Origin of the sequence: Roseivirga thermotolerans (genome assembly GCF_014653175.1) — a bacterium.
Taxonomy (GTDB): domain Bacteria; phylum Bacteroidota; class Bacteroidia; order Cytophagales; family Cyclobacteriaceae; genus Roseivirga; species Roseivirga thermotolerans.
In genome coordinates this window covers 519,043-576,713 of the sequence record NZ_BNAG01000002.1, presented here as the reverse complement: position 1 = coordinate 576,713, position 57,671 = coordinate 519,043, and the positions used below count along the sequence as shown (strand labels likewise).

General features: G+C 44.0%; 39 protein-coding genes (2 of these 39 only partly in view). 19 read left to right on the top strand and 20 right to left on the bottom strand.

Going from position 1 to position 57,671, the window contains the following annotated elements; all coding sequences use genetic code 11:
- The 9 genes from IE164_RS08485 to IE164_RS08445 all read right to left on the bottom strand — a co-directional run.
- Window positions 1-843: the 5' portion of a PorP/SprF family type IX secretion system membrane protein gene (locus IE164_RS08485; RefSeq protein WP_189629781.1), read on the bottom strand. The gene continues 798 nt to the left of window position 1, outside the view; only the first 843 of its 1,641 coding nucleotides appear in the window; its start codon is at window positions 841-843; its stop codon lies off the left edge, out of view.
- 11 nt (window positions 844-854) lie between these two features.
- On the bottom strand, window positions 855-14,465 hold the full coding sequence (locus IE164_RS08480) for a BspA family leucine-rich repeat surface protein (RefSeq protein WP_189629780.1): 13,611 nt from the start codon (window positions 14,463-14,465) through the stop codon (window positions 855-857).
- A 930-nt stretch (window positions 14,466-15,395) separates the two neighbouring features.
- Window positions 15,396-16,121, bottom strand: coding sequence for a response regulator (locus IE164_RS08475; protein WP_189629779.1), 726 nt, complete (start codon window positions 16,119-16,121; stop codon window positions 15,396-15,398).
- Window positions 16,121-18,232: a tetratricopeptide repeat-containing sensor histidine kinase gene (locus IE164_RS08470; RefSeq protein WP_189629778.1), complete on the bottom strand. Its 2,112-nt coding sequence runs from the start codon at window positions 18,230-18,232 to the stop codon at window positions 16,121-16,123. Before IE164_RS08470 ends, IE164_RS08475 begins: the two co-directional genes overlap by 1 nt.
- A gap of 158 nt (window positions 18,233-18,390) precedes the next feature.
- Entirely contained in the window at window positions 18,391-21,564 is a 3,174-nt protein-coding gene (locus IE164_RS08465; protein WP_189629777.1) for a VPS10 domain-containing protein, read from the bottom strand.
- A gap of 195 nt (window positions 21,565-21,759) precedes the next feature.
- The gene (locus tag IE164_RS08460) at window positions 21,760-22,134 is read right to left on the bottom strand and encodes a hypothetical protein (protein WP_189629776.1); all 375 of its coding nucleotides are present in this window, start codon (window positions 22,132-22,134) and stop codon (window positions 21,760-21,762) included.
- Between the two features lie 308 nt (window positions 22,135-22,442).
- Window positions 22,443-23,582, bottom strand: a complete 1,140-nt coding sequence (locus IE164_RS08455; protein ID WP_189629775.1) for a trans-sulfuration enzyme family protein — start codon at window positions 23,580-23,582, stop codon at window positions 22,443-22,445.
- 5 nt (window positions 23,583-23,587) lie between these two features.
- Window positions 23,588-25,174, bottom strand: a complete 1,587-nt coding sequence (locus IE164_RS08450; RefSeq protein ID WP_229838592.1) for a mechanosensitive ion channel family protein — start codon at window positions 25,172-25,174, stop codon at window positions 23,588-23,590.
- A gap of 19 nt (window positions 25,175-25,193) precedes the next feature.
- A complete protein-coding gene (locus IE164_RS08445) occupies window positions 25,194-27,806 on the bottom strand; it encodes a hypothetical protein (RefSeq protein WP_189629773.1) in 2,613 nt (870 codons plus the stop codon).
- Window positions 27,807-28,093: 287 nt separating this feature from the next.
- Between IE164_RS08445 and IE164_RS08440 the strand changes: the two genes are divergently transcribed.
- The gene (locus IE164_RS08440) at window positions 28,094-28,642 is read left to right on the top strand and encodes a toxin-antitoxin system YwqK family antitoxin (RefSeq protein ID WP_189629772.1); all 549 of its coding nucleotides are present in this window, start codon (window positions 28,094-28,096) and stop codon (window positions 28,640-28,642) included.
- A gap of 88 nt (window positions 28,643-28,730) precedes the next feature.
- On the opposite strand, the gene mdh is transcribed toward IE164_RS08440, so the two are convergent.
- Entirely contained in the window at window positions 28,731-29,651 is a 921-nt protein-coding gene (gene mdh, locus IE164_RS08435; RefSeq protein WP_189629771.1) for a malate dehydrogenase, read from the bottom strand.
- A 92-nt stretch (window positions 29,652-29,743) separates the two neighbouring features.
- Window positions 29,744-31,144, bottom strand: coding sequence for a tRNA lysidine(34) synthetase TilS (tilS, locus tag IE164_RS08430; protein ID WP_189629770.1), 1,401 nt, complete (start codon window positions 31,142-31,144; stop codon window positions 29,744-29,746).
- Here tilS and IE164_RS08425 point away from each other — a divergent pair.
- The 10 genes from IE164_RS08425 (at window position 31,131) to IE164_RS08380 (ending at window position 41,753) form a co-directional block, all read left to right on the top strand.
- The gene (locus IE164_RS08425; protein ID WP_189629769.1) at window positions 31,131-32,636 is read left to right on the top strand and encodes an OstA-like protein; all 1,506 of its coding nucleotides are present in this window, start codon (window positions 31,131-31,133) and stop codon (window positions 32,634-32,636) included. The two genes, tilS and IE164_RS08425, sit on opposite strands and share 14 nt — an antisense overlap.
- 210 nt (window positions 32,637-32,846) lie before the next feature.
- Window positions 32,847-33,677 (top strand): outer membrane protein assembly factor BamD, encoded by an 831-nt coding sequence (locus tag IE164_RS08420; RefSeq protein ID WP_189629768.1) that lies wholly within the window; start codon window positions 32,847-32,849, stop codon window positions 33,675-33,677.
- Between the two features lies 1 nt (window position 33,678).
- Window positions 33,679-34,005 (top strand): DNA-directed RNA polymerase subunit omega, encoded by a 327-nt coding sequence (locus tag IE164_RS08415; RefSeq protein WP_189629767.1) that lies wholly within the window; start codon window positions 33,679-33,681, stop codon window positions 34,003-34,005.
- Window positions 34,006-34,010: 5 nt separating this feature from the next.
- Complete coding sequence (coaBC, locus tag IE164_RS08410; protein ID WP_189629766.1) at window positions 34,011-35,207, top strand: bifunctional phosphopantothenoylcysteine decarboxylase/phosphopantothenate--cysteine ligase CoaBC; 1,197 nt, start codon at window positions 34,011-34,013, stop codon at window positions 35,205-35,207.
- On the top strand, window positions 35,194-36,096 hold the full coding sequence (porD, locus tag IE164_RS08405) for a type IX secretion system protein PorD (RefSeq protein WP_229838590.1): 903 nt from the start codon (window positions 35,194-35,196) through the stop codon (window positions 36,094-36,096). Before coaBC ends, porD begins: the two co-directional genes overlap by 14 nt.
- Window positions 36,097-36,196: 100 nt before the next feature.
- Window positions 36,197-37,852: a DNA repair protein RecN gene (gene recN / locus IE164_RS08400; protein ID WP_189629764.1), complete on the top strand. Its 1,656-nt coding sequence runs from the start codon at window positions 36,197-36,199 to the stop codon at window positions 37,850-37,852.
- Between the two features lie 111 nt (window positions 37,853-37,963).
- The gene (locus tag IE164_RS08395) at window positions 37,964-39,094 is read left to right on the top strand and encodes a carbohydrate porin (RefSeq protein WP_189629763.1); all 1,131 of its coding nucleotides are present in this window, start codon (window positions 37,964-37,966) and stop codon (window positions 39,092-39,094) included.
- A 74-nt stretch (window positions 39,095-39,168) separates the two neighbouring features.
- On the top strand, window positions 39,169-39,987 hold the full coding sequence (locus IE164_RS08390; RefSeq protein WP_189629762.1) for an enoyl-ACP reductase FabI: 819 nt from the start codon (window positions 39,169-39,171) through the stop codon (window positions 39,985-39,987).
- 111 nt (window positions 39,988-40,098) lie between these two features.
- Window positions 40,099-40,914, top strand: coding sequence for a 4-(cytidine 5'-diphospho)-2-C-methyl-D-erythritol kinase (ispE, locus tag IE164_RS08385; protein WP_189629761.1), 816 nt, complete (start codon window positions 40,099-40,101; stop codon window positions 40,912-40,914).
- Window positions 40,905-41,753: a M23 family metallopeptidase gene (locus IE164_RS08380; RefSeq protein WP_189629760.1), complete on the top strand. Its 849-nt coding sequence runs from the start codon at window positions 40,905-40,907 to the stop codon at window positions 41,751-41,753. Before ispE ends, IE164_RS08380 begins: the two co-directional genes overlap by 10 nt.
- On the opposite strand, the gene IE164_RS08375 is transcribed toward IE164_RS08380, so the two are convergent.
- The 3 genes from IE164_RS08375 to tgt are packed head-to-tail and all read right to left on the bottom strand — an operon-like array spanning window position 41,737 to window position 44,875.
- A complete protein-coding gene (locus tag IE164_RS08375) occupies window positions 41,737-42,666 on the bottom strand; it encodes a DMT family transporter (RefSeq protein WP_189629759.1) in 930 nt (309 codons plus the stop codon). The genes IE164_RS08380 and IE164_RS08375 overlap by 17 nt on opposite strands.
- A complete protein-coding gene (locus IE164_RS08370) occupies window positions 42,666-43,748 on the bottom strand; it encodes an LptF/LptG family permease (protein WP_308440964.1) in 1,083 nt (360 codons plus the stop codon). Before IE164_RS08370 ends, IE164_RS08375 begins: the two co-directional genes overlap by 1 nt.
- Window positions 43,745-44,875: a tRNA guanosine(34) transglycosylase Tgt gene (gene tgt / locus IE164_RS08365; RefSeq protein WP_189629758.1), complete on the bottom strand. Its 1,131-nt coding sequence runs from the start codon at window positions 44,873-44,875 to the stop codon at window positions 43,745-43,747. The genes IE164_RS08370 and tgt overlap by 4 nt, the downstream gene beginning before the upstream one ends.
- A 105-nt stretch (window positions 44,876-44,980) precedes the next feature.
- Between tgt and IE164_RS08360 the strand changes: the two genes are divergently transcribed.
- From IE164_RS08360 to rsmG, 3 genes are all read left to right on the top strand, one after another.
- On the top strand, window positions 44,981-46,048 hold the full coding sequence (locus IE164_RS08360) for a glycosyltransferase (protein WP_189629757.1): 1,068 nt from the start codon (window positions 44,981-44,983) through the stop codon (window positions 46,046-46,048).
- Window positions 46,039-46,647, top strand: coding sequence for an RNA polymerase sigma factor (locus IE164_RS08355; RefSeq protein ID WP_189629756.1), 609 nt, complete (start codon window positions 46,039-46,041; stop codon window positions 46,645-46,647). Before IE164_RS08360 ends, IE164_RS08355 begins: the two co-directional genes overlap by 10 nt.
- Before the next feature lie 86 nt (window positions 46,648-46,733).
- Window positions 46,734-47,360, top strand: coding sequence for a 16S rRNA (guanine(527)-N(7))-methyltransferase RsmG (rsmG, locus tag IE164_RS08350; protein ID WP_189629755.1), 627 nt, complete (start codon window positions 46,734-46,736; stop codon window positions 47,358-47,360).
- Here the strand turns inward: rsmG and IE164_RS08345 are convergent.
- Window positions 47,354-47,734 (bottom strand): hypothetical protein, encoded by a 381-nt coding sequence (locus tag IE164_RS08345; RefSeq protein ID WP_189629754.1) that lies wholly within the window; start codon window positions 47,732-47,734, stop codon window positions 47,354-47,356. The two genes, rsmG and IE164_RS08345, sit on opposite strands and share 7 nt — an antisense overlap.
- 124 nt (window positions 47,735-47,858) lie before the next feature.
- Window positions 47,859-49,094, bottom strand: coding sequence for an ABC transporter permease (locus IE164_RS08340; RefSeq protein ID WP_189629753.1), 1,236 nt, complete (start codon window positions 49,092-49,094; stop codon window positions 47,859-47,861).
- Window positions 49,095-49,209: 115 nt separating this feature from the next.
- Between IE164_RS08340 and IE164_RS08335 the strand changes: the two genes are divergently transcribed.
- Window positions 49,210-50,475 (top strand): asparagine synthetase B, encoded by a 1,266-nt coding sequence (locus tag IE164_RS08335; protein ID WP_189629752.1) that lies wholly within the window; start codon window positions 49,210-49,212, stop codon window positions 50,473-50,475.
- A gap of 30 nt (window positions 50,476-50,505) precedes the next feature.
- Here the strand turns inward: IE164_RS08335 and IE164_RS08330 are convergent, their stop codons facing one another.
- Entirely contained in the window at window positions 50,506-51,351 is an 846-nt protein-coding gene (locus IE164_RS08330) for a hypothetical protein (RefSeq protein WP_189629751.1), read from the bottom strand.
- A gap of 145 nt (window positions 51,352-51,496) precedes the next feature.
- Between IE164_RS08330 and IE164_RS08325 the strand changes: the two genes are divergently transcribed.
- The 3 genes from IE164_RS08325 to IE164_RS08315 all read left to right on the top strand — a co-directional run bounded on the left by IE164_RS08325 (window position 51,497) and on the right by IE164_RS08315 (window position 54,506).
- Window positions 51,497-52,627 carry a lycopene cyclase family protein gene (locus IE164_RS08325; protein WP_189629750.1) on the top strand — a complete coding sequence of 377 codons (1,131 nt, stop codon included), beginning with the start codon at window positions 51,497-51,499 and terminating at the stop codon, window positions 52,625-52,627.
- Window positions 52,628-52,796: 169 nt separating this feature from the next.
- Window positions 52,797-54,101: a sensor histidine kinase gene (locus IE164_RS08320; protein WP_189629749.1), complete on the top strand. Its 1,305-nt coding sequence runs from the start codon at window positions 52,797-52,799 to the stop codon at window positions 54,099-54,101.
- A 3-nt stretch (window positions 54,102-54,104) separates the two neighbouring features.
- On the top strand, window positions 54,105-54,506 hold the full coding sequence (locus IE164_RS08315; RefSeq protein WP_189629748.1) for a response regulator: 402 nt from the start codon (window positions 54,105-54,107) through the stop codon (window positions 54,504-54,506).
- A gap of 3 nt (window positions 54,507-54,509) precedes the next feature.
- Here IE164_RS08315 and IE164_RS08310 read toward each other — a convergent pair whose 3' ends face one another.
- On the bottom strand, window positions 54,510-55,058 hold the full coding sequence (locus IE164_RS08310) for a DinB family protein (protein WP_189629747.1): 549 nt from the start codon (window positions 55,056-55,058) through the stop codon (window positions 54,510-54,512).
- A gap of 73 nt (window positions 55,059-55,131) precedes the next feature.
- Here IE164_RS08310 and IE164_RS08305 point away from each other — a divergent pair, with 73 nt between their 5' ends.
- Window positions 55,132-56,652, top strand: coding sequence for a BCCT family transporter (locus IE164_RS08305; RefSeq protein WP_229838589.1), 1,521 nt, complete (start codon window positions 55,132-55,134; stop codon window positions 56,650-56,652).
- A gap of 61 nt (window positions 56,653-56,713) precedes the next feature.
- Here the strand turns inward: IE164_RS08305 and IE164_RS08300 are convergent, their stop codons facing one another.
- Window positions 56,714-57,526 carry an ABC transporter permease gene (locus IE164_RS08300; protein WP_189629746.1) on the bottom strand — a complete coding sequence of 271 codons (813 nt, stop codon included), beginning with the start codon at window positions 57,524-57,526 and terminating at the stop codon, window positions 56,714-56,716.
- Window positions 57,523-57,671: the final stretch of an ABC transporter ATP-binding protein gene (locus IE164_RS08295; protein ID WP_189629745.1), read on the bottom strand. The gene runs 757 nt beyond the window's last position; 149 of the gene's 906 nt are visible here — the last part of the coding sequence; its start codon lies beyond the right edge, outside the window; it ends in the stop codon at window positions 57,523-57,525. Before IE164_RS08295 ends, IE164_RS08300 begins: the two co-directional genes overlap by 4 nt.

Here is a 57,671-nt window from a genome sequence, read left to right as displayed (position 1 = left end):
CTGCCCAAAATCATAGTTGTAGTTAAACAACAGCTTGGGCAACACCTGGGCACCAAAGCCTATGGATGGGCCATAGTTATCACGATAGCCTAATGAGGCACTGAATTTTTCCTTGAAATTGGCCTGAGCCATCAGGTCTAGTTCGGCACCTATGGTTTCTCTCATCCTCATGCCCAAATAGGGTGTCAGGCTCAGATCCGGATTAATGGTAAAGCTGTAACGCACGCCTCCTATAAAGTCAGGCACGTTGTCATCGTTAATGCGGATATAGGCATCGTCTGACAGGCTTTGGTTGATTACGGTTGGAACGGCCACGTCTACGCCTAATCTGCCACGTCTGTAGCTGGCCGATAAGTCTACACTCAAGGAGCTTCCGTTATTGCCCAGTAGGTCTACCAGCACATTGTCCGATGGGTTTTCCGGGTTCACTCTTTCTTCGTTCAGACTGAAGAAGGAAAGACCAACCTGGCTACCTATGCTCAGTCCATCGTTTCCTTCGCCAAACAGCTTATAACCTACTCCTCCTGAAAGTTTTACCTGGCTGGTGAAGCCTATATCGGCTGTGGTCAGGTTACCGGTAAAGGCCAGTTTATTTCTAAAGGTGGAGTTATAGGCCAGGGCGAAGTTTTTTGGAGCACCGACCAGCCCCCCAAACTGGTCGCGGTACACTAAACTTATGTAACGGTGCTCCTGAAAGACTGCCCCGGAAGGGTAAGCCAAGGTTGCGGCATTGTAATACTGGTTGTACAAAGGTACTTGCTGTGCCTTGGCCCCTACTGCAATCAAAGCCATAGTGAAGGCAAGGATGAATTTGTTTCTGATGTTTTTCATTTGCTTATGCATGACTTTGATGTTTATCTGTTTCTAATGATGGTTAAGAAGCCTTTAATGGTTCTGGCTGGGCTTGTGGACTGCTCGTTTTCAAAGATGAGTATCTCGTAATAGTAGGTACCATCCGGTACCGGATTGTCTTTGAATGTTCCGCCCCAATCGTTGGTGTAATTCACTTTACTGTAGATGAGTTTTCCACCTTGTGCAAAGATTTTTACTTGGTTGAACGGGTTGTCCAGCAGGTCTTCAATCACCCAGGTTTCGTTGATTCCATCACCGTTTGGCGAGAACACGTTCTTTACATCGGCACCTGGTTGGTTCTGGGTGTATTCCCTCACCGGCTCGGCCACCACATCTTCAATGGTTATGCTGAAGGTTTGCTCGAAAGTAAGCCCTCCTGCATCGGCTACCTGCACACGGATGCTTCGGCTTGCTCCATCTTCAAAATCTATGGCTCCGGCTGTGCTCAAGGTGTTGCCACTAATGGCAAACTGCGCATTATCGGCATCGCCATCACCGGCCACCAGGCTATAGGTAAAGCTGTCTCCATTGTCCGGGTCGAGCGACATAAGCTGACCTACCTCTTGGGCTTCATCGGCTTCTTCAATGGTGGCATTGGTAAGGCTCAGCGTAAATGGTGCTTCGTTTACATTGGTCACCGTAATTTCAAAGGCCTTGGCAAAGGTTCCGCCTTCTCCATCGTTGGTTTCAATACGAACAGAGTAGCTGGCTTTATCCTCAAAGTTGAACGAAATATTGTTCGTTTTTAAGGTTGAACCGTCAACCGTGAAGCTGGCATTGTCGGTATCTCCTGCCCCACTTACTAATGCATAAGTGTGGGTGTTACCGGCATCGGCATCGGCCGTAGTCAGTGTTCCAATAGCTGCATCCAACGCATTGTTCTCCGCTATTGAAGTGGCACTTATAGTGATGTCGGTTGGGAAGTTATTGAAGTCATCATTGACAATGGTTACCGTGGCTCCATCCGTAATATCAACCCCCAAGGCAGTGCTTAACTTACTCATTGAAACGGTCAGTGTTTCATTGGCCTCAATAACCAGATCGTTGGTTGGAGTTACGGTAAAGGTTTGTGTTTCTCCGGCTGTTCCGGCAAAGGTCAACACCTGTCCCGCAACGGCTGTGTAGTCGCTATCGGTTAGTGTTGCTGTTCCATCTGCTGTATTTACTTCTACCGTGAACCCGCCCTGAACGGCATTGTCTATGGTAGCGGTAACTGTAATGGCTCCGTCTCCTTCATTTCCGCTGGCATCGGCAAGGGTTACAGCCGCAACATCGTCATTCTTGATTGTCAATACGGCCTGATCTGTGATTACTACATTGGCTGTGGTTCCGGCCAGGTTGCTCAAGGAAACGGTAAAGGTCTCATCGGCTTCGAGTTTACTATCAACGCCCGGTGCAATGTCGAGTTGTTGAGTTTCGCCATCGGTTCCGCTAAATGTTAATGTAGCTCCACTTACAGCAGTGTAGTCTCCATCGGCCACTGTAGCCGTGCCATCGGCAGTCGATAAATCAACTGTAAATCCGCCTTCTATAGTCCCTTCAAGTGTAGCTGTGATTAGGAAAGACTCTCCATCTTCAAACTGGCTCACATCTTCAATGGTCACCTGTGCATCGTTGTTCACTATGGTATAAGTGAACACCGTATTGGTACCCAAGCTGGCACCAGAGGCATTGGATAGGGTTATCACTACCGTCTCATTTTCCTCAATAAGTGCATCGTCAACAATTGTCAGGTCTATCGTTTTACTTAACTCTCCTGCTGCAAAGCTGAGCGAACCATTAGCAAGGGTGTAATCTACTCCACCTCCTGTGGCTGTACCTGTTATTGTATAGTCAACCGTGGCGGCAGAAAGACCAGCCTGATCCAGGTTCACCACAATGCTACTGCTGGTCACTGATTCTGCACTGCTCTCAGCCGTTGTGTTGAATGAAACTACTGGCACATCATCGTTTAGGATGGTTATTATCGCCTCATCCGTAATGGTTACTGTGTTCGCAGCATCTGTCACCAAGTTGCTCATGCTTACCATCAGTGTCTCATCGCTCTCCACACTCGAGTCGGCCGTTGGGGTGATGGTAAAGCTTTGGGTCTCTCCTACTGTTCCGGCAAAAGTGATTGTTTCAGCAGTCACAGCGGTGTAATCCGTACCTGCTTCGGCAGTTCCATTGCTTGTACTTACATCTACCGTGAAGCCATCGACTACAAAGGCATCGGAAGTTAGGGTCACCGTAATAGCACCATCATCTTCATTGGCCGATACATCGGCAATGGTCACCGTGGCTGAACAAGCCTGCGAATCGTTCTCTATTGTCCAGTTGAAGTTGTCAATCAAAGATTGTCTGGCGGCTGCACCTGCGCAGTATTGAAGGCCTTCAACTCCAAAATTGACATCACTTTGTAATTGTTGAGCGGCCCAACCAATAAGGGTAGCATCGTAGTTAGCCACCGACATACCTGAATGGCTAAAAATACTGTTTAGACTACGAACTCCTGAAATGTCCCAGGCGCTGAGGTCCTGATCGAATGCTGTCGCATTTTCAAACAGGTTGTTCATGCTGGTAATGCCATTATCGCCAGTAGTCAAATTCCAACCGCTAATATTTTGGTTGAAGGCTGAGGCATTTTTGAACATGCTATTCATGCTTGTGGCGGCACTCATATCCCACTCACTGATGTCCTGATTGAACACCGAGGCTCCTCTGAACATGCTGCCAAAATTGGTTACTGAGCTTACATCCCAGTTTCCAATATTCTGATTAAAGGACTCGGCATTTTCGAACATGGAACTCATGTCTACAATATTGCCAGTCTCCCACGATGAAATGTCCTGATTGAAGGCCGCTGCCTCATAGAACATTTGGTTTAGCCTGTCGGCATTAGGGAATCTCCATGAGCTAATATTCTGGTTAAATGATCTGGCATCTCTGAACATGGCCGTAAGGTTTTCGGCATTGGTCGGCTGCCAGTTGCCTATGTCTTGGTTAAAGGCATGGGCATCTTCGAACATACGCTCCAATTTAGTGGCATTGGAAATATCCCAGTTGCTGATGTCGCCATTAAACGCATCGTTATTCTGGAACATGGCCTGGAAGGTTTCCACCTTGCTCACATCCCAGGAGTTAAGGTCTTGGTTAAAGGCGTCAGCATCATTGAACATCGCATTCATTCTGGTTACGTTGCTCACATTCCAGCCATCGATGTCCTGATTGAATGCTTTGGCATCGTCAAACATGTTCGAGATATCGGTTACACTACTCACATTCCAGCCTGTGATATCACCATTGAATAGCAATGCATTATCGAACATCTTATCCATTTTAGTCACACTGCTCACATCCCATGAATTGAGATCTTGATTGAACACCGCTGCATCAGCAAACATGGACGACATCGATGTTACCGAGCTTACATCCCAAGCATCAACTGGTTGATCAAAACTCTGAGCATAGCTGAACATGTAAGACATATCTTGAACAGCGGATGTATTCCAGTTGGAGATGGATGAATTGAAGTTTTCAGCCTGAGCAAACATGTAGGACATATCGGTTACTGCACTGACATTCCAGCCACTTATGTCTCCATTAAAATCGCTCTCTTTGAACATCTCAGACATATCGGTGATGTTAGAAACGTCCCAAGATGTTAGGTCTGGGTTACCAATGAAGGTTCTCTCGAACATGCGTTTCATTGAGGTTACCTGGGTAAGGTTTGGAGCATCAGTAGCATTGATATCGAAATCAGCAGCGATGAATGCACCTTCCATACTCTTCCACTCAATATCGCCCCACTGCTCAACAGATCGAAGTCTGGAGAAAGACAATTCAAACTGTGGAAACTGCCCACTTACCTTAACAGTGTAAGTGCCCTCAGCCACATAAGTATGTGAGGCTGCGCCCGTCTGGTTTGTTTCAACAGTGCCATCACCCCAATCAATGTCGTAGAGATAGGTGTGACTCCCCAAAGTGTTGAAGAATGTTCTGGAACGATTCACATCTCTGCTGGTTATCTCCCAGGTGGTAATGAATGGTCTCTGCTCTACAGTCAGTTGACCATTAACTAAATTGAGGTTATAGTTAGTTGCAGCACCACCAGTAAGGGTGATATCATACGTTCCAACGGGGCTCGACTCGGTTGCCGTGGTGGCTATGGTCGGTTCTGTAATATTGGCTTTAGAGTCTCCATTTACAAAACCTGAATAGCTTATGGTAAGCTCAGGGTTAGCCTCTCCCAAGTATTTGGTCTGATCGTCTGCCGCGGCAGTCAAATCGGCCTTTTCGATGGTCAGGTCAGCACTCACGAAACTTATGTCGTAGTTAGGGTTGAACAGGCTACTCTGCAAGGCATAAGTACCTACATCTTCACCTGCAACCCTGGTAATTGCACCACTCAGTTCATCACCGGTATTCAATGAACCACTGGTGATTGAATAAGCAAAGTCAGGGTCATTGTCGCCATAGGTTTTGGTTGCGGCCTGGGCTGTTATGGTCAGGCTTCTTTGTGAAATAGTGAATACTCCCGGAACAGCCGTTATTTCATAGTTAGCGGCATCGGTACCGTCAGTCAGGTTAATGGCATAAGTACCCGGTGCTTCACCAGCATCTCTGCTTACGGTCACCACTTCATCGTCACCAACTATAGAACCGCTGGTTACGGTAAATTCTAAGGTCGGATCGGTATCGTCAACTACCTTACCGGCATCGGTTGCTTTCAATGCTATGGCCTTTTTAGCCACTGTTATGGTGCCTTGTACCTGACGAGCTGTATACTCGGCATCTTCGGCAAGGCTTACATTAACGGTAATCTCACCCGCATTACCCAAGGTCACAGTAGAACCATTGATAGCCGCTCCGGTTTGGTCATTATCGAAGGTGTAAGTAATTGCCCCCGATGAATTGGTCGAAGCACTTAAGTCAAAGTCGGCATCACCATAAGTTTTGGCTATATCACTTAGTGAAAGGCTTGGCGTTTTCTTGGCAATAGGGCCTACCGCTAGGCTTTCAACATCGGTACCACTAACCTTACCATCGTTCGGTGTTACCTCAAAGCTGATGTATTTACCGGCATCGGCAGCCGTTAATACATAAGTAGTGGTGGTGGCTCCTGCTATTTCTGTTTTGCCGGTTCCTGAGTTGTCGTCAGAACGGTACCATTTAAATGTGGAATTATCGGCATCCAATTCGGCATCTATAAAGTTATAAACACCGCGCAATGGGGCATCTACTTGCAGACTGAACACTACATCGGTACTTACTGCATTTACTGACGGTGCTGTGTTGCTTGCCTCAACAGTAATAGTGAATTGCTGATAGGCCTTATCATCGAACTGATCTGCCAGCTCGAGTTGTACTAAATGTTCTCCCACATCTGATGAAGAAGGGTTACCACTCAGTACAAATCCGTTTACTGAAAGCCATGTAGGGCCCACCAGTTTTACCAGTGTAGGCACATCGTTGTTCAGGTCTTCATAGGTGACTGTGTAGGTGTATGTCTCGTTGTCCATCACAGTGGTGACGGCATCGGAGGTAAAGGCCGGAGCAATATTGGTAAAGCCATCGTTAATCACTATTGGCCCAAAGAATGTGCTTTCTTCTGCTGTTCCGGTCAATACACCATCGCCAGGCGTTACTTCAAAGCTCAAATACTTACCATTGTCATCATTCACAACGGTGTAGCTTTTGGTGGTTGCTCCTGCAATAGCCACTCTATTAGCACCTGCAGAATTATCGGCTCGGTACCATTGGAAGGTCGTACCCGATTCAGGGTCGTCATTCGCATCTGAATATGCGTACGAACCTTCCAGTACCCCATCAACAACCAATGATTTTTTAATGGCCACTGCCTGCGCCACTGGAGCCACATTGGCTTCTTTTACTGTAAAGTTCCAGGTGGTTTGGCTGGTCAGTCCTGCTGAATTATTGCCATCGGCATCAACAAAGGCTGAGGCATCGAAAGTAACCGTGTAGAATTGCCCTTCCAGTAAATCACTGTCTGGGTTAATAGTTACATCTGCTCCTGAAATAGCCACCTCATTAGAAGTTACATCAATAACAGTTGCAGTTCCTGTTGCAGGTGTCAGAGTGATATTACCTGTTCCTTTGGTCACCGTTTCGCTCATGGTGAAACTCAGGTTGGCATCTTTGGCCACATCTACCGAGCCATCGGCTGGTATAGTGCTGATTACCGTAGGTACCACAGCAGCCACTACCGGCCCTGTATAGGTGGCGAATGTTTGTGTTCCTGCATCCGTTCCATCGTTTGGTGTTACCGCAAACGTGATATACTTACCCACTTCAGAAGAAGTGAGGGTATATGTGCCTGAGGTTGCTCCACTTATTGCAGTTCTATTGGCCCCGCTCGCATCATCGGCTACATACCATTGAAGAGTTGAACCCGATTCTGCATCGGTATCTGCATCGCTATAGTTATAAGAACCTGTAAGCTGCAGATTGGCTTCTAAGCTACCAGCAATGCTTACACTACTAGCTACCGGTGCCGTGTTAGGCTGGCTTGCCGTGGTAAAGCTAATCACCGTTGGATCGGTAATGGCTGCAGTTTTCACTTCATTATTGCTAATGAAGGCTTCGTTCTCTATCAGAAGGTAGTAAGCCGTATTGTACGCTAAATCGCTAGACGGATTGATGGTTACTTTAGAACCACTGTAGGTCAAGGTGTTGGCAGGGAAAGTTTCAACCACATTATCATTGGCATCATATAGCACCACATTGTTGGCTGTGGTTCCTCCTTCTCCGTATACATAAGCCTGAATGTTTTCGCTATAGGTCAGTGTTATGTTGGCCGAAATGGCCACATCTGTGGCATCGTCTGCCGGACTTGTGGCAGTGAGCATTGGGGTGCTTGGCAAGGCCAAAGTAGTGAATCGCCAAACGGTTGGGTCGGAAATACCCACGTGATATCTGGCTTCTTCATAGGAAACAATAAAGCCATCGTCTATCAATACATAGTATTCGGTTCCCGGCTCCAGTTCATCATCATCGAATTCGAAGCGGATAATAGGTTCATCACTTCCATACGAAAGGTCTCTGCTATTTTCTCCATCGTATGCAATGGTCTTCACCAATTCATTGGTAGAGGCTTTGTATATTTTAAAAGCTCCTAGCGGGTCTCTTTCCAGGCCTACGTTTTGGCTGGTAAAGAGCTTAAAGTCATCTTCCGAATCGGCTTCATAGGAAGAGCTTCCTGTGGCCGGGAAGAAGCGGGTAATAATGTCCTCTTCAAAATCTTCGGTAGTAAAGGTAAAGGTTGTCTTATCGTTTACTTCCGCAAGCGCTTTAGTTCCGTCAAGGTTTAGTATAAAGCCCTGGTCGTACTGCACATAGTAAGACACTCCTCTTTCCCAGGTTTGTGAGAACCTGATGGTGGCATAGGCTCGCGAAAACTGCGGCTGATTAGTTATGGTTACAGCAGAAGCATCGATGGTTTCTAACACGCTATCATCGCTGGTTCTGTAAACTGTTAGTGTTCCCGAACCTTTTTGGATAGACTCACCAAAGGTGAAAGACAACTTATCACTGTCCATAAGTGCATTTTTAGTTGCACTGGGGTTGGTAGAAGTAATTGGCAGTGCCTCCACGGCTTCTTCGGTGGTAAAACTCCAGGAGGCTTTATTGACAATTCCTGAAAAGAACACCTCTGTATTGGCTACGGAAAACGCGGTTTCGGGAATTAAGATGTAATACTCTGTTCCATTGTCGAGTGTAACATCTCCCAGCGAAAGCTGTACAGTGGTGCCATTGACTGTTACCTGGTCTGAATTTACTGCAATGGTAGCTACAGTAGCATCGTCTAAAGTGCGCTTAATGAGTATGTCTCCCGAGCGAGCAGCAACGGCCTGATCGAAGACAAACTCGAAGTCTGTGTTGGTGGCTACATCCACGGCATCATCTGCCGGGGTAAGGTCATTCAATACAGGAGAATCCACCGAAGCTGAAACAGTTAGCACAGCTGTATTTGACACTTCTTCGCAGTTAGCTTTGGTGACTACTACAAAGTATTGCGATTGATCAAGATCTTCGGTCAAGTTATTAATGGTGAGTGTAGCCGTAGTAGCTCCTTGAATTTGGTTATCGGCAGAACTATCTGGGTTGTTTTCCAAAGACTTGTCTGAATTAAGCTGTAATACTTTCTTGGTGTCGTCATTGACAATAAAGACTACATTGTTAGACAAGTCGACCCTGTTGATCTTATTCGTAGCACTTATTAAACTATTGCTTATCGAGGTCCAGCTTTGCCCTAAGTCGTCAGACTCGAACAGTCCAACTCCATTGGGTGAAACATATAGTTTGGTTCCGTCATAGACAGCTGGACTTACTGACGAACTAAACTCTGAGATTCCTTGCTCATTACTGGATATACTTGTCCAGGTGTCTCCCCGGTCTGTTGAAATAAGTAATCCCTCATTGGTAGAAACAAAAACATTGCTGCCTCTAGAAGTTATATGTCTGACAATGTTGTTGATGCTAAATCCATTATCGGAGGTAAGTACAAGATTCCAACTTTCACCACCATCTTTAGATATAGAGATTTCGTTTCCTGTACCTGCATATATTGTCTCACCCGATTTAGATACCGTTACAACCGCTTCCTGACTTAAGAAACCCGTTTCTTGAGTGCTTACAAAGGTCCAGCTTTCACCTCCATCTTTTGAAATACCCACTCCTCGATTTGTACCTACCACAAGAGCAGAGGCATCTACAGCAAGGGAAGCCACATAAGGAACATCCGGGAAGCCACGTTCATTGGCCGATATGGTGGTCCAGGTTTCTCCGTTGTCTTCAGAAATACTTATTCCTGAATCTGAACCTACATAAACATTGTCTCCCGAAGTACGAACTTGTGTTATCAATGAGGCATTGGGGAACCCGTTTTGCCCTAGGGGAACCGTGGTCCAGTTCTGTCCCATATCTGTGGTATAAACAAACACACTAACGCCCGGCACAATGGCTCGGTTAATAGCAAAAAACTTAGTTGAGGTAGCCGCTACGGAAGAAATGTAGTTCCCTGCAAATGCCGACTGATGTACGGGTATATTGGTAATTTCTGTAGCTTCCTCAAAGGTGCCTCCCCCTATTGATTTTTCGAACCACTGATAGCTTGCCCCTGAAACCTCCGGCACTGAGAAAGTAGCACTCCCTACCACATACCCGACAGTATTTGTTGGTTGTGTAAGTATCAAAGGCTCACACGCTGTGTGGAAAGTCCAGGTGTCTTTATTGGTTATAGCCAGGTTTCCGACATCGCTTTCATCCTTTACCAAATTGGCACTCAAAGTAACGTAGTATTGGGTGGCATAATCCAGCGAAACACCGGAAGTAATAGAAACCGTTGTTCCATCAATAGTCAGATCATCTGCCGTAAGTGTTTGCACTAGGGCATCGGTAGCATAATCATAGATTTTCAACTCTCCTGTACCTTTGGAGACAGGCCTGCTAAACTCAATGCTCAGTTCGGTATCGATAGCAATATCGGTGCTTGCCTTAGAAGGAGTATAGGACAATGCGACCGGCACATCTAGTACTGTGAGGGAGGCATTATCTGATGTTTGCGTACAACCATCTTTAGTAACTACTACAGAATACTTAAATCCGGAAACGTCTAAGCTAAGGTTCGAAACGGTAAGCTGGTGGGACGTTGCTCCTTGTATTTGATTGGTTCCAGTATTTGTATTAGACAAACGAACCTTATCACTATAGATAACCACATTGTTTCGATGGGCGGGGACTACATAAATATCATCATTGACAAATTCGAAACCTCCGAAGCTATAATCACCTGCTTCCATATCGAAGACCAACTCCCAGTTATCGCCATAGTCACTAGACTTATAGAGGGCTGTTAAATGTGAAATATAAAGTTCTCCATCAATAAGCTTTATGTTTTCAATGTAGTCTGCACCCGACTCATTGTTAGATCGTTCAAAAACTATCTCCCAGGTTGCTCCCCCATCGGAAGACCTCGCCAGGTCCTGAGCAGAATTGAAGGAGTAAAAGATGTAATTATCATCTGCTGCAATAGTATGCCTTAGATAGGAGTCACTTGAGTTTAAAGAGATGTCTGCCCAAGTACTACCGCCATTTTCTGATTTAAATAATCCACCACTATTCGAAACATAAATGGTATTGCCATGAAAGAAGATGTTGCTAATTAGCCTGGTATTATGTCCGTAAGTCATATTAGAAAGAAAAGTACTCCAGCTATCTCCTCCATCCTCGGATTTGTAAACCTTTCCTGCCACAACATAAAGGTCTCCTTCATACTCAAAAACGTTGTAGACTCTTTCATTAGCAAATACGGTAGACCAGGTTTCGCCCATATCATCTGATATAGAGAGGCCTTCCAGTGTTCCTGCAAAGAGTTTTTCATCGGTTGCAAAAACTTTTGTTACATAATCTGATGTTGAAAACCCGTTGGTTAAAGCGTTATAATAACTCCAGGTTTGTCCCAGGTTTTTGCTCAGGTATAGACCACGTCCTGTAGCAACCAGCAGATTATTCTCATGAATAAAAATATCTTGACCCCTACCGTTTATTCCCGTGCCAAATGCATTTATCTCATTTAGGTTGGTATACTCTTTTTGGTCCTTCTTTTCATACCACTGATAAGTGGCTCCAGCTATTTCTTCCACTTCGAAAGTAACACTGCCTAATACACCCGCTGTTTTCGAAACAGGCTGGGTAGGAATCAAATTAGTATAGCTCAAGCTAAAGTCATCTGATTTTTGGAATAGCGGTGTACCATAGGTTACGGAATATTGTGAGGTACCTTCTTCTACCGTTATGTTGCCGGTGGCATCGGTATCAAATTCAGCACCATCCTTTTTCCAAGAGAATGAATAATTAGCAGAGGCATCATAATTAGTGATTTCAGCTTCCTGGTTTGTTACAAATATGGTGCTGTGAGAGGCCAGGCCATTGTTGCCGTTGTCGGTAAGGTCGCGCATTTGGTTGTCTGCAATATTCTTATGTGTACCATAAGCTGCTACCAAATTAGTGGCATCATGGGCCGGGGCAGCAGTCATAATTGCAGAAACTTCTTCGTTGCTCAGCACTTTGTCCCAAATGGTAATTTCCGCAAGCTTGCCGTCTAAGAACCCTTCCGGTTTGTTATCGTTATGGCGTGCACCCAGTAGGGCAAGCCAACCGTCTGAAACAGGCATATTGAGCGTACCACTGTCTTCTTCTGTACCATTTACATAAATCTTGGTTTCACCGGTGCTATGATCGTAAGTATAGCCTACATGGTACCAGGTGCCATTGCTAAGCGCGGTAGAGGAGTTAATTCGGCTGGAACCATCAAACACAGCCAGCTTCTCGGTTTCTCTTAAGTAAAAGCGGCTCTCCTGGTCTATGTCAGTGTTCTGAAGCACAAATACATTGTTGAAATCACCGCTGCCTATATTACTTTCTTTGTTGATCCACATAAAGACGGAACGGTTTTTTCCAACCAAAGCATTGGCCACAGTGTTCACTTCAATGTAATTGCTCTCGGTTTCTTCAAAGTCCAGATAATTCACCTGACTGGTTGTTACCGTCCGGGTTACGGGATCGTTTGAGCACAGGGTTTCGTCAGTAATTTGGTCTACCGTAGTGGTATTGTCATTTACCGTCATAGACCATGTGTCGGTGCTTTGAATAAAGCTGCGAGCCGCAGTAAATGTATAGTTACCTGCTTCCACGTTGGTGGTAAAGGTATTAGCTGTAGAAACTTCTGTTCCGTCTTTTTTCCATGAAATATTCTCATACCAGTCTACGGCATTGAAACCAGCAACCGACTGAACATTTCTGAAGTCAATGACAAAATTGTTTTTCATTACTCCATCATTCCCTTTGCCTGAATGGTCTTTGAGTACGGCAGTATCGTCATTGCAATCTCCAAATACGGAGTAATAGCCCACAAGATTGGCATATTTAGGATGGCCATTATTGATTTTGGCCTTCATGGCTTCTCTAATATCGGCCCCGGTAAGCACTTCGTCCCATACAGAGATTTCTGCCATGTCGCCATTGTAAAAATCACTGGTACTACCTCCATCAAACTCCTGACCCAATGAATATTGTGCAGATGCATTTGGAACGGAGGTTCCGGTAGTAAATCGGTCATTTTCTATACCATCAACATAAGTTACCGTTTCACCTGTGGTATGATCGTAGGTCCAGCCTACATAGTGCCAGATGTTACCGCCCATGTTGTACGATGAAGACTCATTGGTGGTGCCCCCTCTGTTTACTTCCAGATTATTGCCATCATCATCAACCCAAAGGAAAGACAGGTTATCTCCGTTAGCTGCATTTACCGCAAACAGTACCTGATTGCTACTCACACTGTTTTCTGTCTTTACCCACATAAAGACAGAGCGGCTTTTTCCATCTAAATCATCTTGCAATGCATTTAGGTCTACCCAGAATTGCTGTGATTTATCGAAGGAAAGTACACCTGTAGCGTTGGTGTTGGCCTGATAGGTTACGTTACCTGATTCGGCAATGGTGGCATCTACAAAAACATCTAAATCAACTTCTGCCCTATCGAAAGTGACATTATATACTGTTCTGGTTTGGGCGTTGGTGTCTTCGTCCAGAACCGAGCCTGTTTCTGTAATTACATTACCGAGTGGAGTGGTATAGGAAAGATTCGCACACTCTGTTACATTCACCTCGTTACAGGTAAATCCATCAGGGCAACAGGTAATGGATTCATCGACTGTGATATTATAAGTAGTAATGGTGGTTCCGATGGTTTCCTTAACAGAGGTGGTTTCTGTAATCACCTGCCCTCCGGTTGTAGTGAAACTCTCTGAGCTACAAATGGTCTCGCTTACATTATTACAGGTAAAACCATCAGGACATAATTCAACAAAATCAATCACCAAGCGTGAAGGTTCGCCTTGAAGGTTTGCTTGTTGATTTGTATTAAAAGCATAAATCCAATAGGTACCAGATTCAATGTAGTGTTCATTGACTAAAAGTGTTCGATCAGTCCTCCAACCATTACTTGGGTAGCTACTTAGGTCAACAGGAAATTCTATCGCATCAGCTCTTAGATAGTAAGACTCCCAGTCTTCATCATAGTCATCACTATTCTTTGCTTCTTCGGAGAAATACTTTTCTGACCATTTATAACCCGTATCAGACCCCATGGTACTTTTAAAGCCACAGAAGTTCATTGGAGATGAAACATAAGTAAGCTCCGATGTTTCAGTGATATTCTCGCTATCAGCTTTATAGAGCTTTAAGCCTGTACCTAAAGGATTCATCCTATCAAAAGCTGCAAACAATGATCCGTTAGAAGGAACAGTCACTTTATACCACACTCCCGAACAACAAGGTACATCTGAACATTGGCCCATCATACCTATGGGTGTTCCGTTGGCTGTAGCATCTGAGTCAAAGCCCTCTTCTAGGTAAGGAAAGGAGGTGACCTCTATGGGCGTAGGTAACGTAGTGTAAGGATCTCTGCTTGCCTGCCCTAAAAGCGAGTTGCTCCCAAAGCATAAAAGACCAACAAAGACAACGAGTCTGATGAAAGGATTAAAATTCATAAAGTTGATGTTTCGGTATTCAATAGTTAGTAGCGAATAAACCAATGGTTTATACAGCATGAAAAATTTTGTTCTGAACTAGGGCTGGCTTGTTCTGAATGTGAATTGATTGATAATTTCTATTTGGTTCGGGCCTCGATTTGGCTTTTGACACTCTACCATGGTAGGGCAGAAACTCCCTCTCAGAGTGAAAGGGAAGAAATGCAAAAATTGACGTTGAGGCTTACGCAGTAAGCGCACAAAGATAATAATGTATAGCTGGCAACCTGAGCAATTGTTCTGAAAGTAGTGATTTTTGTTCTGAGCCTCCTCCTTTTCGGGTTTAGTTTTTGCCCGGAGCAAAGGCTGAAAAACTAGCTTTAGAGACCTGGAAAGGCCATTGTAACGCAAGGGACCGCTTTGTGTACTGTCTTCTGATTGGCGGGCTTTCGGTGTTCTTTTTTGAATAGACCCTGAAACAAGTTCAGGGTGACGTGCTATTTAGGGTGATGGGCTATTCAAATTGATGTGCTGCTCAGGCTGACGTGCTATTCGAGGTGGCGTATTACTAAGGGCGATGTTTTTTTGAGTAGACCCTGAAACAAGTTCAGGGTGACGTGCTATTTAGAGTGATGCGCTATTCGAGTTAATGTGCTACTCAGGCTGACGTGCTATTGGAGGTGGCGTATTACTAAGGGCGATGTTTTTTTTTGAGTAGACCCTGAAACAAGTTCAGGGTGACGTGCTATTTAGAGTGATGCGCTATTCGAGTTGATGTGCTACTCAGGCTGACGTGCTATTCGAGGTGGCGTATTACTAAGGGCGGTGTTCTTTTTGAGTAGACCCTGAAACAAGTTCAGGGTGACGTACTTTTTAGGGTGACTTGCTTTTCGCGGTCACGTGCTATTTAGGGTGAGGTGCAGCCGAAGGTAGCTACTGAGGTAGGCATGCCATAGAGGGTGGGATATTACTTAGGTGACGCACAGTTCAAGTTGAAGGGCTCTAAGGGTTTTATTCCACACGAATCTTCCTTAGTAAATCGTCCCGGTAGTTTTTTCCGATGGGTATCTGCTCGTTGTTCATAAGCACATAGGCAGAGTTAATAGCCTCCATGTGATCTACATTGATAGTAAAACTCCGATGGGTTCTGTAGAAGTTTTGAGGAAGCCTTTCCGAAAGGTCTGTTAAACTACCTCTGATGAGGTGCTTTTGCCCGCTAACGGTATGCACTTCTACATAGACATGGTCGCTTCGTAAAAACCGAATATCGCTAAGCTTAACCTTATGGAAGAGATTCTTTTCTTTAATGAAAATGGCATCTTTAATGAGGAGCTCCTCCTCTACCTTGGTGTTGTTTTTTTGCTCGGTATAATTATGCAAAGCCAATTCGATGGAGGTATATAGATCGTCTTTTTTGAAAGGCTTTACCAGATAGGCCGGAGGGGCCACTTTCTTTACACGCTCAATGGTGCCCGCATCGGCATTGGAGGTTAAAAAAATAAAAGGAAAGTCGAACTGCTCCTTAATGGTCCAGGCCAGGTCTACGCCATCCTTCTTCCCTCCCAACTGAATGTCTAAAATGGCCAGGTCGGGTTTTTCGGCTTCTATGGTTTGCAGTGCTTCTTCGTAATTAATAGCCGGCTCAAGTACTTCGTACCCCAGGTCTTCCAGAATGAGGCAAATATTATCGGCTATTACAATTTCGTCTTCAACAACTAAAATTTTAACCCGGCTCATCAGATGGCTTTTCTTTCCAAAGTATCGGTGAAAGTAATGATAAATTTACTGCCTTGCTCATAATAATATTCGGCCGAACCATAGAGCTGTTTGGATAGTCTTCTTACCAGCCTAAGCCCCAAACTTCTGGCTTTGGTGAGATCGAAATCGGCCGGCAATCCCTCACCCGAATCGGCCACAGTAAGCTGATGCTTGCCTTCCCCAAGAGAGGTCACAGACACGCTTAGTTCACCCTTGTTTTCTTTGAAGGCATACTTATAGGCATTGGAAATAAGCTCGTTGAGTATCAGGCCTAATGGCACGGCCGTATCAATATCGAAACGGGCATCGCCATTGGCACTTATTTTGGTTTTTACGCCCCCGGCTGAGGGATAAATGGTGGCCAGTTCGTTCATAAGCTGATCTGCATATTCTGCAAAATCTATGGTGGCCAAATTTTCGTTCTGGTATAGCTTCTGGTGAATAAGCGCCATAGCCTTCACCCTGTTTTGCCCTTCCATAAAAGTAGAAAGTGCCTTTTCATCGTCTATACCTCTGGACTGTAAGTCGAGCAAACTGGAAACCACTTGCAGGTTGTTCTTTACCCTGTGATGAATTTCCTTGAGCAATACCTCTTTCTCTGAAAGTGACTTTTCTATGGCTGCGTTGGCCTTTTGAAGCTTTTGTCTACTCTTGTAAACTATTACAGCAATGGCCAGTATGAGCACTAACACCACTATACCTCCATAAATTATGAGGTTTTGCTGCTTTAGGCGAGCCTCTTGAGTTCTTTGCGTTTGCTGTAAAAGCGCGTTTTCCGCTTCTACTTTTTCCGTTTCATATTCGGTTGCCATTCGCGCCATTGCATCTGACTGAGTTTTTTCACCTGTTTCCAGATTGGCTTCGTTTAGCAGTTTGGCATAGCGAAAACCTCTCTCATAATCGCCCAGCTCATCATATATATCTACCAGGCTTTGAGCCGCCATTACTTTTACCTCCAGCGAATTGCTGGTATTGGCATGGCTCCAGGCTTTTTCTCCATAGACTGCGCCTGATTGCAGGGCCGTATTTTTTAAGTACCGGTTGTTGGCATAGAGCGAATCGGCCTGCGCTTTCTTGGTACGGGCCAGGTGAGTGTATATCTGACTTTTAAATCGATCGCTTGCCCCTTTGGGTACTGTTGATTCTGCATTGAGCAAAAAATCTTCTGCCTTTTTGTACTCTCCTAGTTTCACGTAAATGGTACCCATATTTAAAAAGCAGTCTGAAAGAAGATAGGTACTGTTGACCTTCTTAAAAAGCTCACCGGCCTTGTCGTAATATTCCAGGGCCTTACTAAGACTGTCTTGAGCGGTGAGTACATCGGCAATATTCTTATAGCTCACGGCCTGGTTGGGCACATGGCCTGCTTCAATAAAACCGGCCAGTGCTTCGGTATAATGACTTTTGGCTTTTTGCGGCTGGTTGAGCTTATCATAGGCCATGCCCATGTTAAGAATAGTGCAGGCTACATCGTACACACTCCCCTTCTCTTTTCTCATTTCTAAGGCCGTAAGGTAGTATTCCAGCGATTTGTCGTAGCGGCCAAGTCGATAGAGAGATAGACCACCGTTGTTATAGCTTCCGCTCACATAGGCTGTATTTAGTGTATCGCTGAGTTGTGTGGCTTTGGTAAAATAGACCACAGCACTATCGTATTCATATAAATGACTGTCGAAGAAATACCCAATACAGAAATAGTTATAGGCTAATTGGTTTAGGTTGTTCTGTGCTTGAAAGTAAGGAATGGCTCGTTTGAGGTATTCAATCCCTTTTCGTTTTCCATCGGATGAATAGCCATAGGCCAGGCCCAAATAGGTCAGCACCCTGTTTTTATATTCCGGCAGGCCAATCAAAGAGGAGTTATTGGCCGTTTTGAGGGCCCGCTCTCCATAGTAAATGGCAGAGTCTGAATTAGGAACCCTATAGTGGTTCATAAGGGCAATGTCTGCTTCTACCCGGATTGAATCGTGTGTGGCGGTTTGCCAAACGGACAACAAGGAATCTACTTTGGACTGTGCAAAAAGAGAGGTGGAAGATAGTAACACCATCAATACGAGAGATAATCCTCTACAGTATTTGATTCGTTTCATTTAAGGTAATTCTGAGTTGGGTCTTCTTTAATCAACTATAAACATACCTTCTTTTTGCAAAGGTTGCTATCTGAAACTGTCTGAAATTACAGGGTGTCGAGAGTAGAAATTAAAAAGGCCTCTCTTTCGAAAGGCCTCTTTTCTATTAACAGCAAAGGTTAGTTATCTCTTTTCTTAATCACAATGTAGTCTACTGACTTTTGCTTCACCAGATTGTTGAAAGCCGGTAAATCATTGTTCATAATATTTCGGAGTTTAGTCAGCTCAGCATCTATTTGCTGAGTCAGTTCCACTCTTACCTCTTCGGCCTGACGAGTAGGTCTCCACTCTCCTCCTCCGGCAACTCCAAGAAGCGCAGCCAGCTTGTTATTGAGACGTATTGGGAAGTTGAGCGGATCTTGCCCTGACTCATTCTTGGTTTGGTAGAGGGCTTCTTCTACTTCCGTCATTTTAGCCATTAGCTTTTTACCTTCCTCAACTACATCCTTATACTCCTCTTGTCCTTTAATCTTGTCCATTAAATCGTTCATTTGCTCGCGTGCAGCACGAATATCTTTAATGGCTCTGTGAGTTTCGGTAACCTTATCGCGCACTTTGATGAGGAAATCGTATTGTGCTTTGATGTCGGCATCGGTGGAAGGATAACGGGGATCTTTGATGAGGTTAAAGGTAGTTTCTTCTACCTGATCGCCTACTTTAAGTCTGGCTCTGTACTGCCCGGTTGGCACCAATGGCCCCGGACCTCTAACAGAAGCTGCCCACATAATCAGGCCGTCAAACCCTTCTGCATTTTCAACCCTCATGTTCCAGTTAAACGAATTGAGTCCGGCCTTCACGTCTCTCTGATCGAAGCTATCGATTAGCTTACCCTCGCTATCATAAATTTCTATGGATACTTTGGTGCCTTTGGCCGGAGCTTCCTTCATGTTGTAATAAATTACTGGTCCGGCAGGAGCATTTTCTCCGTACAACAATCCGGCATTACCACTACCACCACGGAATCGGCTGCTGCCTGAGCCCATTAAACGATAGGCATCCATTGGTTTGAAAAGGTGCACATTTTTGGCTGCGATTTCATCGGACAACTGATGCAGTATGGTAAGGTCATCAATCATCCAGAAACTACGCCCTTGTGTGGCTGCAATCAGGTTGTTGTTCTTAATGGTTAAGTCGGTAATTGGCACAATAGGCAAGTTCATCTGGAACGGTTTCCAGGAGGCTCCATCATCGAAAGAAATGAACATTCCACGCTCAGTACCCGCATAAAGCAATCCTTGCCTTTCCGGATCGGCCCTTAGTACACGGGTAAAGTAATCGTTAGGAATTCCAGTGGTGATTTTTGTCCAGGTTTTACCGTAGTCTTTGGTTTTATACAGGTATGGCTGATAATCGCCCAGCTTGTATTGAGTACCGGCAATGTACGCTCCACCTTTCACAAACGGATCTGCATCAATGGAATTAATCATAAGATACTTAGGCATATCGGGAGGAGTCACATTGGTCCAGTTTTTTCCTCCATCGCGAGTCACATGAATGAGGCCATCGTCTGAGCCTGCCCAAATTAATCCTTCTTCGTATGGCGATTCGGTGGCAGCAAAAATAGTGGCGTAGTACTCTACCGAAGTATCGTCATACGTAATAGGTCCTCCAGATTTACCCAGTTTATCCGGCTCGGCCCGGGTAAGGTCCGGACTAATAATTTCCCAAGACTCTCCTCCATTAGTAGAAACATGTACGTGGTTTGAGGTGGTATAGAGCTTATTGGGGTTGTGTGGAGAGAAAAATATTGGGAAGTTCCACTGAAAGCGATATTTGTAGTCTTCAGCTCCATGTCCCATTGGATTGTCTGGCCAGGCATTTACGTTGCGGCTTATGCCCTTGTCATGATCTACCATTTCCAGGTAACCTCCGTAGCTTCCGCCAAATACTACATTGGGGTTGTCTGGCTTGGGTGCCAGGTGAGCACTTTCTCCACCGGCTGTAGATTCCCAATCGTTTTCTGTGATGGCAAAACCTGAGGTTCTGTGGGCAATTCGCACAGTTGAGTTGTCTTGTTGTGCTCCATAAATTCTGTACGGAAACGCATTGTCTGTAGTAACCCTGTAAAATTGAGCAGTGGGTTGGTTCATATAAGTAGACCAGCTCTCGCCACCATCATAAGATACCTGCGCTCCGCCATCATCGGCAATCACCAAACGCATATTATCTTCCGGAGCAATCCATAAATCGTGATGATCGCCATGCGGTGCCCCATTTGACTCAAAAGTTCTTCCACCATCGGTAGACACATGGTAGGCCACATTCATCACGTAAACCTTGTCCACATCTTTGGTGTCGGCATAAATTCGGGAATAGTACCAAGCCCTTTGCCTCAATGCTCTCGATGAGTTGGTGTTTCTCCAGGTTTCCCCACCATCGGTAGACTTATATACGCCCCCTTTGTTGGCTTCTATAATGGCATAGATCACATCTGAATCTACCGGAGAAATGGCCACTCCGCTTATTCCTATTGGGGCTTGCGGCATTCCCGATTTGTCCATTAGGTTTTCCCAGGTTTCTCCACCGTCTTTAGACCTCCAAATACCGGAACCTTCTCCACCGGAAGTTAGGCTATAAGGGGTTCTGCGCACTCTCCAGGTACTTGCCATAACAAAGTCCGGGTTATTGGGGTCAATAGATACGTCTACTGCTCCTGCATCGGCATTGGCAAAAAGAGTTCGCTTCCAGGTTTTCCCACCATCGGTAGTCTTATAAATACCTCTTGTTTCGCTCGACTTGAATAAGTCGCCCATAACGGCAGCCCATACTATATCGGGATTTTTCGGATGCACCACTATACGCCCTACATGCATCGCGTTCTTTAGACCAATGTTAGTCCAGGTTTCTCCTCCATCGGTAGATTTCCAGAAACCTTCAAATCCGGATGAGACATTCCCTCTAACGGTTTGTTCACCCTGACCCACATAGATTACATCTGTATTGGAAGGGCTCACGGCCACAGCTCCAATGGAACCGCCAAAATAGCCGTCTGAAATATTTTTCCAGGTTTGCCCTCCGTTTTCAGTTTTCCATACTCCGCCACCGGTTGCTCCCATGTAAAATACCTGGGGTTTGCCCGGAACACCGGAAACAGTTGACGCCCGACCGCCCCTAAACGGACCAATGGAACGCCACTCGATGCCTTTATAAACATCGGCTTTAGGATCAGAAGCACTGGCTTCGGGTTGCTCTCCCCGCCTTCTGCGCTGGGCCTCTACATCGAATACTGTAGAGAAGAGCAAGCCAAAGACAAGCACCAGAAGCTTCGTCTTAAAAATTGTGGTAGTCTTCATAGTTCTTAGTTTGATATTGATGATTTGAGTAGTTCAAAGACTTAAAAGTTATGAACTGATGAAGACTTTAAGAAAGAGGGGCTAATTTTTTATACCAATGGCAAAAAGAAAGACCCTCTAAGGAGTTTTTCAGGCTGCTGTTCTTTTCCAGAAGCCTGCTCCTAAGAGGGTCTTGAGAATGCGGTATGGAGTGTTTTAATCGATAAGTTTGTATATAGACGTATTTGAATAGGAGGCCAAAAACTCTGCTCTATTGAGCATTTTTTTGGCTTTCTCATCTTCTACTACTCCATCTTTCTCCATCACTACCGATAACACAAGGTTATCATCCGCATCGAATATTTTAATAGTTTGGAGTTGAGCCGAAGGAACTTCTATGTCAAAAAGCTTGTCTGACTCCAGAGCCTCTTCATAGGCCCTGTCCAACGAACCTTTAATATCGTATACTATCAGCTCTTCTACTTTGGTTACTCCGTAAGACTGAAGGGCCGCCATAAATGTAACTACCACTGCCAAGGTCAGAGCAACTATTGCCGACCATTTTCTTTGTGTTGTGAATTGCTTTTTCATGACCAATGTTGTTTCGAATTTTTATGTTTGTGTTTAGATGATGTTAATTCAGTATTACCAAATATTCTTCGTTTTCCTATGCTTATTTAGACGACAAAGTTCTGAAAAAGTTTAACGATCAGCTTAAAAAAAGTAGAATATTTTTCATGAGTTGCTCAAACAACAGTTAAGCGGTATAAAATTGCGGATGAATTGCCAGACACAAAAAATCCCGCCTGTAGCGGGATATTTTCGAGCAATTTTATTTGGTTGAGTACTTTAAATTTTAATGACTCAACTTCATATATTCTTATTTTTTTACCTCATGCTCAACCAATGGCTTGTTCCAAATCTGCAATTAGATCGTCTGCGTCTTCAATACCAACGCTCAAACGGATGAGTGAATCTAACAAACCTACTTTCATTCGCTCTTCTCTAGGTATGGCACCGTGTGTCATGGTGGCCGGGTGGTTAGCCATAGATTCTACTCCTCCCAAAGACTCTGCCAGGGCAAATACTTTGAATCGCTCCATAACCCTGAACGACTGTTGCATATCATCTTCGTGAAAGGTAAACGAAATCATTCCACCAAAGCCTCTCATTTGCTCTTTGGCAATTGCATGGTTGGGGTGCGACTCAAAGCCCGGCCAGTACACTTTGTTCACTTTTGGATGCTCGGCAAGGTAACGAGCCACTTTTTCCCCGTTTTCGCAGTGTCTTTGCATACGCAGGTGAAGGGTCTTTATACCTCTTAGCACCAAAAAACAGTCTTGTGGTCCGGCTACGGCTCCACATGAATTCTGTATGAAAGCCAATCGCTGATAGAGCACATCGCTATTCATAGCCAACGCACCCATCACCACATCGGAGTGACCGCCAAGGTATTTTGTTACTGAATGCATTACAATATCTGCACCCAAATCCATAGGGTTTTGCAAGGCCGGAGAAGCAAAGGTATTGTCTACCCCTAGAATGATATTGTGCTTTTTGGCAATGGCCGCAGCTCCTTTTATGTCTACAATGTTCATCATAGGGTTGGTAGGTGTCTCCAACCAAATGAGTTTGGTATTGTCGTTCACATAATTCTCAATATTGGCTACGTCTTCCATGCCAATGAAGTGAAACTTGATACCGAAGTTTTCGAAAACCTTGGTAAAGATTCTGTAAGTTCCTCCGTAAAGGTCGTTGGCACTGATAACCTCATCGCCCGGTTTGAGCAACTTTATTACAGCATCGATGGCGGCCAGTCCCGAACCAAACACCAAGCCATACCTGGCATTTTCCAAGGCTGCAATACTGTCTTGCAAAGCAAATCGAGTGGGGTTTTGGGTACGCGAATACTCAAAACCTTTGTGATTTCCCGGAGACTGTTGCACATAGGTAGAGGTTTGGAAAATAGGAGTCATAATAGCTCCTGTTGAAGGATCGGGAGTTACTCCCGCATGAACTGCTTTCGTGTCGAATCGCATATCGTTTACTTTTTATTAAAGAAGGCTTGTAATTCGGCCTCCATTTCTTCTTTGGATTGTTTGTATTCCGGTGTCAGGCTCTTTTGACCAGGCACTTGTTCTATCATCAATGTTTGGGTCGGGAACGCAAACCTCACCCCTAAATGTTCCGCCAGTTTGTTCACCTCCAGCATAATTTCCTGGCGGCATCGCAACTCGCTGTTCCAATCGGGTACTTTGAAGAAGATATACACCATTACCTCCAACGCGCTACCGGCATATTCATTAAGAAAAATGTTATAGTAATCTTTACGCGTGTGAGGGTGTTGTTTCACTATCTCCTCTACCCCTTTTACAAATACCTCTATGAGTCGGGCCGGAGTATCATATGTAATGGACAGGCGGGTATAAAACCTGCGATACTGCCTTTTTCCATGATTATCGACCATGCTGTTCGATATTATGCTATTTGGCACGTACATTACGGAGTCTCGGAAGGTTCGAACCCGGGTAGACCTAAACCCTACTTCTTCTACAGTTCCGTCAATATCTCCCGAAGTTACCCAGTCGCCAATCTGAAACGGGCGATCTATGAAGATCATGAGTGAACCAAAGAAGTTTTTGAGTGTATCTTGAGCAGCTAAAGCAAAAGCCAAACCTCCAATAGAAAGCCCTGTGAGTATAGGCCATATGTCAAATTTGAACCCTCTCAGTACAGCCACAAAGCCCACTATAACCACAAAAACTTTTAGCACTTTGGTAACCAGAGGCACCAATTGATCATCGAGTGTGTTTTCTGACCGCTCGGCCATTCGCTTAAGGTAATGCCCCAGAATATCTACCAATCGATAGAAGAACATGGCCGCAAAAAGAGGCACCAAAGCATGTACAAGAAGTATAATATTCGTAGCGGCAAATGGTGGCAACTGCAATACCGGCACCAGTATTTTAGCCAAATAGGCAATGATCATTAAACTGAAAGGCTTAACCACCGGATTGAGAAACTGGTTGGCCAGGTCTATCTTGCCATACTTATGCAGCAAGCCAAAAAGTATCTTTCTGAGTACGACCGTAAAGATAAGGTGCACCAAAAAGCCAATAGTAAGTAGAATGAGAATACCCAGATACTGCCACAGGTGAAGCCCAAGGTATTTGGTTGTACCTAAATTGGGCAAAATGTTCAAAAGCTTGTCTGTGCCAAAAGGATAAACTTGCTTATGGAGTCGGTCAATTTGATCGACTGAATATTCTGAAAACAACCATCGGTCTCCGTATTTCTGCACATAGAGCTCAGGAAAGTCATCAGTTATAACATACCTATTGCGCTTGAGCAGCGAATCGTAATAGTTGGCGGCCTTTGGCAGGTCTTCCATACGCACCAAATTGCCGGAGCCATCGAGAATCTGCTTTAGCTCAATGGCGAGGTTATTTATTTCTTTTTGAGTTCTACTGCCCCTGTAGAGCGACTTGGCCGACTGAGCCGGCAGATAATTATCTTCTTGCAAATAATTGAGGTGATTGTAAATAACCTCATAGGGATTAGCAAAATCATCGGGCAGAGAATCGGCCTGAGCAAAACCTGTAGTAGCTAAACCCAGCCAGCAGGTCAGCAAGAAAAAAATCCGGATACAACTACTTCGCATCTATGGTATATATATTCATTTGGTTGGCGAAGTTAACAAAGACTTCGTACTCTGATAAATTCTGGTAGTATAGAATGCTCACTCTGTGGGCTGCCGGAATGATAGGAGCTATAGCTACACCCTCTCCATTTAGTAAATGAAGGGTTTGTTTAGTCTTATCACGGATCACATAAAGCTCCCGGCCGTTCCTGAAATTATAGAACTCCACCTCCAGATTGCCCGAGTTTTCCAACGGAATTTCAAAAACCTCCTGTCCTTCCATATCAAAAAAGGCTATTCGGTTCTGATCGTTTCGGAAAACACGATATCCGGTTTCCAGCACATCACTCACCATGCTGTAGATGCTGCGGGTAGTTGGCCTAAAGAACTGTTTGCTCTGTACGAGTTTACCCTCCAGATTAAGTTTCAATAATTCACCCTCCTGGCCAATCACCGCAATTTGAGTTCCCGCAAAATTGGGCCCTTTAATAAAGGCTACATCGCCACTAAACCTTTGATCGAACTTTTGTGGGAAGCCTTGATAATACTCTCCCCTTCGATTCAAAAGAGAAATCTCTCCGGTAACCTCCACGGCCACAAAAGCATCTCTTCCCCTCACTCGTACATGGAAGGGCGTTTGTAAAAGATTTCCTTCCATAGCATTGGGATTCCAGCCTTCCAGAAGGTTTACCTCTTTATCGAACAAACTAATATTACCCCTCCTGTCGCGGGTCAGGTATCTGTAGCGTTTGCTATTGTCATAGTCTACCACTGCAGAGCCTTCAATAGCCATGGGCGCCTCGTATGGTTTTGGAAAGCCTTCAACCACTTCGCCATTGCGGTCGATAAGATGTACCAATGAGTCGGTAAAAAAGAGGTATTGAAGTTTTTTATTATTGAAATAGTCTATTTGATGAATAGGGCCAATTACCGGAGCTTCAACGGGTAGCTTCCAAAGCACATCGCCCTGCCTCGAAGCCAGATAGAGTGTATTGTTGTGGTCCTGAAAAATAACTTCCAAACTGGCGTTCACATGATTCCGAACTACAAATGGCTTGGTGATAAGAGTTGTATCGGCAAATACATTGGCCCTTATATTCAGCTCTCTTTGCTCTTGGCCAGCCGGAACTTTATTGCCGGGCAAAAGCTGTGGTTTTATTTCGTTAAAAGCAACGAATGAAGAAACAAGGTAATTGGCATTGCTCGCATTCAACTGTAACTGAAAACGCTTAAACAACTGTTTCAAAGCCGGTTTTTCTTCAATAAATTCATGCCATTTTGGTTTAAGCCTATCTATCATTGACTCTGAAGCAAAGGCAAAATCTTTAAAAACGGTGAGGTTAGTTTCCTGAACAATATCATCCAGAATTTCCCTCTTTTGTACCGATTTACCCCAAGTCGATTCATTATCGAACTCATTCATTACGGTTTTCAAAGCGTCAAGATTATCGCTCAAAATCAACGCATTTTGAAAAATGGCATAATACGGAGCTCCCATGGGCTCCTCTAGGCCCGTAAGCTCTTTTACAAAGTCGTCTTGCTGAACAAAGCCCAAATAGGTACTTAAATAGTATTCGCTGTAAACAGCTGAATCCTGAGGACTGGTATACTGTTCTGATATTCGTTCTAGTGTTCTTCTTAAGTATACCGTATCGGTGGTGTTTATAAGTAAGACTTTCGACACATCAGAAAAATTCATGTCGAGGGTAACACTCAATAGCTCTCCCTTTAACAAGGGTTCGAATTCTTCCATCCTAATCTTAAAGGGTCTCCATGAAAAATCTATAGCCGACAGAGGTACCAGATTTTTACCAAAAATAGACGATTCCCCTGCTTCCAATAGAGATTGCAGATAGGCGGCTCCTCTGGCCTCTATACCCTCGGTTGTAAACTTCAGCCCGACAAATGCAATTTCAGGTTTTCTGACCTGAGACTGCTTCACTTCTTTAAAAAACACCCGCTCCAGTTCACTCAAACGCTTAGTGTTTAGCACCAGTTGAATATCGGACTCAGGGTAAGCCTCCATTGCGCCAACAACTAGTCGGCTCGATTCATTCTGCAAGGCCCTGACCACATCTTCTACCAGGATATTCTCCTCTGAAATGACCAAATAATCGCCCTGTATGAGCATCACAAGTCTGGAGCCTTCATGCACCACATTAATAAGCTCATAGTCGTTGAACACCTGAAGGCTGGTGGTAAAGGTTTTACCTGTGATTTCCTGAAGTATAGTAATAATGCTCTCTTCATTCCATTGAAAGCCATCGGCTTGCAAAACATACAGAGGAGCTACCTCATCGCTCGCGGTAGAATGGAAGGAAATCCAGAATGGTAAAGAGGTAACAGCGGATCGCAATTGACCGGACTGTTGCAGAGAATCTACCTTGGCCGACCAGTTGTATAGGGTTTCCACAAACGGCACCTCCTTCAAAGCTTCAACCCAATCGAACTTCTCAACCGAAGACAAACTGGCCTTTAAATTGCTACCATGCAAAACGAACAAACTCGTTTCGGGCAAAATGTGTTCTATTTTGACTTTTGGCCGTTTTAGCTCCAGCAACCAATAAGTGGATGCGGCTAAAACCACGAATAAACCGACAAAAAGGATTTTTTTAGACTTCAAGGTGAATTAAAGTTTAATGCTTGAACTGTTAAATAAGCCTTACAACTATTTAAACCACAAAGGTGTCAATTTATGCGAATTAGTTGACTTAAAAGTTTTCACTTGGAGATGTCAAGGACAAAATTCATTTTTGCAACTCGAGTTAATTCAAATGGTTAATTAGATAGTATAGACAGCAATAATCTGTATTGTAAAATTTACATTTAACCCAGAAATTTAAAAACACATATCAACAACCTTAACCTTGAAAATCAACCACGCCAATCGTTGATTTTTAAAATAGACCTATGAAGCTTGTACTCAACAAACTGATTCTAACCTGTTTAATAGTGTGCTGTATCTCTGCCGACAAGGTGGCAGAAAAGATACTTATATCTGAAGTTCACTTTTCCGGAGGACTTTATATCCACAAGGAAAAACCGGTTACGGGAGAAATTATCGACTACTATGAGAATAATATTCTCAAGTTTACCTATGCGGCACTTGATGGCCGATTGCATGGCAAAGCAACCGAATTCTTTGAAGATGGAGACGTCAAAAGCATTCGTAACTATAAGGTGAATAAGCTTTTTGGCGATTTCACAGAGTTTTATGCCAATGGAGAGGTCAAAGTTCAGTTTGAGGTTGGCCTTAATGCTTACGGGCAGGGAGAAAAGCTAACAAATATAAAAATTAGCAAGGGCCCCGGTAAAAAGCTTAAGTCTTATGAAGAAGGTACACTAATATTTCTCGATGCAAACCAAAATGCTTTGCAAACCAGCGAGCAAATCTCCATTCTAAAGCAAAGCAAGTTTAGGATTGTAGACGACAAAGGTTCGGTGATTTACGAACAGTAAATAGAAAAAAGCACTAAAAAAGGGTTGTCTGTAAAGCACTTCATGCTCAAATAGACAACCCTTTCTATTTAATTAACAAACCGGCTCTTTAAAGCAAGCTGTTTGTTTTTCTTACTGCATCTGCACTGCTGGCCAACTCTGCTTTTTCTGACTCTGTCAGCTCTATTTCTACAATACTCTCCACACCTTTAGCTCCAATAAGGGTTGGCACTCCTATACAAATGTCATCGAGGCCATACTCTCCTTCCAGCAGGCATGAGCAAGGGAACATTTTTTTAGAATCGTTGGCAATGGCCTGAACCATGGCCGATACTGCCGCACCCGGGGCATACCACGCAGAGGTACCCAACAGCTTGGTAAGTGTGGCTCCGCCAACTTTGGTTTCTTGCTTAACTTCTTCCATGCGCTCTTCGCTAATGAACTTAGAAACCGGCACAGAGTTTCGGGTAGCCAAACGAGTAAGTGGAATCATACCCGTATCGCTATGCCCACCAATCACCATACCGTCAACATCAGAAATAGGTGCATCCAGAGCTTCGGCCAATCTATATTTAAAGCGAGCCGAATCAAGCGCTCCACCCATTCCAATAATTCTGTGCTTCGGCAAACCGGTAGCTTTGTGAGTTAGGTAAGTCATCGTATCCATTGGGTTAGATACCACAATGATGATTACGTTCGGTGAATGCTTGATCAGATTTTCAGCCACCGACTTCACAATACCGGCATTGGTGCTAATCAGCTCTTCGCGGGTCATGCCCGGTTTTCGTGGAATACCAGAGGTAATTACAGCCACATCGCTGTTCGCTGTTTTTGTGTAATCGTTAGTAGTTCCGGTAATTTTTGTATCGAAACTGTTCAATGAAGCAGTCTGCATCAAATCCATGGCTTTACCTTCGGCAAAACCTTCTTTAATATCAATTAGAACTACTTCTGAAGCAAAGTCTTTGATAGCAATATACTCTGCACAACTGGCACCTACTGCTCCGGCACCTACTACAGTTACTTTCATGGGTTTAAGGGTTTATTTTTACAAACGCGGCAAAGTTAAGCAGCCTTAATTCTAAATAAAATTCAGGCACAAATGTTTAGCACATTATTTTATCAATGGCTTACGCTCTCTTTCCTGGCATACCAAATGCTAGTGGTTTGAGTAGACAATTTGAAGTGCTCTGAAATTCTGAAACCAACTAGCCAGGCAATTTCTCCTTTAGACTCTAAAACCATCACCTTTCCTTTTTCTGATAAAGGCACCTTGGCATCGATTAAAAAGTCGCTGACCAGTTTGCGCTTGCCCTTCATGCCCAGAGGAGCAAACGAATCGCCCATTTTCCAGGGTCTTAAATGCAAGGGAAAACGGAGTCTTTCGAAGTCGAGCATGGCATTTTCAGACGCTTTATCTACCGCAACCTGACCTGCAGAACATACCCGAATGGTGTAGCCAACCCCATGTACCTTAAAGCTATCGGTGTTTTCCATAACCACCTGTGGTAGCACCTCTGCATTGCTGTCGTTGACTATTAAAAGATCCTCTCTATCTATAACAAGCCTATGACTTGCCGAGAGGAATACTTTCCCAACTTCTGTATTTTCTTGCAAGCAATCGAACAACTGTTGGCAAGTAGCATAGTTAAAACTGAAGTCTCTAAGTAGCTCATATAGATCATACGCGCTCTGACATACATTTAGCACAGTCTTTTTGGACAAATGAAAACCATTCGTACCGGTTTTTATAAACTCCGACCTCCAACCATCATACAGCCTTTCAGAAGTATAATAACGAGCGGATAGTTTTTGCAGGTTTTGAGCCATTACCCCTGTAAAATCCGGATTGAGCTGGTGCATAATAGGAATGAGCTGATGCCTGATAAGATTTCTTTTGTAATACGACTCCGCATTACTGGCATCTTCGCGCCACTCTATTCCCGTTGCTGTGGCAAATTCTATCAATTCTTCTTTGGTGAACTCCAACAAGGGGCGTATTACCTCCCGGTTGCGTGGCGCAATTCCCCTCAGTCCTTTCAACGAAGTTCCTCTGGCCAAATTCAAAAAGAATGTTTCTATGGAGTCATCTAAATGATGAGCTATAGCCACTTTCTGGCAATTGTGAGTTGTCCGAAGCATTTCGAACCACTCATAACGCAACTCACGGGCAGCCATTTGGGTAGAAATACCCTTTTGTTGGGAATAGGCCTTGGTTTGGAAGCGTTGTACCTCAAAAGTGATGGCCTCTTTGCGACAATAATTTCTTACCAGGTCTTCATCCCTATTTGCCTCTTCGCCCCTCAATTGAAAATTGCAATGAGCTACCACCAAAGGGTATCCTGACTTTTTGAGTAAATGAAGTAGAGTCATTGAATCTACCCCTCCACTCACTCCTACCAGAATGCGATCGCCCGGGTCTATCAAGGCATGCTTTTTGATAAACTGTAAAAAGCGATCATACATGACCCAAAAATAGCACAAATCGCTAATTTTGCCCCCCGTACGAATGAGAAGACTCACATTTTACCTAATTATACTAGCCTTGTGCAGCCCATTAATGAGCCAAACCGAGGTAAAGCTCAAACGAGCAGGCTTTTTAGCAAAAGTTAATATTGGCAAAGAAAGTGTGCAGCGACTCAAAAACGATGTTTGGCTGGTACAAGGCAACACCAACATTTACTGCGACTCGGCCTATCTGAATAAAGAAACCAATTCGGCCAGAGCTTTTGGCAGAGTAAGAATTATAGATACGGTAGACCCACTTCACATCGAGAGCGACTACATGGAGTACGATGGTAATACGCGAAGGGCCAAACTCCGCAACAATGTGGTAATGAAAGACGATAGCGTAACCCTCTACACTGATTTTCTGGACTACAACCGCACTACTAAAACCGGAAACTACTTTAATGGCGGACGCCTCATCGACTCTCAAAATGAGCTGCAGTCGCAATGGGGGTATTATCATACCCAAACCAAACAAGCCGAATTCTTTCAGAAGGTAACCATGACCAACCCTGATTTCGATCTGGCTGCCGATACGCTTTACTACAACACTAACACCTCTCTGGCCAAAACCAAGGGAAAAACCATAGGCATTACCTCTGACTCTGACACACTTAGAACCAACCATGGGCTTATTTATAACCGTCAGTTGCAGTATGCTGAAGTTTACCGAGGCAACATTAATGGCCCGGACTATTTTATTGAAGCAGACACGCTCATTACAGACGACCAAAAGCAGTTATACAACGCCAGCAGAAACATCAAGCTTATCTCTAAACCCGACTCACTGACCATATATGGTGAGAAGGGATTCTACAATAAATTGAAAAAGACTTCGCTGGTCTACGATCAGGCCTATTTGCGAAAAATGATGGAAGGCGACTCTCTGTTTATTAGTGCAGACACGTTGTTCTCTGACCAATCTGATGAGAACAACAAGTACCTCACAGCATACCATCAGGTAAAAATGTTCAAATCGAATATGCAAGGCATGGCCGACTCGGTAAGCTATAATTTTGCCGACTCGGTGATTTACATGTACACCGATCCGGTTATTTGGGTAGAGAACAGCCAGATAAAAGCAGACTCCATTAACATTGAGGTTCGAAACAATAAAATCGACAAAATGAACCTCAGGCTCAATTCGTTTGTGATTTCCAAAGATACTTTGGGAAACTACAATCAGGTAAAAGGTCGCGATATGGAAGTCTACTTTAATGAAGGGCTCATTAGTAAGACCCACGTAAACGGAAACGGTGAAAGTATTTATTACCTAAAAGAAACCTCGGGGGCTGTATCTATGAACAGCATGAAGTGCTCCAATATGGCTCTTTATTTTAGCCAAAATACCATAACAGAAATCCGTAATTATGAACAGGTAGACGGCCAGGTGAAGCCCGAATTTGAGATTAGCCGGTTAGACAGACGCTTGCGAGGCTTCAATTGGCTTGGCGATGAAAAACCCACTCTTGAACAAGTGGCGAGGCATTTACGATATGACCGCTAGCCGGGTTAAAAATGGTTAATCTTTCTAGCCTCAGTCACATAAAATTAATGAACCTCTTACCTTCGTTTGTGCTAAGCATACTTAACGCAAGAGCTTCGTTTCAAAATGAAGCACCATGGCTTAAATCTACTGTACGTCATAGCATTAATTGCTCTTAAGCCATTTGAACAAATTGGAAAAGTCTAATCAAACTGATAATTTTGCAGGCTCATGAAAAAAGCCCCTTTCTTTTTCGTTTTACTAGCCATTGTGAGTTTATACTCAAGTTGCACCACCACATTGGGTAAACTGGAGCGCTCCAACGATTACAACGAGCTGTATAACGGAGCCATAGCCTATTACGAAAGAGGCAAATACGATAGAGCCAAATTGCTCTTTGAACGCATATATCCCTATTACAGAGGTTCTGAACAAGCGGAAAAAATTAGATACTACTGGGCCTACAGTGAATACTACATGGGCCTATACCAGTTGGCCGCCTATCAGTTCAAAGAATTTTACCAGACATTTGGCCGAAGCCCATTGGCAGAAGAGGCACAATACATGGAAGCCTATTCGCTTTATCTTGACTCTCCCGATGCGGAACTAGACCAAAACAGTTCTGAACAGGCCGTAATAGCCATGCAAAACTTCCTGAACCGCTACCCCGCCTCTCAGCGCTATCAGGAAGCCAACCGAATAATAGATGAGCTTCAGGTACGGTTTGAAACCAAAGCCTACCAAACAGCCAAACTATACTACAAACTCACAACAGGGCTTTCTTACAGAAACTATTTAGAGGCAGCCCTCGTTACTTTTGAGGCTTTTAAAGAAGATTTTCCCGACTCCAAGTACAACGAAGAGTTGCTGTATCTGAGTGTTGAAACCAGTTTTAAGCTGGCCGACAACAGCATTACAACCAAGAGGAAAGAGCGGTTCGACAAAACGATCGAACTTTACAGAGAATTTACCGAAAAGTATCCTGAAAGCCAGTATACCAATCGGGTTAAAGACTATTACGAACAATCGATAAAAGAATTAAATAAACTGAAAACCGATTAATATGGCAGCAAGTCCATCAATCATTACCAGAGATACTGACCAAATAGCCGCTCAAACCGGCAACATTTATGAGTCAGTAGCTATTATCTCAAAAAGAGCTAAGCAAATTGCCAGCAACATGAAGGAGGAGCTCAACGGCAAGCTGGCCGAATTCGCTTCTACTGTGGATAACCTGGAAGAAATCTTCGAAAACAGAGAACAAATTGAGATTTCTAAATTCTACGAAAGAATGCCAAAGCCTACAGCTATGGCCATTGAAGAGTTTTTGAATGGTGAAATCTACTTCAGATTCAAAGAAGCCGAAGAGGCTGCAGCAGAAGATAAATAATCTTCATGTTGAAGGGTAAGAAAATAATAGTCGGGGTAACCGGCAGCATAGCAGCCTACAAGGCTGCTATTTTCGTTAGGTTATTGGTAAAAGAAGGAGCGGAAGTGAAGGTTTTAATGACCGAAGCTGCCAAATCATTCATTTCTCCACTAACCCTTTCTACCCTATCTAAAAACCCGGTGCTTTCTGATTTTACCCAAGGCCAGGAAGGTGAGTGGAACAACCACGTAGACCTGGGGCTGTGGGCCGATGCATTCATTATAGCCCCGGCCAGTGCCAATACTATAGCCAAAATGGCTAATGGCCTTTGCGATAACCTGTTACTGGCCACCTACCTCTCCGCCCGTTGTCCGGTGCTTTTTGCCCCGGCCATGGACTTAGACATGTATCAGCACCCTGCGGTGCAGACCAACATTCAACGACTTCAGCAATTTGGCCATACACTCATAGAAGCACGGCATGGAGAACTAGCCAGTGGTCTTGTTGGCCAGGGACGAATGGCCGAACCGGAAGAGTTGACAGAAAGTCTCTCTGATTTTTTCGGCAGAAACGCCCCTCTAAAAGGCAAGAAGGTACTCATTACAGCAGGGCCAACCTATGAAGCCATAGATCCGGTACGGTTCATTGGCAACTACTCTTCGGGTAAAATGGGCTTTGCACTGGCTCAGGAAGCAGCTCAAATGGGTGCGCATGTCACCTTGGTGGCGGGCCCAACTCACTTAGTCATTGAACATCCCCTGGTGAATAGAATCAATGTAAGAAGTGGAAAAGAAATGTATGAGGCCTGTGAAGAACACTATGCCACATCGCACATCAATATATTTGCGGCAGCCGTGGCCGACTATGCTCCTGCTCAGGTGGCCAACCATAAGATAAAGAAGGAAAATGATGCCTTCGAAATCAAACTGAGCAAGACCATAGACATTGCCAAAACACTCGGATCTAAAAAAAGAGAAGAACAATTCAATGTGGGTTTTGCCCTGGAAACCAACAACGAGATAGAACACGCCAAGGGAAAAATAAAAAGTAAAAACTTCGACCTGATTGTACTTAACTCGTTGCAAGACACAGGTGCAGGCTTCGGACACGATACCAATAAGATTACCCTGATTGACAAAGCCAATAATATTCAACATTTTGAGTTAAAGTCTAAAACCGAGGTTGCCAAAGACATTATCAAAAACATTGTTGAAAAATTTTAGCCTTTCACTACTTCTGTTACTCACTGGCCTGGCACCACTCTGTGCTCAGGAACTCAACTTTACAGTAAGTATTAATGCCGATGTTGTTCAAACCACTGAGCGTGGCATCTTTGAAGAAATGAAAACCGCTTTCGAACGGTTTTTGAATGACACCAAATGGACCGATGATCAGTTCAGAAACAATGAAAAAATAAAAGGCAACCTAATTCTCACCATTCAAGATCAGCCCAGTATTGGCAGATTTACAGCCAACGCTCAAATTCAGGTGGTGCGCCCCGTGTATGGTAGCACCTATGAAACGTTGTTGCTCAACTTTGCCGACCGCGACTGGGAATTTCAATTTACACAATCGCAGCCGTTGCAATTCAATGAAAACAGCTTTACCAACAACATCACCTCCCTTCTGGCCTACTATGCTTATATCGCACTAGGCGTAGACTACGACTCTTTTAGTCCGCTTGGAGGTACATCACACTATGAAAGAGCCCTAACCATAGTGAACAATGCACAAAACTCCGGAGCCGTTGGCTGGGGGCAGTTTCAAAGCCGAAGAAATAGATATTGGCTGGTAGAAAACCTCTTTAGCAACGGTCAGTTTCAACCGGTTAGACAAGCCCTCTACGATTACCACCTCAACGGACTTGATATTTTTCAAGACACCCCCGAAGAAGCTCGTAAAAATATTTATGAATCGCTGGTAGAGATTCAAAAAGTAAATGCTATTCAACCCAATGCCATCCTCATTATTGCCTTTCTCGATGCAAAAAATGACGAATTGGTAAATATTTTTTCACAGGGTGAAATGTCTCTTCGCAGGCAGGTATACAACGAATTACTTAAGCTAGACCCAACCCGCAGGTCAAAGTACCAAAAGATTGTTCAAAACTGAGTTTAGCCCCTCGGCACTTGCACTCTCTCCCTTCTTAAAATTGCTCCATCCGGTAAAAAATGATGTTGTTTAGAGTAGGCTGAATTGATACTTTTGCTTCATGCTGAAAAGCCTCTCCATAGAAAACTACGCTCTCATTAAGCAACTGCAAATTCGTCCGGTGGGCTCGCTCAATATTATTACGGGCGAAACTGGGGCCGGAAAATCTATTATGCTGGGTGCCCTCGGACTCCTGTTAGGTAAAAGAGCCGAGTCGAGTGTAGTGTTCGATGAGCGCAAGAAGTGCATTATTGAAGCCATATTCGACATAAAAGCCTACGCACTTCAAGACCTGTTCGAAGCTCACGACCTTGACTATGACGAGGAGTGCATTGTAAGGCGAGAAGTAAACGCCAATGGCAAATCACGAGCTTTTATAAATGACTCTCCCACCACCTTAGAAGTGCTTAAGGCCCTGGGCGTACGTCTAATGGACGTGCACTCTCAGCATGAAACCCTGGCTCTTGGCAATAGCACATACCAATTGCAGGTAATTGATATTGTAGCCAATAATGAACCGCTCAAGCAAGCCTACAAACAAGCTTATAACCTCTACAAAGAGAAACAGAAAATACACCGTGAGCTTGTTGAAGAAGGTAACCAAATGAGCAAAGAGGCCGACTATTATCAGTTTTTGTTTGAAGAACTCGACAAAGCCGCCTTGTCTCCAAATGAGCAAGACGAATTGGAACAAGAGCTTTCCCGGCTGGAACATGCCGAAGAAATTAAAACAAAGCTCAACGAAGCCTTAATGCTCACCGATCAGTCGGAATTCAATGCCCTTTCGCTAATTCAGGAATTAAAAGGTTCACTGAGTTCAATTAGCGCTTATGACAAAGCCTATGAACAGTTAAGAGAGCGTATTGAAAGTCTGCAAATTGAGCTGAAAGATATTGTGAGCGAACTTGAAAATGAGGAGGCTCGGGTAGAGGTAGACCCGCAACGTATGCAAGAATGTCAGGAGCGGTTGAGCCTCATTTACAAGCTGCAACAAAAACATCAGGTAGGCTCTATTGAAGAACTATTAGATATTTATGAAGAACTCGGGCAAAAAGTAATGCGGCTGGGCAATCTCGATGAAGCCATAGAAGAGGCAGCCAAAGCCGAAAGCAGAGCTCTTGCGGCCGCCCAACAACAAGCCAAAGCACTCTCAGATTCGCGAAAAGCCGTATTCGTTCAGCTAGAGCAATCGGTAAAAGAACTACTGAGCGACCTGGGGATGCCCAGTGCCACCCTTCAGGTAAAACATGAGGAAATTGCATTGAGCCCATCGGGTTCAGACCTAATTGATATTCTCTTTTCGGCCAATAAAGGCATCTCTCCCAGCCCGTTAAAACAAGCGGCTTCCGGTGGAGAGTTTTCGCGACTTATGTTTGCCATAAAGTACATTCTGGCCGACAAAACCGCCTTACCTACAATCGTATTCGATGAGATAGATACGGGCATTTCCGGAGAAATTGCTATAAAAATGGCGCAAATGATGGAACGAATGGCACAAAACCATCAGGTAATTACCATTACCCACTTGCCACAAATTGCCGCTAAAGGTGCAGCTCACTACTTTGTGTATAAAGATGAGTCTGAAACCACTACCAACAGCCAGATTAAACTCCTCAACGAAGCCGATCGCCTGAAGGAAATTGCCGAAATGATTGGAGGCAAAGGAGCATCGGCCAAAGCCTTGGACTCGGCCCGCGAACTAATGAACATGGGTTGAGGCGTTTCCACACCTCTCTCAAAATCAGACAGTCATTAACGTTTATTTAGATCAATTCTGATTTCAATCGAGGTCACTACTTTTAGCCTCTCCTTTAGTATTTTGGAAGTTATGAGGAGATGCGCTGTATACGCTGTTCTGTGCCTGCTGTTCGTTTGTAACCTGGCAGCCCAAGACCAAAGAATTTCTTACGAAAATCATACGGCCTATCTCACCGAAATACTGGCTCACACATCGTCCAATTCAGGGAAAGATATTCACTTTATTGGCTGGCTGCTCAACACCAGTCAACTCAATTTTCCAAAAGGCCATAGCCTGAACCTCAGCCTGGCACTTACTCACGGTGGAGAACCCTCAGCCAACATTGTTGGCGACTTGCAAACATTCTCGAACCTTGAAGCCGGTTTCAATTACGGCTTCTTTGAGGTCTATTATCAATACAAACAAGGTGACTTTTGGGTGAAACTGGGGCAGGTGGATATCAACACCGATTTTCTCGTTAGCCGCAACGGATTGCTCTTTACACATAGCTCTTTTGGCATAGATGCTGTAGCCGCTATGAACGTACCCGCCCCCACCTACCCGGTAACCGGTTTTTCACTTACCACTCAGATACCCATTACCGAGTTGGTGAGGATTAAAGCCGGTATATTCGATGGTCAGTTTGCCATGCCCCGAAACAACTACCTGGGCATTAACTGGGCCCTGAATGAAAAAGAGGGACTCATTTACGTTCTGGAGCCGCGGTTCCAACTGTTCAAAAACCGATTAGTGCAGAAAGTGGGGTTTTACTATCATTCAGGTACCTTTACTGATTATACTCCCGGTGCAAACACAACCACGGACGGGCTTTCCGGACTTTACCTGGTGAGTGATCTTATGCTCTTGCAATGGCAAGAAAAGAAGAAGCTCAGCCTTTTTGCACAATACAACCTCACGGTTAAACAAAAGGCAAGTTTGCTCGACTATTACCTGGGGTTGGGAATGAAAATAGACAATCTCATAAACTCCAGTCGACCCAATGCTCTGGGAATGGCTGTTGCTCATGCCAAAGTAAATACAGAATATGGAAATTTGGCCGATGGGCTGGCCTCTGAAACAGTGCTTGAAATTAACTTTAAGCAAGAAGTTGACGACTGGCTCAGTCTTCAGCCCTACTTCCACTACATAGGCATGAACGAAATTCGCAGACCTATGAAAAACCCCGTTGTACTGGCACTCAGGGCCTATATTGAATTCTGAGCTAAATGTGATTCTGCAAACTCTCCATTTTAAATCCAATTCCCTATTTTTGACACGCAAAACGATCGAATATCATGTCACATAACCTACTTAAAGGAAAAAGAGGAATCATTTTCGGTGCGCTAGATGAGCGCTCTATCGCCTGGAAAGTGGCGCAAGTTGCCCATGCCGAAGGTGCTTCTTTTACATTGACCAACGCCCCAATTGCTCTGCGAATGGGAACAATTAATAAACTGGCTGAAGAGTGTAATGCCGAAATTATTCCTGCCGATGCTACTTCTGTAGAAGATTTGGAAAACTTGTTTACCAAATCTATGGAGGTTTTAGGCGGAAAAATAGATTTTGTTCTGCACTCCATTGGCATGAGCCCCAATGTGAGAAAAGGCAAAGACTATGGCGACCTAAACTACGACTGGCTAATGAAAACACTCGATGTTTCGGCTATCTCCTTCCATAAAGTAATGCAAACAGCCGAGAAGTTAGACGCCATGAATGAGTGGGGATCTATAATGGCACTCTCATACATTGCAGCACAGAGAACCTTCCCTGACTACTCTGATATGGCCCACGCCAAAGCCATGCTTGAGTCTATCGCCAGAAGCTATGGAGAACGATTTGCCCGACTTAAAAAAGTACGTGTAAATACCATTTCTCAATCGCCAACCATGACCACTGCCGGCACCGGTGTTGGAGGTTTTGATGTATTCTATGATTATGCCGACAAAATGTCTCCACTAGGCAATGCCAGTGCTGAAGATTGTGCCAAATACTGTGTAATGTATTTCTCAGACTTTACGCGAATGGTAACCATGCAAAACCTAATGCACGATGGAGGATTTTCTACCTCGGGCATTACAGATCGGTTGATCGAAGATTTGAAGAAAGACAACTAATACAAACAGGGGTCTTAGCAACTCGTGTGTCAATCATCGGGGCTTTAGTAATTCTTTTTACACAGGCCATTAGGGTGAGCACAGTAGTTGTTAAGCCCCCTTTTATACAACATGCTGGTTTTTCCCAACGCAAAAATTAACCTTGGTTTACAAATCACTGAGAAACTCAGCAACGGCTATCATGCCATCAATACTTCTTTTTACCCCATCCCGCTAAAAGACGCCCTGGAGTTTGTACCCGCTAAGAAAAAAACAAGCTTTCAGGCCAGCGGAAGCCACATTCCCCAAGATGGAAAGGACAATTTAGTGCTTAGAGCTTACAAGCTGTTAAAGAAGGATTTTCAGCTTCCGGAACTCGATATTCACCTGCATAAACACATTCCTATTGGAGCAGGTTTGGGAGGAGGCTCGGCAGATGCTGCCTTTATGCTCAAAGCCCTGAACCAACACTTTCAGCTGTTCTTAGATGATAGTTTACTGGAAGAATATGCAGGAGAGCTAGGATCCGATTGCCCTTTTTTTATCGGTAATCAAGCCGCAATGGCCACGGGCACCGGCACAGAGCTTTCTCCCCTGGCTCTTGATTTAAGTGGAATGTACCTGGTGCTGGTATATCCGGCCATTCATATAGCTACACAAAAGGCTTATGCAGGGGTGAGTCCCAAAGCAGCCCCCACAGCACTTGAACCCCTTCTTTTAAGCAAAAACTTTGAACGGTGGCGGACAGAGCTGGTCAATGACTTTGAAGATTCGATTTTTAAAGATCATCCTCAACTCAAAACAATCAAAGACACACTCTATCAATCAGGGGCTCAATATGCGGCTATGAGTGGTTCAGGATCAAGTATTTTCGGGCTTTTCAATTCTAAACCGGAAGAAATTTGGGCCCTAAAAGACAAATTCTTTTATCAAACCATGTGCCTGTAGTAAGAAAGTTCGTTTCTTCATCCATGCGTTGGACCTTCCTTTTACTTCTTAGTGTACACTGGACGTTTGCTCAAAGCGTAGATATGGAACTAAGAATATTTGCAGAGGATAGTGAAAACGAAGTATCGATACTAGCCGATAACCAGGAGCTTTTCCCAATTTCAGTATCGCTTCAGTTGAGAGTGGTGAACGCCAAACTGCCCGAAGATATGGAGGAATTTTACGTAATTCCGCCAAAAACACGAGCCCTCAAACTCACCTCCATTACCAAACCACACAATCAGACATGGTCTTATCAACTCAGTTACAACTATGCCATAGGCAACGCCAAGGCCGTGCATAACGATGACCATACCTACCGGTTGCCATTTCTCAAAGGCAAATCTTACCGTCTAAGCCAAGGCTATAACGGAGCAACAACCCATCGCGGCTCTAATGCATTGGACTTTACGATGCCTGAAGGCGATACCATAACGGCAGCCAGACCGGGTGTGGTGGTACGTATAAAAGAAGACTCTCGAAGAGGCTGCCCAAGTTCTGAATGTGCCGACTACTCAAATTATGTGACCCTTCTGCATGATGATGGAACCTTGGCAGACTACGTGCACCTGAAGTACAGAGGTGTTTTGGTTTCACTGGGAGATACAGTATTGGAAGGGCAGCCCATAGCTCTCGCAGGGGCTACCGGTTGGGCTTCAGGGTCTCATCTCCACTTTGTGGTATATACCACCGGTAAATCGCCATATATTACTATCCCTGTTCGCTTCGAAGTAGCAGAGGGCAAAGTGCAAAGCCTTCAAGAAGGCGAATTATATACCGCTTTTAAGCACCCATTTTAGGCTTGCTTTCAACGCTGAGCTGCCTGCGCCTTTGCATTCTTCTAATGACCGGATATGTCAAAACAGCTCCAAGAATCACGAGGGTACCGTAGTAGAAACCTGTGCTCATTTGCTCATCTTCCCCATAAATGAGCAGGGCCAGTACTATACCATACACAGGCTCCAAATTAATGGTTAGGTTAACCACGAAAGCCGAAATACGCTTCATAAGCTCCACTCCAACCGAAAAGGCATATACGGTACAAACCCCACTTAAAAGCAAGAGAAGTACCCAGTCTCTTGGCTCCGGCCATTGATACATTATTTCGCTGTGCAGTACAAAAGTTTTGTACACCGGAATGAACAATAACAGCCCTACTGCTGCCGAAAGCATTTCATAAAAGGTAATACCGTAGGGCGGATACTTTAGGGTGAATTTAGAATTGAGCACCGAAAAAACAGCTGCCAGAAATGCTGAAATAATGGCCAGAAGAAGGCCGTAGGCATGGGTGAATTCAAATTTAAAGATGAGGTACAAACCAAATATTACCACCAAGCCGAGGAATACCTGAAAAGGCTGAATGCGTTGTTTTTTGAATAACGGCTCTACCAAACTGGTCCAGAAAGTAGTAGTAGCCATTCCGGCCAGGCAAACTGATACAGTTGATACTCTGGCGGCTTCGAAAAAAGTAACCCAATGGGCAGCTACCACAAGACCGGTGAGAAACAAATGAAAAACCCCTCGGGGAGGGAATTTAAAGGTTTTGTCTTTGAATCGCATGACTACCGAAAGCACCAGTGCTGCTATTCCCGTTCGGTACAAAACCAAATCGGTTGAATCGATACTCATTTCATTGCCAAGTATGGCCGTAAACCCCCAGAGAAATACTATAAAGTGGAGTTTTAAAAAGTCTCTTAAAGAAGCCGATTCCATTATTTTGGGACAAAACGGTACAAAAGTACACCAATAATGGAGAAAATGATATTAGGAATCCAAACTGCCAGCAAGGGGTTGGTTGAACCTGCCTCAGCATTGCTTTTTGCGGCTATAAAGAGTATGATATAAATGAAGGCAATCATGAAGCCAAGCGCAATTTGAAAGCCTACACCTCCCCTTGTTTTGCGTGAAGAGAGAATAACTCCGATGAAGGTGAGAATGATAGCCGAGAAAGGCGACATATACCGAACATACTTCTCAATAACATATATGGGTATATTATCTGCCCCTTTCATTTTAAGGTCGGCAATGTATTGATCCAGTTCATTGAGGGTAAGCGTTTGTTCAAAACTGTTCAGGTTACCAAAATCACTGGGTTTCATGTTAATTTTCAGAAGCGTGTCGTTGTTCTTTCCGTATTTATAGTCTTCGCCCATAGGCAAAAATTTACGGAGAGTCCAATCTGAAGCCTCCCATCCTTGTTGCAAAGAATCCCACTTTACCTGCCTGGCAGTAAACTTCCACTCAACATCGGTTCCTTTTATTTCTTCCAACGTGAAGCGAAAAGCAATATCTCTGCGCGAGTCGTATGAGGCAATGTAGGCATAAGTTGTGGGGCTCACCTTAAAGTGCACATCGCGTTCCGAAAAATTGAACTCCTGACCAAAATAAGCCTGTTCGAATGCGACCCTGAATTTATTGGCCTCGGGAATAACCCAACCGGTAAAAACGAAGCTGGTTATGGCAATAATCACTGACCCAAAAAAGAAGGGTCTTAGCATACGCGGATAACTAACTCCACCACTCAGAATAGCGATAATCTCTGTATGACTGGCCAGTTTGGAGGTAACAAAAACCGTAGCAATAAAAACCGTTATAGGGGTAATAAGGTTCGCTATATAGGGCGCGTAGGTTAAGAAATACTCTATGATCAGGCGGGCGGGAACTTCGTTTTTAATGAAGCTTTCGTTGCGCTCAGAGAAGGTAATAATGAGTACAATAGAAACCAGTATACCGACCACAAACACAAAGGTGGTCAGAAACTTAACGAGAATATACCTATCGAGAATTCTCATCATAATCGTCTGGTCACCTTTTTCACCATTTGGTTTTTCCAATTAATAAACGTGCCTTTTCGTATTTCTTTTCTGGCTTCTTTTACCAGCCACAGGTAAAAGGTAAGGTTGTGAATGGATGCAATTTGCGCAGCCAAAATTTCTTTACTTACCACCAAGTGTCTTAAATATGCCTTGCTGTAAAAAGTGTCTACATAGCCACCAAGATTTGGGTCAATGGGGCTATAGTCGTTCTTCCACTTTTCGTTCCTGATGTTAATAATTCCTTCTGAGGTAAACAGCATTCCGTTACGTGCATTACGGGTTGGCATAACACAGTCGAACATATCTACCCCCAGAGCTATACATTCCAGTATATTTTCTGGCGTGCCCACCCCCATCAGGTATCGGGGTTTATCTTTTGGCAGAATATCGCAAACCACTTCAGTTTGCTCATACATCATTTCATGAGGCTCCCCTACAGAAAGCCCTCCTATGGCATTACCTTCTCTCTCGAACGAGGCGATTGTTTCGGCCGACTTGATGCGTAAATCTTTGAAGGTGCTGCCCTGTACTATTGGAAAAAGGGTCTGCGAATATCCATATTTACCCTCGGTGGCATCAAACCTATCACAACAACGCTTTAGCCACCGGTGGGTCATTTCCATAGACTCACGGGCGTATCCATATTCACAGGGATAAGGAGTACACTCATCAAAAGCCATGATAATATCAGCCCCAATGGTTCGCTGAATATCCATCACATTTTCTGGGGTAAACACATGCTTAGACCCATCGATATGTGATTTAAAAGTTACACCCTCCTCTTTGATCTTTCGGGTTCCAGACAGTGAATACACCTGATACCCACCTGAGTCCGTAAGAATTGGCTTGTCCCAGCCGTTGAAACGATGCAGTCCCCCGGCTCCTTCAATTACATCCAGTCCGGGTCTCAAATAAAGGTGATAGGTGTTGCCCAAAATAATTTGAGCTTGTACATCATTGTGTAGTTCACGTTGATGTACGGCCTTTACGGTACCTGCGGTACCCACAGGCATAAAAATTGGGGTTTCTATGCTACCATGATCGGTAGTTACAACCCCTGCTCTTGCCTTCGACCCCTTATCTTCTGCTACTAGCTTAAACTCCATCGACTTGATTTGAAGCCACAAAAATAGCAGTATTGCTTAATTCTATTTTCTTTAGCGTTTATTCTTTCCTCATTGAGCCTCATTGATATTGCATTTTTAATCTGTATGGCTGTGCAAACTGGTTTTGTCCTTGCACTTGGTATTCCATTAATCAGGCATAGAGACCCAAAAACGTTTGACAATCACCAGGGGGTATCGGTAATTATTGCCGCTCGAAATGAAGCTAAAAACCTGAATCAGTTACTCCAAAGGCTCAAAGAACAAGACCAGGAGTATCCGTATGAGGTAATTGTTGTAAATGATCGTTCTACAGACCAGTCAGCCTTACTACTGAACGAATGGCAAAAACAATGGAAGGCCCTGACCGTAGTGGATGTGGAGTCGTTACCTGCCGGTTGGACCGGAAAGAAATATGCATTGTTCTGTGGAGTACAAAAAGCCCGGTTTTCCAAACTACTGTTTACCGATGTGGATTGTCTGCCAGCCTCAGATCAATGGATTCAGCTTATGGGTAACGCTCTGGTGAATGATTATCAGGTTGTACTGGGGTACTCGCCTTATGCTAAAAGAAAGGGCTGGCTAAACCGGTTTATTCAGTATGAGACCCTTTGGGTAGCTATGCAGTATTTGGGCTTTGCCTTGTGGAAAAAACCTTACATGGGAGTGGGAAGAAACTGGGCGGTGACCCACCAACATTACGACCTTGATTTTCTAAAAAAGATTGGTCATTTAGAAGGTGGAGACGATGATTTAATGGTTGGCCACCTGAGCAAAACACACTCCATACAAATTCTTATTGAACCAGCTGCATTCACTGTAAGTACGCCAAAAGAGACGCTTAAATCATACTTGCATCAGAAAATCAGACATTTATCAGCCGGAAAGCACTATGATAAAAAAGACCAAACGCTTTTGGGAATTTTTACGTTATCTTGTGTGGTCGGATGGGGATTGTTTTTTTGGGCATTGGCTACCAGTTCACTCCCCTCATGGATATGGACGGCCTTTGGCGTCAGATGTCTGTTGAACTATGCAATCATCAGGCAATTGGGGCAAAAACTCAAAACAGAGATAGAAATTTGGTCGCTTCCTTTTTTAGATCTTTGTTATTGTTTTTATTATCCCTTAGTCGCCATAAAGGCATTGGCAACGAAGCAAGTTGAATGGAAGTAGGTAAGCAATTCTCAAAAAAGGCATTAGAAGATTTCAGGTTAATTGACGCAGCAGTTTCAGGGCTAGACGAACAGGCTTATGCTGATCTTATGAAACGGTATAAGAAACCGGTTTATCATATGATCCTTAAAATGGTTCGTAATGTCGATGATGCCGAAGACCTGACCATTGAAGCTTTTGCAAAGGCTTTCAAAAACCTTCATAAGTTTAAAAAAGACTTTACTTTCTCTACCTGGCTGTTCCGTATAGCCACTAACAATACCATTGACTTTATTCGCAAAAGGCGGCTTGACACCATGAGCCTTAACACATCGTTTACCGATGACAACGGAGAGGCTGTAACCATTGATGTTCAGGATAAAAATCTGAACCCACAAGATGAAACCATAAAGGCTCAAAAAATTGAGCTGGTCCATATGTTTGTAGACAAACTACCTGCAAAATATCAGCGGTTAGTAAAACTACGCTACTTCGATGAACTGAGCTACGATGAAATTGCTCAGGAACTGGGAGCACCATTGGGTACTGTAAAAGCTCAACTACACCGTGCCAGAGAGCTCATGTACGATTTGGTGAAAAATAAGAAGGAGCACATCTAATCGCACCAACGGTCATTGCATCTTCCTCTGCCCTTTAAATTGGCAGAATGGAGCTAGTCAATGGGTATTCCATATATCTTTGCAGCATGAAGAATCTGCTTCAGTACTTTCCCAACCTGAACCAAGAGCAAAAAGAACGGTTCGAACGTCTGCCGGGTCTATATGCCGAATGGAATGATAAAATCAACGTAGTCTCCAGAAAAGACATTGAGAACCTCATGGAGCGACATGTGATTCACTCATTGGGTATAGCCAAGGTATTGAACTTCAGGCCGGGAACGCGGATTCTTGACGTAGGCACAGGAGGTGGCTTTCCCGGTATTCCGCTGGCCATACTTTTCCCCGAGTGCCAATTTCTTTTGGTAGACTCCATTGGCAAGAAAATCAAAGTGGTTAACGAAGTAGCCCAAGCCCTGGGCCTTGAAAATGTCAAAGGTCAGCACGTAAGGGCTGAGCAAGTGGAGGGCCAGTTCCATTTTGTTGTGAGCCGTGCGGTCACACGTATGGGCAATTTTTATCCCTGGGTGAAAGACAAGTTTATGAAGCAGTCTAACCACTCCCTCAAAAACGGTATCCTGTACCTAAAAGGTGGCGAGTTGGATGAAGAACTAAAGGAGTCTAAGTTGAAGCGTATAAAAACATATGCACTTTCAGAGCACTTTAAAGAAGAGTTCTTCGAGACCAAGAAAGTGGTCTATATACCGGCTCAGTAGTCTTCTTCTGTCCTTTTTTTGGCCGTTAGCACCAAAATGCAATAGACTCCCAGTAGGGTACCAATAGGAATATTGATAAGGCTTATTATGCCATATACCAAAGCCGGAACTTCGGCCCACTTGCGTTGATTAACAAGCCCTATCCCAATAATAATTCGAGGAATGAAGAAAATAAGGGCTATCCCCCAAAGTAAGGAGCTGATGAAATCGAAAATCCATGCAGCTTCCGGAAGCATATCTCCATCTTGCGCAGCCATTCGAATGATAAAATCCATAAACTGATCATAAAACAGAATACTCAGAAGACCAAAAGCACTGAAGATAATGAAAATGATACCAATGACTTTTTTGTGAACAGGATCGGTGAGATTCATGGCTTTTTCTTTTCAATTTAAATATTGTAGGCAGCAATTACCAATAGGTGTCAATCCGATAAGTAAGGCGGCAGACCTTTGTAAACCAATGCCTTAGTTCTTATGCCCACCATCTGAAAGCTTCTTACTCAAAGCGAAGCGACTCAATAGGATCCATAGCGGCAGCTCGCTTGGCAGGAATGTAACCGGAAATAACTCCTACTACAACACAAATAATCAGACCTACGGTAATCCACAGCCACGGAATAATAAATGCTCCTCCTAATAACTTGGCCAGAATGTTCCCTACAATAATGCCGAGAACAGCTCCTGCAATACCGCCCATTTGGCAAATTACTACCGACTCAATAAGAAACTGTTGCAGTATGCGCTTTGGAGTAGCTCCAAGAGCCTTTCTAATCCCTATTTCACGGGTTCTCTCGGTTACCGAAACCATCATAATATTCATTAGGCCAATAGCCGCTCCTAACAGGGTTACAGCACCTATACCAAATCCGGCCATTCGCATGCCATTGGTAATGTTATCAAGGGCTTCTGTTACCGAGTCGCTCCTTTCTACTTCGAAAGAGTCTTCTTCTCCTATTCTATCGCCCCTAATCTGACGCATTAAACCGGTGGCTTCACCCATGGCATACTCAATATCTTCAGGGTTCTGGATCATGGTAGTAATATTGAAGCGCATAGAGCCTCTTCTATCCAGTCGTTTGGCATTCTGTAGCGGAATGATAATGTTTCTATCTTCTTCCGTATCGCCACCAAAACCTCCTTTTTCTTCCAAAATTCCGATTACCCGGTAATTGTTGCCGTAAAACTTCACTTGTTGGTTGAGCGGGTCTTCATTGGCTTCGAAAAGGGCCTTTACCACTTCCGTACCCAAAATGCACACGTAGTTTCCATATTGAATTTCCAACGAAGAGAAATTTCTACCGCGCTCAATATTAATACCCTTTATAGCTATGTAGTTTTCATCGCCTCCAGTAACCGAAATATTCGGGTTGGTGGTTTTGCTACCATACTTTATTTCCGCAATACCACTCACACGGGTATAAACTGTAGTGGTAGAAGGAAACTCAAAAGTTTCTTTGAAACGGTTGGCCTCTGTAAAGCGAATGGGCTCATAAGACTTCTCCTTTCTACCATTCTGGTTTCTTCGGCCGGAAAAACGAGAATTAATATCGAAACTATTAGCTCCCAGGTTGGATAAGCTGGCATCAATTTCACTTTTAATGCCATCTACAGCCGTGAGCATGCCTACCAGAGAAGTAATACCAATGGCAATGATGAGTCCGGTAAGGACAGTTCGGAGAATGTTGGCTTTTATGGAGCTAATGCCTTCGGAGATGTTTTGTCTTAAATTCATGCGTAATACTTGAGTCTAACCTCGTTATAAATGTAATTGACCACTGGTCAAGTTTTAGCAACTAATACGTAAATTGAACGATTCCACAGCTAAACGGTTTAATATCTTGTTCGCTATGAAGAAACTAGTTTTCACCTTTCTCTTCTGCCTTTTTACAATCACTGGTTTTTCCAATAAGATATTGGTTCCTATGGACGAAAGCCAGACCAACCACCTCAAAGCTTATGGAATTGCCTATTGGGTTTTAAGTCAAGACGAACCAATTGACTGGATGTTAAATTACAGGGGAGGAAGTTTTTTACTGCCCGCCCGAACGGGCATTGAAAATGAACTGGTGGTAAGGGGAGTGAGCTATCAGGTAATTTCTGATGCCGATGCCCTCAAGCTGGAGCAACTCCTCTCCTCTCCTTCGAGCAACATGGATATGATGCGGCTGGAGAAGGTGCCCAAAATTGCCGTTTACTCACCCAAAAGCAAAATGCCCTGGGACGATGCCGTAACACTGGCCCTGACCTATGCAGAAATTCCTTACGATGTGGTATATGATGATGAACTCATGAACGATGAACTAACCTCATACGATTGGTTACACTTACACCATGAAGATTTTACGGGTCAGTACGGAAAATTCTATGCCACCTTTAAAAACTACTCGTGGTATATTCAGCAGCAGAAAGACTATGAAGCTTCGGCCAAAAAGCATGGCTTTGCAAAAGTTTCTCAACTCAAATTGGCCATTGCTCAAAAAATCAGGGCATTTGTGGCCGGGGGGGGCTTTCTGTTCGCCATGTGCTCGGCCACCGACTCTTTCGACATTGCCCTGGCAGCAAATGGAGTAGACTTTATAGAGTCTATGTACGATGGCGACCCTGCCGAGCCGGGGGCAGAGCGAAGGTTTGACTTTACACAAACGCTGGCCTTCGAAAACTTTAAGCTCAAAACCAATCCACTGGAGTATGAATTTTCCGATATAGACAACACGGATGCCCGCAGACAACGCTCGCTCAACGAGGGCAATGATTACTTTAAGCTCTTTCAGTTTTCAGCCAAGTGGGATCCGGTGCCAACTATGCTCACACAAAACCATACCAATCTCATTAAAGGGTTTTACGGACAAACCACGTCATTTAAGAAACGGGTAGTAAAACCAGATGTGGTAGTAATGGGCGAAACAATTGCAGCCAATGAAGACAAATACATTCACGGCATCTATGGCAAGGGATTCTGGACTTTTTACGGAGGACACGACCCGGAAGATTATCAGCATCGGGTAGGTGAAGAACCGACCGATCTTAACCTTTTCCCTAATTCGCCCGGCTACAGGCTTATTCTAAACAATATTCTATTTCCGGCTGCTAAAAAGAAAAAACGGAAGACCTAAGTACAAAGTCGCCCCCCCGAAACGGAAGCTTTAATTATCATCATCTTCATTCAAGATACCTTCATCGTTATTCTTCCGATCGCGCTTGCGCTCTTTTTTAGGCGGCTTTTCTTCACTCTTATTCCCTTTCTTTTTGAACAGCCCTAAAATTCCCTTTTTGGAGGTTGTATCGGTAGCAAGGGTGTCGGGCTGTTGAGCTTTTAACAAACTACTGTCTATGGGTGCTGGGGGCTCGGGCAGTTCCAGAAAGTAATCTTTGTAACGCTTATCGTATTCATCTTGCTCCACATTGAACCCTCCTCTCAGTAGCGGGGCATGTTGTGCCTGTATAGCCGGAGGTAGCGCATTATACTCCTGCATTAAACGATCGTAAGCTGCAGTATCTCCACGATTGATAGTTGCTCGCACCAGACTATCGTAGGCAGCACTGTTAAAGTGAACCAGCTCGGTCTCCAACTGGTCGAGTTTATAGAACGGTCGCTTTTTGGTAATACGGTCGAACAGATAAGGGTTTTCAAGAACAGGTTTTTCCCGACCGGAAAAAATCTTCACCCACAGTTTTTCTTTCACCCGGTTTTCATAGGTAAAACCGGCCTTTTCTAAAGAATGCACCCTGCCGGTCTGTACTCTAAACCCTTTACCTTCCGTACCTTTGATAAACTTTTCCATCATGCTATCACCTTCTGCTTTGTACTTAAATCCGTAAGGACGCTTGGGCACGGTATCACCATCCACTACAGTAAAAAGAGAGTAAAGATCGCGCTGGTGATCTTCATCCAGCACAAAGGAAGAATGGTAAGCAGGGCATATCATTTGTATCCCGCAAGAAGATAGCAGGCACAGTACCATAAGGCATATGACAGGTGTTTTAGTCATTCGTGGTCTCCCAGTTGGCCGCCAATTTAAAAAGTTTTACATAAAGAGGTTCCCCAAAAACCCTTTATCACACAGTCTTACAGTCGTTTAAAAAGCATTTAAATCAAAAAGAGAGAATAGCAGTTATTCTATTAAGTTTGATCTAATGAAGCAGTTCGATTATATAATAGCCGGAGGTGGGGCAGCCGGATTAACCCTGGCTTATCTGCTGACGGGTTTCGAAGATAAGCAAAAAAGCATACTTATAATCGAAAAAGACTCAAAAAGCACCAACGACCGCACCTGGTGCTTTTGGCAAAAAGGCCAAAACCTGCTAGAGCAACTGGTGTTCAAAACATGGGCAAACGCCAGAGTAGCTACCTCAAAGTGGCATAAAACCTATGCTCTCGCTCCATATTCCTATAAGATGATTCGGGCAATAGACTTCTATGCCTTCATGAAAGAAAACCTAAATGTGCCGCAAGTAGTCTGGGTACAGGAAACGGTGGAACAAATAAGCCCAAACGGAGTGGTTAAAACTGACTCTTCTGAGTATAAAGGACAATTGGTTTTTTCCAGCATTTTCAACCTTAACGCGCTCCAAAAAGAAGCCTCCACTACTCTTTTACAGCACTTTAAAGGGTGGGTAATTGAAACTGCATCAGACAGTTTTTTGCCGGACACAGCCACCTACATGGATTTTTCGGTAGACCAACAAGGCGATTGTCGCTTTGGCTACGTGCTGCCTTTCAGCAGCAAAAGGGCTCTTGTTGAATATACCCTATTTAGCCCTGCTATGCTTTCTGATACAGAATATACACTGGGTTTGAAAAGCTACATTAAACAATTAGGTATTGAAGGCTACACCATTGCTGAGGAAGAGTTTGGTGTAATTCCAATGACGGATCATCGCTTCGTGATCAAACAAAGTGAAAACGTCTATAACATTGGCATTAACGGAGGCTTTGCCAAGGCCTCTACGGGCTACACATTTCTGCGCGGACAGCAAATACTCCAAGCCATGGTAGAAAACCTGAAAAAGGGAAAAGCACCCGACAGCCATCTACCCTACCAAACCTCCCGATTCAAAGCCTATGATGCCACTCTATTGAGGGTTTTAGCCGAAGGAAAATATACCGGTGAAGAAATTTTCGGATCTCTTTTCAGAAAAAATGGACTGCACACAATGTTTAGGTTTCTCGATGAAGAGACGGGGCTTTTAGAAGAATTGAAAATTATGGCCTCCACCCCATTATTGAATTTTGGGAAGAACTTTTTAAAACAATATGTTGACTAAGACGTATAAACAGAACCCCGTATACGTCTATCTTCACAGATCTTCGAAGAAACTTTCTTCTTAACATATCAAAGAATAATATTTACATATATTGATTTATATGATTTTATATGTAAATTAATATGTAATTACATTAATCCATTAAAGTTTTTAGGCGTAAGAATTGTCTATGTTTAGTTCTTTGGGCACATCTGATTCTCGTGAGTCAAAAGCAAAGCTGGTACTTAATATAAACACCACGCTGAGCTTGGCTCATGACAAGTCTTTTGCCGATGTCTTGCACGACATCGCCCAAGAGATAAGAACATCGATTGGAGCTCATCAATCAGCGGTAAGCTTTATACCAGACGGAGATTTTCAGCGGGCAGTCCATACCCATAGCTTCTCGAGTAAGTATGAAAAATATAATTCCTATGACGTAATGCCCACGGGCAAGGGGATCTGGCGCTTGGTTATTGACCAAAGGAAGTCGGTGAGATTTACGGAAGAAGAACTCTACAGCCACCCTATGTTCAAACGCTTTAGCGAACTTAAAGATGCCCGTGGACTTGAGCATCCTCCTATGCCTGGGTGGCTGGCATCACCTGTAAAACGACCCAATGGTGAAGTTGTGGGTGTTTTACAACTTAGCGACCGATTCGAAGGTGATTTTGACGAGCATGACCAGGAGTATCTGGAAGGCATGGCCAAGCTAACCAGCATTATATTTGAACTTCAGTACGTTAATCACGATTTAGCCGAAAAAACCAAGCAGGCCGAATTGGCCGAACGTAAGCTGAGAAGGGCCGTTTCTTCACTCCAAAGACAAAATCAGGAAATAGAGCAATTTGTTTACGTAGCCTCTCACGATCTGCAAGAACCCTTACGCACCATTATAGACCTGTCAGAAAAGCTGAAAAAGGACTATGCCGATACACTTGACGCCAAAGGAAACAAGCTGCTTTCATTTGTCTCCGATTCATCTAACCGCATGCGCAACCTGGTAAAAGGCCTGTTAGAGTATGGCAGGATTGGAAAAAACAAACAACTGAAATCGGTTGACTGTATTAAGCTGGTAAAGGCCGTAAAGAAAGACATGAAAACCTCTATTGAGGAAGTAGACGGAGAGCTTATTATTAACGACTTGCCTATAATCAACGCCTACGAAACAGAGCTAAGAGTACTTTTTCAAAACCTAATAGCCAATGCCATAAAATTCAGAAGAAAAGACGTTCCACCCCGTGTGGTCGTTTCGGCCAAACCCAACAATGGCTGGACTTTCTCTATAGAAGACAATGGCATAGGTATTGACAAACAGTATCAGGATCAGATTTTTGTCATTTTTCAACGTCTGTACAACCAAAGTGAATATCCGGGTACCGGTATCGGCCTGTCGCATTGCAAAAAGATAGTGGAGTTGCACGGTGGTAATATCTGGGTAGAATCGACCCCAAATGAGGGATCTACCTTCTTTTTTAACATCCCTAATTTATAGTCTATGGAAAAGAAGCTAAAATGCATTCTGTTGGTTGACGATGATGCTGCCACCAATTTTCTGAACTCAATGGTTGTTGAAGAGGCCGAATGTTGCGAACGCTGTGTGGTAGCTAAAAGCGGCATGGAAGCTCTGGAGTTCTTGAAGTCATCAGAAAACGGAGAATATCCGCAGCCCGATCTAATTTTTTTAGATATAAACATGCCCGGCATGAACGGCTGGCAGTTTTTGGAGCACTACGAAAAGCTACACATTGACCAAAAGGCCAAAGTGGTTATTGTAATGCTCACCACATCGCTCAACCCCGATGATCTTGAAAAATCCAAAAGCACCAATGTAGAGGGCTTTATTCACAAACCTCTTACAGAAGAAATACTCAAAAAAATTATCGATAAGAACTTCTAATACTTAATTACCCACTACTCCCCTTAGCACACTCACTTTTGGGTTTGTGGGGTTACCAGACATCCTTCTCAGCAGCACTATCTGACCGGTATGGTATATAGCATCGGCAATCGGACCATTAATCAAGTACCAAAAGGGCAGTCCATTCACTTCTACCTTTTGCAATGAAGCATTATCCATTCGCTGCAACTTATCAGATATAGCCTTGATCAGATGAAGGGTTTGGGTACGAAGCTCCTCATAGGTATCGGCTGCCTTGGGTGCTTCAAAAGTTTTATCTAAAGAGGTCATTGTAAAGACAGAAAGGCCATAAATATGCTGAATAGTCTGCATTACATTTCGCCCCTCTCCTTCAGGCCCAAAAGCAAGATCTTCTGGCCTTAGCGACTCAGAGGCCCAATAAAACCTAAACCCCAGACCATCGACCATTCGTGCCATTGCCTGCTGGGCATAAAGCCCTTCAGGCACATCAGGGATAGATCTGTAAGGTAAGTCCTGAGCACTGAGGGCAGTAAAAAAAAGAAAGAATAGGGAAGTGTACAGTGCTTTCATGGCCAATAGCAAATGGTTTGTTTAACGATAAAGAATGGTTTACTTTCAAAAATAACTGATATACTGAACACCGTTGAGAATTAATCGATTGTTTTCCAATTTTCGTCATCAGGTTTTCTGGCCTCCCTTTCTCCTCCTTCTCGCAGCTCTTGTCTATAGTCTTGCAGATGCGGAGGGTTTTCTTGAAACTACCAGCCGCATCAATGACCTCATCATTTCTCGTTTCGGATGGCTGTTCAGCATAACCACCGGTCTTATGCTAGTCTGTTGCCTCGTAATATGCTTTCACCCCCTGGGAAAGCAAAAAATTGGTGGTGAGCATGCGGAACCCTTTCTCAGCAAGTGGCGCTGGTTCTCTATTGTATTGTGTACTACCATTGCCACGGGCATCATATTCTGGGGAACTGCCGAACCTCTGTTTCATTTTTCTTCTCCTCCTGCTTTCTCTGAAACTCCAGCCTTGAGCGAAAAAGCCGCTCAGGAGGCTCTAAGTTACATGTACCTGCACTGGACGTTTACTCCCTATGCCATTTATTGTATTCCGGCCCTGATGTTCGCGATTGCATTCTATAACCGAAAACGAAGCTTCAGCCTGGAGTCTACACTCTTCCCCTGGCAAAAGGCTACTCCAAAGGGGAAGTTGGGAGTGTTAATAGACGGCATTTGTCTTTATGCACTGGTTGCTGGAATGGCGGCCTCTTTGGGAGCCGGTATACTAACCCTTAGTGGTGGAATTCATAACCTCACAGGTTATCAAAGTCCCTGGTTGTTGCTGTTCATTGCCCTTCTCATAGTGGGATGCTTTACTCTTTCGGCTATATCGGGTTTAATGAAAGGTATTCGGGTGCTTTCGGACATCAATGCCCGCATATTTCTTATTCTGGCTCTGTTCTTACTTTTCTTTGGCCCCACTAAAAGTATTCTATCGCAATGGGGCCAGGCTCTGGTCATTTACTTTAAATCGCTCCCTGAAATGACAGTGGTTAGTGTGCTTTACCCAAATGACGACTGGCCTAAAAGCTGGACAACCTTTAACTGGGCCAACTGGATGGCCTGGGCACCTATTACAGCCCTGTTTTTAGGGCGGCTTGCCAAAGGTTATACCATTCGCCAGTTTATGCTTTTCAACTGGGTGCTACCTTCTATTTTCGGAATGCTCTGGATGAGTATTTTTAGTGGTATTGCCCTCCATTTTCAGCTAAGTAAAAAGGCCGATCTTCTTGGCCTGCTCACCTCATTGGGGCCCGAATCGGTGATTTATGGTATTTTCGATGCTTTACCCTGGTCTGACCTGCTGGCCCTGATATTTCTTTTCACAGCTTTTCTTTCATATGTAACGGCTGCCGATTCCAACACCGAAGCCATGGGTGGTATTAGTTCAACCGGTATTTCGCCTCAGGCGCCTTCTGCCCCGGTTTTTATTAAAATTGTTTGGGGCACTACCATAGGTCTTGTAGCCTATATTATGGTGAGTATGGCCGGAATTGAGGGTATAAAAATGCTTTCTAACCTGGGTGGTTTACCTGCTCTCTTCTTATTGCTCGCCATTACGCTGGGTTGCATTTTCTGGCTGTTGAAACATAAAAAGAAATAAAAGAACCTCAACCACCGGTAAGGGCTGTTGAGGTTGTTCCGTTGGCAGGCAGCAGGGTCTCTTAAAGATCTCTCTTTACCACCAGTCGTATAGTAGCCCAATAAAACAAACCGCCATACCCTAATACAAGCAGTAGTTCGGGCAGGGCAACCCAGTCTTGTATTTCCATAAATACGTACTTGGGAAAAGGATTATGTATGAGCGCATTGATTGACTTTATGGGCAACAGATATTCGATCCATTCGATCTTCTTTACCTGGCTGTAAATGTAGAATCCGTTTTCTACAGCAAGTATCCAGAAAACCAACAGTCCCATGGCAATAATCGACTTCTTAATTAGCACCCCTATGAGCAAAGTAAAGAGCAGGAAGGAGAATAGCTGAATAAAAAAGGCCAACAGAAAAAAGCTGTCTTCAAAAATGAGCATAAAAGAAATCTCGGTAGAATACATTAATCCCGTAATTAAGCCCAGTACGAAGAGGGTTACTGTAGAAGCGGCTGCCAAAAAACCGGCCATAATAATCTTGGACAGAATAAACTCATGCTTGCTAAGTCCATCGATTACATTTTGGCGTATGGTTCGGTACGAAAACTCATTGGTAATAGAAAATACAAGGCTAAAACCTAAAAGTAATTTAAACCAAATGGCCACGCTGGTAAGGTTTTGCCAAATGTCGGGGAACTCATAAAAAGGAATTATGGTGGGATCAATTCCGTCCAGATCAAAATCTTCAAACTTAGACTTCATCCACCGTAAAAACGGCATTACGCCCATGGCTATGATTACCATAGCTACCATATACATGATGGAAAGCAAACGAAACGCCCGGCTCGGCCAAACCTTTTTAAGCTCAATTTTTAATAGTCGTATCATTGTTTGCCTCCTTCCTGGTCTTTTAGAATTTCTAAGAACTGTTTTTCCAGACTTTTAGTCTTTACAATTAAATGCTTTGCCGTAATACCGTGGTCGAAAAGGTATTTGTTTACATCGGCTGCACTGTAGCCATCATGCATGGTAA

What these genes read in the sequence shown, in the direction of transcription:
- IE164_RS08480 (WP_189629780.1), bottom strand. Translation starts at nt 14,465, where the DNA reads ATGCTGTATAAACCATTGGTTTATTCGCTACTAACTATTGAATACCGA.
- IE164_RS08475 (WP_189629779.1), bottom strand. Translation starts at nt 16,121, where the DNA reads ATGAGCCGGGTTAAAATTTTAGTTGTTGAAGACGAAATTGTAATAGCC.
- IE164_RS08470 (WP_189629778.1), bottom strand. Translation starts at nt 18,232, where the DNA reads ATGAAACGAATCAAATACTGTAGAGGATTATCTCTCGTATTGATGGTG.
- IE164_RS08465 (WP_189629777.1), bottom strand. Translation starts at nt 21,564, where the DNA reads ATGAAGACTACCACAATTTTTAAGACGAAGCTTCTGGTGCTTGTCTTT.
- IE164_RS08460 (WP_189629776.1), bottom strand. Translation starts at nt 22,134, where the DNA reads ATGAAAAAGCAATTCACAACACAAAGAAAATGGTCGGCAATAGTTGCT.
- IE164_RS08455 (WP_189629775.1), bottom strand. Translation starts at nt 23,582, where the DNA reads ATGCGATTCGACACGAAAGCAGTTCATGCGGGAGTAACTCCCGATCCT.
- IE164_RS08440 (WP_189629772.1), top strand. Translation starts at nt 28,094, where the DNA reads ATGAAGCTTGTACTCAACAAACTGATTCTAACCTGTTTAATAGTGTGC.
- mdh (WP_189629771.1), bottom strand. Translation starts at nt 29,651, where the DNA reads ATGAAAGTAACTGTAGTAGGTGCCGGAGCAGTAGGTGCCAGTTGTGCA.
- IE164_RS08425 (WP_189629769.1), top strand. Translation starts at nt 31,131, where the DNA reads ATGAGAAGACTCACATTTTACCTAATTATACTAGCCTTGTGCAGCCCA.
- IE164_RS08420 (WP_189629768.1), top strand. Translation starts at nt 32,847, where the DNA reads ATGAAAAAAGCCCCTTTCTTTTTCGTTTTACTAGCCATTGTGAGTTTA.
- IE164_RS08415 (WP_189629767.1), top strand. Translation starts at nt 33,679, where the DNA reads ATGGCAGCAAGTCCATCAATCATTACCAGAGATACTGACCAAATAGCC.
- coaBC (WP_189629766.1), top strand. Translation starts at nt 34,011, where the DNA reads ATGTTGAAGGGTAAGAAAATAATAGTCGGGGTAACCGGCAGCATAGCA.
- recN (WP_189629764.1), top strand. Translation starts at nt 36,197, where the DNA reads ATGCTGAAAAGCCTCTCCATAGAAAACTACGCTCTCATTAAGCAACTG.
- IE164_RS08395 (WP_189629763.1), top strand. Translation starts at nt 37,964, where the DNA reads ATGAGGAGATGCGCTGTATACGCTGTTCTGTGCCTGCTGTTCGTTTGT.
- IE164_RS08390 (WP_189629762.1), top strand. Translation starts at nt 39,169, where the DNA reads ATGTCACATAACCTACTTAAAGGAAAAAGAGGAATCATTTTCGGTGCG.
- ispE (WP_189629761.1), top strand. Translation starts at nt 40,099, where the DNA reads ATGCTGGTTTTTCCCAACGCAAAAATTAACCTTGGTTTACAAATCACT.
- IE164_RS08375 (WP_189629759.1), bottom strand. Translation starts at nt 42,666, where the DNA reads ATGGAATCGGCTTCTTTAAGAGACTTTTTAAAACTCCACTTTATAGTA.
- IE164_RS08370 (WP_308440964.1), bottom strand. Translation starts at nt 43,748, where the DNA reads ATGATGAGAATTCTCGATAGGTATATTCTCGTTAAGTTTCTGACCACC.
- tgt (WP_189629758.1), bottom strand. Translation starts at nt 44,875, where the DNA reads ATGGAGTTTAAGCTAGTAGCAGAAGATAAGGGGTCGAAGGCAAGAGCA.
- IE164_RS08360 (WP_189629757.1), top strand. Translation starts at nt 44,981, where the DNA reads ATGGCTGTGCAAACTGGTTTTGTCCTTGCACTTGGTATTCCATTAATC.
- IE164_RS08355 (WP_189629756.1), top strand. Translation starts at nt 46,039, where the DNA reads ATGGAAGTAGGTAAGCAATTCTCAAAAAAGGCATTAGAAGATTTCAGG.
- rsmG (WP_189629755.1), top strand. Translation starts at nt 46,734, where the DNA reads ATGAAGAATCTGCTTCAGTACTTTCCCAACCTGAACCAAGAGCAAAAA.
- IE164_RS08345 (WP_189629754.1), bottom strand. Translation starts at nt 47,734, where the DNA reads ATGAATCTCACCGATCCTGTTCACAAAAAAGTCATTGGTATCATTTTC.
- IE164_RS08340 (WP_189629753.1), bottom strand. Translation starts at nt 49,094, where the DNA reads ATGAATTTAAGACAAAACATCTCCGAAGGCATTAGCTCCATAAAAGCC.
- IE164_RS08335 (WP_189629752.1), top strand. Translation starts at nt 49,210, where the DNA reads ATGAAGAAACTAGTTTTCACCTTTCTCTTCTGCCTTTTTACAATCACT.
- IE164_RS08330 (WP_189629751.1), bottom strand. Translation starts at nt 51,351, where the DNA reads ATGACTAAAACACCTGTCATATGCCTTATGGTACTGTGCCTGCTATCT.
- IE164_RS08325 (WP_189629750.1), top strand. Translation starts at nt 51,497, where the DNA reads ATGAAGCAGTTCGATTATATAATAGCCGGAGGTGGGGCAGCCGGATTA.
- IE164_RS08320 (WP_189629749.1), top strand. Translation starts at nt 52,797, where the DNA reads ATGTTTAGTTCTTTGGGCACATCTGATTCTCGTGAGTCAAAAGCAAAG.
- IE164_RS08315 (WP_189629748.1), top strand. Translation starts at nt 54,105, where the DNA reads ATGGAAAAGAAGCTAAAATGCATTCTGTTGGTTGACGATGATGCTGCC.
- IE164_RS08310 (WP_189629747.1), bottom strand. Translation starts at nt 55,058, where the DNA reads ATGAAAGCACTGTACACTTCCCTATTCTTTCTTTTTTTTACTGCCCTC.
- IE164_RS08300 (WP_189629746.1), bottom strand. Translation starts at nt 57,526, where the DNA reads ATGATACGACTATTAAAAATTGAGCTTAAAAAGGTTTGGCCGAGCCGG.